This is a genomic window from Salinibacterium sp. GXW1014 (assembly GCF_044769865.1).
Classification (GTDB): Bacteria; Actinomycetota; Actinomycetes; order Actinomycetales; family Microbacteriaceae; genus Homoserinimonas.
This window is the reverse complement of the sequence record NZ_JBIZWA010000002.1, coordinates 1-55,857: the sequence shown is the minus strand read 5'-3', so window position 1 is coordinate 55,857 and position 55,857 is coordinate 1. Positions and strand designations below refer to the sequence as shown.

The 55,857-nt window shown below is 67.3% G+C and carries 55 protein-coding genes (1 of these 55 only partly in view); 14 read left to right on the top strand and 41 right to left on the bottom strand.

The window, feature by feature from the left end; genetic code table 11:
* The 4 genes in view from ACIQK7_RS09995 to ACIQK7_RS09980 are tightly spaced (at most 54 nt apart) and all read right to left on the bottom strand, a layout consistent with a single transcriptional unit that may run on beyond the window.
* Window positions 1–320: the 5' portion of a winged helix-turn-helix domain-containing protein gene (locus tag ACIQK7_RS09995; RefSeq protein ID WP_325210503.1), read on the bottom strand. Its footprint begins 22 nt before the window's first position; 320 of the gene's 342 nt are visible here — the first part of the coding sequence; the start codon lies at window positions 318–320; the stop codon falls past the left edge of the window.
* A 54-nt stretch (window positions 321–374) separates the two neighbouring features.
* Entirely contained in the window at window positions 375–1,856 is a 1,482-nt protein-coding gene (locus ACIQK7_RS09990; RefSeq protein ID WP_403024196.1) for a pyridoxal phosphate-dependent decarboxylase family protein, read from the bottom strand.
* Window positions 1,853–3,223: an MFS transporter gene (locus ACIQK7_RS09985; RefSeq protein WP_403024193.1), complete on the bottom strand. Its 1,371-nt coding sequence runs from the start codon at window positions 3,221–3,223 to the stop codon at window positions 1,853–1,855. Before ACIQK7_RS09985 ends, ACIQK7_RS09990 begins: the two co-directional genes overlap by 4 nt.
* A gap of 24 nt (window positions 3,224–3,247) precedes the next feature.
* Window positions 3,248–4,402, bottom strand: coding sequence for a cysteine desulfurase family protein (locus ACIQK7_RS09980; RefSeq protein WP_403024191.1), 1,155 nt, complete (start codon window positions 4,400–4,402; stop codon window positions 3,248–3,250).
* A gap of 92 nt (window positions 4,403–4,494) precedes the next feature.
* Here ACIQK7_RS09980 and glgX point away from each other — a divergent pair, with 92 nt between their 5' ends.
* Both glgX and ybaK read left to right on the top strand, forming a co-directional pair.
* Window positions 4,495–6,525 carry a glycogen debranching protein GlgX gene (gene glgX, locus ACIQK7_RS09975; protein WP_403024188.1) on the top strand — a complete coding sequence of 677 codons (2,031 nt, stop codon included), beginning with the start codon at window positions 4,495–4,497 and terminating at the stop codon, window positions 6,523–6,525.
* Window positions 6,525–6,998, top strand: coding sequence for a Cys-tRNA(Pro) deacylase (gene ybaK / locus ACIQK7_RS09970; protein ID WP_403024186.1), 474 nt, complete (start codon window positions 6,525–6,527; stop codon window positions 6,996–6,998). The genes glgX and ybaK overlap by 1 nt, the downstream gene beginning before the upstream one ends.
* Here the strand turns inward: ybaK and ACIQK7_RS09965 are convergent.
* From ACIQK7_RS09965 to ACIQK7_RS09945, 5 genes are all read right to left on the bottom strand, one after another.
* Entirely contained in the window at window positions 6,948–7,595 is a 648-nt protein-coding gene (locus ACIQK7_RS09965; protein ID WP_403024183.1) for a signal peptidase I, read from the bottom strand. The genes ybaK and ACIQK7_RS09965 overlap by 51 nt on opposite strands.
* Window positions 7,592–8,380: a hypothetical protein gene (locus tag ACIQK7_RS09960; protein WP_403024180.1), complete on the bottom strand. Its 789-nt coding sequence runs from the start codon at window positions 8,378–8,380 to the stop codon at window positions 7,592–7,594. Before ACIQK7_RS09960 ends, ACIQK7_RS09965 begins: the two co-directional genes overlap by 4 nt.
* 53 nt (window positions 8,381–8,433) lie before the next feature.
* Complete coding sequence (locus tag ACIQK7_RS09955) at window positions 8,434–9,375, bottom strand: hypothetical protein (protein WP_403024177.1); 942 nt, start codon at window positions 9,373–9,375, stop codon at window positions 8,434–8,436.
* Entirely contained in the window at window positions 9,372–9,905 is a 534-nt protein-coding gene (locus ACIQK7_RS09950) for a hypothetical protein (RefSeq protein WP_403024174.1), read from the bottom strand. The genes ACIQK7_RS09955 and ACIQK7_RS09950 overlap by 4 nt, the downstream gene beginning before the upstream one ends.
* A 96-nt stretch (window positions 9,906–10,001) precedes the next feature.
* Window positions 10,002–10,577 (bottom strand): alternate-type signal peptide domain-containing protein, encoded by a 576-nt coding sequence (locus ACIQK7_RS09945; protein ID WP_403024171.1) that lies wholly within the window; start codon window positions 10,575–10,577, stop codon window positions 10,002–10,004.
* 400 nt (window positions 10,578–10,977) lie between these two features.
* Between ACIQK7_RS09945 and ACIQK7_RS09940 the strand changes: the two genes are divergently transcribed.
* Both ACIQK7_RS09940 and glgB read left to right on the top strand, forming a co-directional pair.
* Window positions 10,978–13,017, top strand: coding sequence for an alpha-1,4-glucan--maltose-1-phosphate maltosyltransferase (locus ACIQK7_RS09940; RefSeq protein ID WP_403024168.1), 2,040 nt, complete (start codon window positions 10,978–10,980; stop codon window positions 13,015–13,017).
* On the top strand, window positions 13,014–15,170 hold the full coding sequence (glgB, locus tag ACIQK7_RS09935; RefSeq protein ID WP_403024165.1) for a 1,4-alpha-glucan branching protein GlgB: 2,157 nt from the start codon (window positions 13,014–13,016) through the stop codon (window positions 15,168–15,170). The genes ACIQK7_RS09940 and glgB overlap by 4 nt, the downstream gene beginning before the upstream one ends.
* Before the next feature lie 4 nt (window positions 15,171–15,174).
* Here the strand turns inward: glgB and ACIQK7_RS09930 are convergent, their stop codons facing one another.
* The gene (locus ACIQK7_RS09930) at window positions 15,175–16,119 is read right to left on the bottom strand and encodes a tetratricopeptide repeat protein (RefSeq protein ID WP_403024162.1); all 945 of its coding nucleotides are present in this window, start codon (window positions 16,117–16,119) and stop codon (window positions 15,175–15,177) included.
* Window positions 16,116–17,897 carry a hypothetical protein gene (locus ACIQK7_RS09925; RefSeq protein WP_403024160.1) on the bottom strand — a complete coding sequence of 594 codons (1,782 nt, stop codon included), beginning with the start codon at window positions 17,895–17,897 and terminating at the stop codon, window positions 16,116–16,118. The genes ACIQK7_RS09930 and ACIQK7_RS09925 overlap by 4 nt, the downstream gene beginning before the upstream one ends.
* Window positions 17,898–18,196: 299 nt before the next feature.
* Here ACIQK7_RS09925 and ACIQK7_RS09920 point away from each other — a divergent pair, with 299 nt between their 5' ends.
* Together ACIQK7_RS09920 and ACIQK7_RS09915 are read left to right on the top strand one after the other, a co-directional pair.
* Window positions 18,197–20,776, top strand: coding sequence for a DivIVA domain-containing protein (locus ACIQK7_RS09920; RefSeq protein ID WP_403024157.1), 2,580 nt, complete (start codon window positions 18,197–18,199; stop codon window positions 20,774–20,776).
* 15 nt (window positions 20,777–20,791) lie between these two features.
* Window positions 20,792–21,835 carry an AI-2E family transporter gene (locus ACIQK7_RS09915; protein WP_403024154.1) on the top strand — a complete coding sequence of 348 codons (1,044 nt, stop codon included), beginning with the start codon at window positions 20,792–20,794 and terminating at the stop codon, window positions 21,833–21,835.
* A 16-nt stretch (window positions 21,836–21,851) separates the two neighbouring features.
* On the opposite strand, the gene ACIQK7_RS09910 is transcribed toward ACIQK7_RS09915, so the two are convergent.
* From ACIQK7_RS09910 to ACIQK7_RS09865, 10 genes are all read right to left on the bottom strand, one after another.
* Complete coding sequence (locus tag ACIQK7_RS09910) at window positions 21,852–22,574, bottom strand: alpha/beta hydrolase (protein ID WP_403024152.1); 723 nt, start codon at window positions 22,572–22,574, stop codon at window positions 21,852–21,854.
* 9 nt (window positions 22,575–22,583) lie between these two features.
* Window positions 22,584–22,877, bottom strand: coding sequence for a hypothetical protein (locus ACIQK7_RS09905; protein WP_403024149.1), 294 nt, complete (start codon window positions 22,875–22,877; stop codon window positions 22,584–22,586).
* Window positions 22,878–22,890: 13 nt separating this feature from the next.
* Complete coding sequence (locus ACIQK7_RS09900; RefSeq protein WP_403024146.1) at window positions 22,891–23,475, bottom strand: transglycosylase SLT domain-containing protein; 585 nt, start codon at window positions 23,473–23,475, stop codon at window positions 22,891–22,893.
* Between the two features lie 114 nt (window positions 23,476–23,589).
* Window positions 23,590–24,141, bottom strand: coding sequence for a DivIVA domain-containing protein (locus tag ACIQK7_RS09895; RefSeq protein ID WP_403024144.1), 552 nt, complete (start codon window positions 24,139–24,141; stop codon window positions 23,590–23,592).
* 37 nt (window positions 24,142–24,178) lie between these two features.
* Window positions 24,179–25,165: a phosphatidate cytidylyltransferase gene (locus tag ACIQK7_RS09890; RefSeq protein WP_403024141.1), complete on the bottom strand. Its 987-nt coding sequence runs from the start codon at window positions 25,163–25,165 to the stop codon at window positions 24,179–24,181.
* Window positions 25,166–25,720, bottom strand: coding sequence for a ribosome recycling factor (gene frr, locus ACIQK7_RS09885; RefSeq protein WP_403024138.1), 555 nt, complete (start codon window positions 25,718–25,720; stop codon window positions 25,166–25,168).
* A 45-nt stretch (window positions 25,721–25,765) separates the two neighbouring features.
* Entirely contained in the window at window positions 25,766–26,482 is a 717-nt protein-coding gene (gene pyrH, locus ACIQK7_RS09880; protein WP_325208712.1) for a UMP kinase, read from the bottom strand.
* Between the two features lie 99 nt (window positions 26,483–26,581).
* The gene (gene tsf, locus ACIQK7_RS09875; RefSeq protein ID WP_403024135.1) at window positions 26,582–27,409 is read right to left on the bottom strand and encodes a translation elongation factor Ts; all 828 of its coding nucleotides are present in this window, start codon (window positions 27,407–27,409) and stop codon (window positions 26,582–26,584) included.
* Window positions 27,410–27,454: 45 nt separating this feature from the next.
* Complete coding sequence (gene rpsB / locus ACIQK7_RS09870; RefSeq protein WP_403024132.1) at window positions 27,455–28,390, bottom strand: 30S ribosomal protein S2; 936 nt, start codon at window positions 28,388–28,390, stop codon at window positions 27,455–27,457.
* Window positions 28,391–28,619: 229 nt separating this feature from the next.
* Entirely contained in the window at window positions 28,620–30,302 is a 1,683-nt protein-coding gene (locus tag ACIQK7_RS09865; RefSeq protein WP_403024129.1) for a BCCT family transporter, read from the bottom strand.
* Window positions 30,303–30,488: 186 nt separating this feature from the next.
* Between ACIQK7_RS09865 and ACIQK7_RS09860 the strand changes: the two genes are divergently transcribed.
* Window positions 30,489–31,019 carry a M23 family metallopeptidase gene (locus ACIQK7_RS09860; RefSeq protein WP_403024127.1) on the top strand — a complete coding sequence of 177 codons (531 nt, stop codon included), beginning with the start codon at window positions 30,489–30,491 and terminating at the stop codon, window positions 31,017–31,019.
* 6 nt (window positions 31,020–31,025) lie between these two features.
* Here ACIQK7_RS09860 and ACIQK7_RS09855 read toward each other — a convergent pair whose 3' ends face one another.
* From ACIQK7_RS09855 to ACIQK7_RS09830, 6 genes are all read right to left on the bottom strand, one after another.
* Complete coding sequence (locus ACIQK7_RS09855) at window positions 31,026–32,027, bottom strand: FKBP-type peptidyl-prolyl cis-trans isomerase (protein ID WP_403024124.1); 1,002 nt, start codon at window positions 32,025–32,027, stop codon at window positions 31,026–31,028.
* 75 nt (window positions 32,028–32,102) lie between these two features.
* Entirely contained in the window at window positions 32,103–33,014 is a 912-nt protein-coding gene (locus tag ACIQK7_RS09850; RefSeq protein ID WP_403024122.1) for a tyrosine recombinase XerC, read from the bottom strand.
* Between the two features lies 1 nt (window position 33,015).
* Window positions 33,016–33,942 (bottom strand): phosphodiesterase, encoded by a 927-nt coding sequence (locus ACIQK7_RS09845; RefSeq protein WP_403024120.1) that lies wholly within the window; start codon window positions 33,940–33,942, stop codon window positions 33,016–33,018.
* Window positions 33,943–33,984: 42 nt separating this feature from the next.
* Window positions 33,985–35,220, bottom strand: coding sequence for a DNA-processing protein DprA (gene dprA, locus ACIQK7_RS09840; protein WP_403024118.1), 1,236 nt, complete (start codon window positions 35,218–35,220; stop codon window positions 33,985–33,987).
* The gene (locus ACIQK7_RS09835) at window positions 35,217–36,746 is read right to left on the bottom strand and encodes a YifB family Mg chelatase-like AAA ATPase (RefSeq protein WP_403024115.1); all 1,530 of its coding nucleotides are present in this window, start codon (window positions 36,744–36,746) and stop codon (window positions 35,217–35,219) included. Before ACIQK7_RS09835 ends, dprA begins: the two co-directional genes overlap by 4 nt.
* Window positions 36,746–37,117, bottom strand: a complete 372-nt coding sequence (locus ACIQK7_RS09830; RefSeq protein ID WP_403024113.1) for a YraN family protein — start codon at window positions 37,115–37,117, stop codon at window positions 36,746–36,748. Before ACIQK7_RS09830 ends, ACIQK7_RS09835 begins: the two co-directional genes overlap by 1 nt.
* Before the next feature lie 150 nt (window positions 37,118–37,267).
* Between ACIQK7_RS09830 and ACIQK7_RS09825 the strand changes: the two genes are divergently transcribed.
* Window positions 37,268–38,551 carry an LCP family protein gene (locus ACIQK7_RS09825; RefSeq protein WP_403024111.1) on the top strand — a complete coding sequence of 428 codons (1,284 nt, stop codon included), beginning with the start codon at window positions 37,268–37,270 and terminating at the stop codon, window positions 38,549–38,551.
* A 35-nt stretch (window positions 38,552–38,586) separates the two neighbouring features.
* On the opposite strand, the gene ACIQK7_RS09820 is transcribed toward ACIQK7_RS09825, so the two are convergent.
* The 5 genes from ACIQK7_RS09820 to ACIQK7_RS09800 all read right to left on the bottom strand — a co-directional run bounded on the left by ACIQK7_RS09820 (window position 38,587) and on the right by ACIQK7_RS09800 (window position 41,507).
* On the bottom strand, window positions 38,587–38,910 hold the full coding sequence (locus tag ACIQK7_RS09820) for a DUF2469 family protein (RefSeq protein WP_147721603.1): 324 nt from the start codon (window positions 38,908–38,910) through the stop codon (window positions 38,587–38,589).
* A 45-nt stretch (window positions 38,911–38,955) separates the two neighbouring features.
* A complete protein-coding gene (locus ACIQK7_RS09815; RefSeq protein WP_403024108.1) occupies window positions 38,956–39,657 on the bottom strand; it encodes a ribonuclease HII in 702 nt (233 codons plus the stop codon).
* Between the two features lies 1 nt (window position 39,658).
* Window positions 39,659–40,408, bottom strand: a complete 750-nt coding sequence (gene lepB / locus ACIQK7_RS09810; RefSeq protein ID WP_403024105.1) for a signal peptidase I — start codon at window positions 40,406–40,408, stop codon at window positions 39,659–39,661.
* Between the two features lie 83 nt (window positions 40,409–40,491).
* Window positions 40,492–40,839, bottom strand: coding sequence for a 50S ribosomal protein L19 (rplS, locus tag ACIQK7_RS09805; RefSeq protein ID WP_403024102.1), 348 nt, complete (start codon window positions 40,837–40,839; stop codon window positions 40,492–40,494).
* A 146-nt stretch (window positions 40,840–40,985) separates the two neighbouring features.
* Window positions 40,986–41,507, bottom strand: coding sequence for a hypothetical protein (locus tag ACIQK7_RS09800; RefSeq protein ID WP_403024099.1), 522 nt, complete (start codon window positions 41,505–41,507; stop codon window positions 40,986–40,988).
* Between the two features lie 143 nt (window positions 41,508–41,650).
* Between ACIQK7_RS09800 and ACIQK7_RS09795 the strand changes: the two genes are divergently transcribed.
* Complete coding sequence (locus ACIQK7_RS09795) at window positions 41,651–42,622, top strand: LLM class F420-dependent oxidoreductase (protein ID WP_403024096.1); 972 nt, start codon at window positions 41,651–41,653, stop codon at window positions 42,620–42,622.
* 6 nt (window positions 42,623–42,628) lie between these two features.
* Here the strand turns inward: ACIQK7_RS09795 and trmD are convergent, their stop codons facing one another.
* Genes trmD through ACIQK7_RS09780 form a run of 3 tightly spaced genes read right to left on the bottom strand, consistent with a single transcriptional unit; the run spans window position 42,629 to window position 44,481 of the window.
* Window positions 42,629–43,327 (bottom strand): tRNA (guanosine(37)-N1)-methyltransferase TrmD, encoded by a 699-nt coding sequence (gene trmD / locus ACIQK7_RS09790; protein WP_403024094.1) that lies wholly within the window; start codon window positions 43,325–43,327, stop codon window positions 42,629–42,631.
* A gap of 21 nt (window positions 43,328–43,348) precedes the next feature.
* Window positions 43,349–44,095 carry a sirohydrochlorin chelatase gene (locus ACIQK7_RS09785; RefSeq protein WP_403024091.1) on the bottom strand — a complete coding sequence of 249 codons (747 nt, stop codon included), beginning with the start codon at window positions 44,093–44,095 and terminating at the stop codon, window positions 43,349–43,351.
* Window positions 44,092–44,481, bottom strand: a complete 390-nt coding sequence (locus tag ACIQK7_RS09780; protein WP_403024089.1) for a nitrite reductase (NAD(P)H) small subunit — start codon at window positions 44,479–44,481, stop codon at window positions 44,092–44,094. The genes ACIQK7_RS09785 and ACIQK7_RS09780 overlap by 4 nt, the downstream gene beginning before the upstream one ends.
* Window positions 44,482–44,689: 208 nt before the next feature.
* Here ACIQK7_RS09780 and nirB point away from each other — a divergent pair, with 208 nt between their 5' ends.
* Genes nirB through ACIQK7_RS09765 form a run of 3 tightly spaced genes read left to right on the top strand, consistent with a single transcriptional unit; the run spans window position 44,690 to window position 49,214 of the window.
* A complete protein-coding gene (gene nirB, locus ACIQK7_RS09775) occupies window positions 44,690–47,281 on the top strand; it encodes a nitrite reductase large subunit NirB (protein WP_403024086.1) in 2,592 nt (863 codons plus the stop codon).
* The gene (gene cobA, locus ACIQK7_RS09770; RefSeq protein WP_403024084.1) at window positions 47,278–48,051 is read left to right on the top strand and encodes a uroporphyrinogen-III C-methyltransferase; all 774 of its coding nucleotides are present in this window, start codon (window positions 47,278–47,280) and stop codon (window positions 48,049–48,051) included. Before nirB ends, cobA begins: the two co-directional genes overlap by 4 nt.
* Complete coding sequence (locus ACIQK7_RS09765) at window positions 48,048–49,214, top strand: uroporphyrinogen-III synthase (RefSeq protein WP_403024082.1); 1,167 nt, start codon at window positions 48,048–48,050, stop codon at window positions 49,212–49,214. The genes cobA and ACIQK7_RS09765 overlap by 4 nt, the downstream gene beginning before the upstream one ends.
* Window positions 49,215–49,226: 12 nt before the next feature.
* On the opposite strand, the gene rimM is transcribed toward ACIQK7_RS09765, so the two are convergent.
* From rimM to ACIQK7_RS09745, 4 genes are all read right to left on the bottom strand, one after another.
* Window positions 49,227–49,868, bottom strand: a complete 642-nt coding sequence (gene rimM / locus ACIQK7_RS09760; protein ID WP_403024079.1) for a ribosome maturation factor RimM — start codon at window positions 49,866–49,868, stop codon at window positions 49,227–49,229.
* A complete protein-coding gene (locus ACIQK7_RS09755) occupies window positions 49,840–50,076 on the bottom strand; it encodes an RNA-binding protein (protein WP_147721615.1) in 237 nt (78 codons plus the stop codon). The genes rimM and ACIQK7_RS09755 overlap by 29 nt, the downstream gene beginning before the upstream one ends.
* 3 nt (window positions 50,077–50,079) lie before the next feature.
* Window positions 50,080–50,532 carry a 30S ribosomal protein S16 gene (gene rpsP / locus ACIQK7_RS09750; RefSeq protein ID WP_403024075.1) on the bottom strand — a complete coding sequence of 151 codons (453 nt, stop codon included), beginning with the start codon at window positions 50,530–50,532 and terminating at the stop codon, window positions 50,080–50,082.
* A 210-nt stretch (window positions 50,533–50,742) separates the two neighbouring features.
* Window positions 50,743–51,585 (bottom strand): LLM class F420-dependent oxidoreductase, encoded by an 843-nt coding sequence (locus tag ACIQK7_RS09745; RefSeq protein WP_403024072.1) that lies wholly within the window; start codon window positions 51,583–51,585, stop codon window positions 50,743–50,745.
* Window positions 51,586–51,682: 97 nt separating this feature from the next.
* Here ACIQK7_RS09745 and ACIQK7_RS09740 point away from each other — a divergent pair, with 97 nt between their 5' ends.
* Window positions 51,683–52,849, top strand: coding sequence for a glycosyltransferase family 4 protein (locus tag ACIQK7_RS09740; protein WP_403024069.1), 1,167 nt, complete (start codon window positions 51,683–51,685; stop codon window positions 52,847–52,849).
* A gap of 11 nt (window positions 52,850–52,860) precedes the next feature.
* Here ACIQK7_RS09740 and ACIQK7_RS09735 read toward each other — a convergent pair whose 3' ends face one another.
* Both ACIQK7_RS09735 and ffh read right to left on the bottom strand, forming a co-directional pair.
* On the bottom strand, window positions 52,861–53,676 hold the full coding sequence (locus ACIQK7_RS09735; RefSeq protein ID WP_403024066.1) for a maleylpyruvate isomerase family mycothiol-dependent enzyme: 816 nt from the start codon (window positions 53,674–53,676) through the stop codon (window positions 52,861–52,863).
* 21 nt (window positions 53,677–53,697) lie between these two features.
* On the bottom strand, window positions 53,698–55,263 hold the full coding sequence (gene ffh / locus ACIQK7_RS09730; RefSeq protein ID WP_403024063.1) for a signal recognition particle protein: 1,566 nt from the start codon (window positions 55,261–55,263) through the stop codon (window positions 53,698–53,700).
* A 28-nt stretch (window positions 55,264–55,291) separates the two neighbouring features.
* On the opposite strand from ffh, the gene ACIQK7_RS09725 reads away from it, so the two are divergent.
* Window positions 55,292–55,816 carry a gamma carbonic anhydrase family protein gene (locus ACIQK7_RS09725; RefSeq protein ID WP_403025672.1) on the top strand — a complete coding sequence of 175 codons (525 nt, stop codon included), beginning with the start codon at window positions 55,292–55,294 and terminating at the stop codon, window positions 55,814–55,816.
* Window positions 55,817–55,857: the final 41 nt, after the last annotated feature.

The following is a 55,857-nucleotide window of genomic DNA, read 5'->3' as shown; positions in this document are numbered from 1 at the left end:
TCGCCGGCGCCCTCTGCGTCGGCATTGCTCTTTGCGACGGCGTCCACGAGCGTGGCGGCGTCGATGGTGAGACTGAAGGGCACGACCTCGAAGTACTTGAGCGCCTTGCCGTCGTCGCTGAGTTCGAGATGGCCGGTGACGAAGCCAGCCTCCTCGAGCTTGTTGAGATGCATGTAGAGGAGGGCGCGCGACATTCCTACCCTTCGGGCAAGCTCGCTGACGTGAAGCCGCTCTCCTTCGAGGAGGGCGATGATGCGCATCCGCTGCGCGCTCGAGATCGCGGTGAGGCGCGAGCTCAGAGCGTCAACATCGACATCCAAGACCCCACCCCCTCGCACCTGTCATAAGAAACTTACAGGTGCAAGGATGTCCGGTCAAGCGCTGGGCTCGACGAGCCGTGCGAGGAGCTCGATGAGCAGACGCTCGGTGACCTCAGGCGGCAGCGCCTCCATGAGTGAGAGCACGGGAGCCATGCGGTCCGGCAGTGCGCCGCCCGCACCGCCGAGACCAAGGCCCTGCAACACGGACGCCGCGGTCTGCGAGTCCATGCCGCCAGCGCCCGCTGCGGCCAGCACGCCGGCCGGAAGCGACGCAAGGGCATCGTGCGCGGCCACCGCGGGGACGCCTCGGACCTCGTCGGCACCCGCCCGCAGTGCAGCCCCGAGCTCCTCCAGCACACTCTCAGTCACGGGCGTGATGGTGAGGTGCGTCGTCTTTGATAGGCGGACGCCGTTTGGCTGCACGATCCCTGGCTGCTGCTGCAGGAGCCAACCGCGCTGGCGCACCGCGTCGGCCCAGTGGTGCGGGTCGACCTGACGTGCGGCGGCTGCCGCGACATCCGTTTCAACAGCGAACAGCGGACCGACAGGCGAGCCCACGACGCGGAGTCCCTCGATCCCGTCGACGACCTCGCGCAGCGTCTCGGTCGCACGTCGCATGCTCGCGGTCAGTTCAGCGAAGCTCTCCTCCTCCAGGCGCTCGATGATGGCCCAGGCGGCCGCAAGGGAACCGGCGGACTTCGACCCCATCATCGTCGGGTTCACCACCGGATACCCCGGCCAGCGGGTCGTCGCGAAGTACTGCGCGCGGTGACGATCGAGTCCGCGATGCAGCAGCACCGACGCACCCTTCGGTGCGTAGCCGTACTTGTGCAGGTCGGCGGAGATGCTCGTGACTCCCTCGACCGCGAAGTCCCACCGTGGCACGCCACCCCACCAGGGCAGCGCCCACCCGCCGATGCAGGCGTCGACGTGGCATGGGATCCCTGCGACGGATGCCGCGGCGGCGATCTCCTCGATGGGGTCGAGGCTCGCGTGCGGATACGCGGGTGCCGAGACCACGACGAGCGCGACATCCGCCGACAACCGGCCGATCAGGTCGTCCGCCGCGACGGAACCGTCGGGGCCGACCGGCACGAGGTCGAGCTCGAGCCCGAAGTAGTGCGCAGCCTTGTGGAACGCGGCGTGCACGGTCACAGGAGCGACGATCCGCGGCACCCCCACACCGCCTTCGGCTCGCCACAGGTCTCTCGCGGTCTTGACCGCCAGGAGGCAGCTCTCCGTGCCGCCCGAGGTGACGGAGCCGACGACCGCGTCGTCGCCATGAAGCATCCGTCGTGCGAATCCCACGACCTCGCGCTCCATGGTCGCGACGGATGGGAACGTCGTCGGATCGAGGCCATTGACCGGCTGCATGATGCGGATCGCCTGTGCTGCGAGCTCGTCGAGTTCCGCGAGGCCGGAGTCGTAGACGTAGGAGAGCACGCGTCCGCCGTGCGTCGGGGCATCCGCCTCGCGCAGCAATCGCAGGCGGTCGAGGATGGCGTTGGACTCTGGGCTCAGCGGGGTCGCGGTCATGGTGTCTCCTGCGATGTCGGAATGAGCTGTGGTTCGTCGGTGTCTGCCCGGCGAAGGCGATAGCGGCGAAGCAGGAGCAGGCTCGCGAGCATGAAGGCCGCGGGCACGACGCTGAAGCTGAGCACGATGCCGTCGATCGCCGCGTCGGGCTGCACGGCAGCGACTCCCGCGACGCTCTCGACGTAGCCGCTGAGGGCGAGCACGATCGTGAGCGCCGTCGCGCCGAACGCCATGCCGGTGGTCTCGCCCGCCGTCCACACTCCCCCGAAGATGCCGGCGCGGCTGAGCCCTGTCACCCGCTCGTCGTGCGAGATCACATCGGGAAGCATCGCCATGGGAAGCGACTGCATGCCCGCGTATGCTCCGCCCGCCACCGCCACTGGGATGTAGACCCAGGCGCCGGGTGCCCAGAGGAGGCCCAGCATCGACAGCGCGGCAAGGCTGAACAGCACGCTCGCAACCACGAAGGCGCGGTGCTTGCCCACGCGACGAGACACCCGCCCCCAGACGGGCGCGAGCAGGAGCGCGGGCGCGATGAGCGCGGCGAAGAGTAGCGTCACGGCGTCCTCGGAGCGGAGCACCCACGTCGCGACATACTGTGCGCCCGCGAGCATCAGGCCCGTCGCGAGGCCCTGCAGCACGAAGGTCGCGAGGAGGGCGCGGAACGGCTGGCTCGAGCGCAGTGCCGCGAGCCCGCCGCGGTACGACTCCGCGAGCGACGTCGTCGGCGCTGCCCCAGGCGAGGCGACGGGCGCAACGCGCGAGGAGATGAGCATCCCGCCCCCGATGACGAGCCCCGCGACGACCGCCATGAGCAGGTACCCGGCACGCGGATCATCGCCGAGGCCGCGCAATACCGGCCCGCCTGCGCCGAAGAGGAGGATGGCGAGGGTCAGCACGACGACCCGCCACGTGAGCAGGCGGGTGCGGTCGTCATAACCCGCCGTGAGCTCGGCGGGCAGCGCGATGTACGGCACCTGGAAGAGGCTGAACGCCGTCGCGCAGAGCAGGAACGCGAGCGCGACCCACACGGCGGATGCGACCGGCCCGATCCCCGCAGGAACAGCGAAGGTCAGCACGAAGAAGATCGGCAGCGCGACGCCGCCGAGCACCATGAAACGTCGCCGAGACCCGGTCGCGGCGAGGCTTGCGTCGCTGCGCGCGCCGATGACGGGGTCGATGATGACGTCCCAGATCTTCGCGAGCGTGACGACCAGCCCCGCGGCGAGCGCCGCAACGCCGAGCGTGTCGGTCAGGTAGTAGACAAGCACGAGGCCCGGAAGCGTGCCGAAGCCGCCCGTCCCGAGCGAACCGACCGCGTAGGTCGCGATCGACCTTCGGCTGACTGTCTGCGCCATTGCATCCATGGCGCCAGCATATTGGCGGCGGTCTCAGACGGCGCGATCGCTGTAGCCCGCGCGCCGCGCACGCTCGACCGCGGCGGGGAGGGCCGCCAGGAGGGCGTCGACATCGGCCTCGGTCGAGTCGTGGCCGAGGGTGAAGCGCAGCGCGCTGCGAGCATCCGCTTCGGTCAGCCCCATGCCGAGCAGCACGTGCGAGGGCTCCGGGATGCCGGCTTGGCAGGCCGAGCCCGTGCTCGCCGAGATGCCCGCCATGTCGAGCATGAACAGCAGCGAGTCGCCCTGGCAGCCCTCGAAGGTGAAGTGGGCATTGTTGTCCAGTCGGTGCTCGGGGTCTCCCCGCAGCACGGCCCCCTCGACGCTGGCGAGCACGCCCTCAATGAGGCGGTCGCGGAGAGGCTCGAGGGAGGAGAGCGGATGCTGCGCCGCGACGCCGAACGCGATGGCACCTGGGGCATCCTGCGTTCCCGACCTCACGTTGCGCTGCTGCCCTCCCCCGTGGAGCAGCGGCTCGACCGTAGCGCTTCGGGAGAGAGCGAGGGCGCCGATGCCGAGCGGACCACCGATCTTGTGTGCGGAGATGCTGATGGCGGATGCTCCGCTGTCGCGCAGGGAGACGGGCAGGTGCCCGTAGGCCGAGACAGCGTCCACGTGCACGGGCACCCCGTGGGCTGCGGCGAGCGCCGTGAGCTCCCCGACGGGCTGGATGGTGCCCACCTCGTTGTTGGCCCAGAGGAGGGTGAGGAGGGCGATGTCGTCGTGCTCGCGCAGCGCGCTGTCGACGGCGGCGACGTCGATGCGGCCCACGGCGTCGATCGGCAGCCAGTCGATGACGGCACCCTCGTGTGTGGCCAGCCACTCGACCGTGTCGATCGTCGCGTGGTGCTCGCCGCGCGGCACGAGGATCCTGGGCCTCGATGCGCCCGCGGCATTGCGCGCCCAGAAGAGTCCCTTGACGCCGAGGTTGACCGCCTCTGTGCCGCCCGAGGTGAACACGACCTCGATGGGGTCGCAGCCGAGCGATGCCGCGACCTGCTCGCGCGCCTCCTCGAGCATCCGCTTGGCGTTCTGGCCGTGGGCGTGGATGGATGCCGGGTTGCCGACGAGGTCGAGCGCCGCCACATAGGCGTCGCGCACGGCAGGCAGCATGGGCGTCGTGGCCGCGTGGTCCAGGTAGACCGGCATGCTGCTCCTTGCAGGTGAAGTGCTCGTTCCAGAACCCGTATTGGGGTAGCCCTCGTAACCGGCGTGACACGGGCCCTCATTACTCTAGAACGATGGCCTCCCACGATCCTCTGCGCGACCTCGGGGTGCGCGCCGGCGAGGGCGGCGGCGAGCTCCGCGTGTGGTCAGCCCATGCGACTGCGGTCGAGGTGTGCCTCTTCGACCACGCCGATGCCAATCGCATCGTGGCGACGGCCCCACTCAGCCGCGACGAGCATGATGTGTGGGCGGTGCGGCATCCGCTGCTTGTACCGGGTGCCCGCTACTCGTTGCGGGTGCGCGGCGAGGGCGAGCGCTTCGATGACCGGCGGAACCTGCTCGACCCCTATGCCAGGGGGCTCGTGCGGAGCCCGAGTGGCGAGTGGCGTTCCTATGTGCAGGATGACGCCTTTGACTGGTGTGGTGCGCAGAAACCGCGTGTGCCGCTCGATCACACGGTCATCTATGAGGCGCACGCCAAGGGCATCTCGAAGCTCAACCCTGCGGTGCCGGAGGAGTTCCGTGGAACCTATGCGGGCCTCGCCCATGAGACGGCGATCGCGCAGCTGAAGGACCTGGGTGTGACCACCATCCAACTGCTGCCGGTGCACCAGTCGGTGAGCGAGGAACGGCTCACGAAGCTCGGCTTCAGCAACTACTGGGGCTACAACACGCTCAACTTCTTCACGCCCCACACGGAATATGCGTCGGCCGCCGCCCAAGCCGGTGGTACCGCGGCGGTACTGCGCGAGTTCAAGGGCATGGTCAAACTGCTCCACGAGGCCGGCCTCGAGGTCATTCTCGATGTCGTCTACAACCACACCTCCGAGCAGGGACCGGGCGGGCCCACGACAAGCTTCCGAGGGATCGACGATGCCTCCTACTACCGGCAGGATGCCGACGGCAACTACATCGACGTCACCGGATGCGGCAACTCCCTCGATACCTCGGTGCCTGCGGTGCAGCGGCTCATCCTCGATTCGCTGCGGTACTGGGCGAACGAGGTGCAGGTCGACGGGTTCCGCTTCGACCTGGCCGCGACGCTGGGGCGCAATGCTGCCCACGAGTTCGACCCCGAGCATCCGCTGCTCAAGGCAATCGTCGAGGACCCGCAGCTGCAGGGCGTGAAGATGATCGCCGAACCGTGGGATGTCGGCGCTGGCGGCTGGCAGACCGGCAACTTCCCCACAGGCTGGATGGAATGGAACGACGGCTACCGCGACCGGATGCGCGACTTCTGGCTCTCGGACATCGCCGCAGAGCGTCACCACGGCACCGCGAGCCAGGGCATCGGCAGCATGACGCGGCGCTTCGCAGGCTCCGCGCACGTCTTCAGCCAGGAGCGCGGACCGCTCGCGAGCGTCAACTTCATCACGGCCCACGACGGTTTCACGATGGCCGACCTCACCTCGTACAACCGCAAGCACAACCTCGGCAACGGCGAGTTCAACCGAGACGGCACCGACAACAACCACTCCTTCAACCACGGGTGGGAGGGACCGACCGACGACCCCGAGATCACCACATCTCGACGCAAGGCCATGCGCAACCTCCTCGGTACGCTGCTGCTGTCGGCGGGCATCCCCATGATCACGGCGGGCGACGAGTTCGGCCGCAGCCAGCGCGGCAACAACAACGCCTACTGCCACGATGACGAGCTCAGCTGGTTGCCGTGGGAGCACGAGGAGTGGCAGCGCGACCTGTTCGAGATCTCCAAGAAGTTGCTGCGACTGCGGCGGGAGAACCCCGCGCTGCGCCCCGTGCGCTTCGGCAAGCTGGGCGAGAAGGTGCCGTCGGCGAGCGAGATGCACTGGTACAACGCTGCGGGCGCCGAGATGTCGATCGAGGACTGGGACTCCCCTGCCCAGCGCGTCTCCCAGTACCTTGCGGCGTCGACACCCGAGCATGAGGAGTTCAACCGCATCCTCCTCGTTGTGCAGGGGCGCGAGTCGGAGGAGTTCGTGTGCCTGCCGGAGCATCCGGGCGTCAGCGACTACGTGCTGCTGTGGGATTCGGCCCTCGACATCACTGGGCCCGACGTGCACGCGCCCGGCTCGAAGGTGCGGATGGCGCCGACGTCGATGCAACTCTTTCTGGCCCGCTGATGGCGGTCGGCACCCCTGCGACCGTGGCATTGGATGCTGCGGGCATCCGCTACTCGGTGCACAGCTACGAGCACGACCCCAGCAACACGAACTTCGGGCTTGAGGCAGCGGAGGCGATCGGCGTCGACCCCGACCGCGTCTTCAAGACCCTGCTCGCGGATGTCGATGGTCGCCTCATCGTGGGCATCGTGCCCGTCTCGGGCAAGCTCGACCTTAAAGCGCTCGCTGCGGCGGTCGGCGGCAAGAGGGCGGTCATGGCCGACCCCGCCGTCGCCCAGCGCCGCACCGGCTACGTCGTGGGCGGCATCAGCCCGATCGGGCAGAAGATGCGCCACGACACCGTGGTCGACGAGACGGCCGAGCTGTGGGACACCGTCTTTGTGAGCGGTGGACGCCGCGGGCTCGACCTGGAGCTCGCGCCGTCAGACCTTGTGCGCGTCACCGACGCGCTCGTGTTCGACATCGCCCGCTGACCGGGTCTCGCCCTCCGCGACCGCCGGGGCGGAGCGCCTCTTCTTCTTCACCGCCACCGCGATGCCGCTAGCGATCATGTAGCCGGCATAGAGGAACAGGCCGATCGCGATCGTGGGGACGATCCATCCGCGATTGGCACCATTGACGAGGTTGTTGACATAGCCGATCCACGGCACTGAATACCAGAGCTCGCCCTGCACCTGCACGGAGAGCACCGGCGCCGCGTCCTCGACGTCATTGTTGTCGCCCTTCGTCGTGAACGAGCGAGTGCCATCCGACGAATTCGTGATGCCCGTCACTCGGTGGGTGACGACCCCCTCCTTGCCGGATTCGATCTGGTAGGTGATCACGTCGCCCACCTTGACCTGCATGGGGTCAACTGGGCGCACGATGACCAGCGTTCCCGGTGGCAGCTTTGGCTCCATGGAACTGGTCAGCACTGTGAGGGGGGTTGCTCCCACCGCTATAGGGACCACGATGACAAGGAGACCGAGAAGGACGACGAACGCGAGGAGGCCCGCGCTCGCACCGACCCCGAGGTAATAGAGGATCCCGCGAGGCTTGGCCCCGTCGGTCTGCGCTCGCTTGCCAGTCACGGGGCACCCCCAGCCTCGACCGGGGCCCCAGGATCCTCGTCCGTCCTACGGCGCTTCCCGAGCAGGAACACGAATCCGCCCGCGGCCATCGCCCCCACCAGGATCAACACCAGGTACTCCTCGAACAACTGCCAGGTGTTGGGGTCGATGACGATCCCCCCAGGCAGGTTGAGCACCGGCAGATCACCAGAGGCTTGCGGACCATCCGTCGCAGGGAGGGTGGTTGAGGGCAGCCCGATGGACTGGCCCGACGCGGCCGGGCTCCGGCCCGGCGCACCCACGACCCCGATCGACACATCGCTGCCACCGCAGCTCGTGGGGGCCAGGCTGCCCGGCCTCGTGTCACTCAGCGCTGCGGCGAGCGCCGCCGTCGCGGTGGCCCCCTGCCCGAGCATGCCGTCAAGGTTGCCGAAGTGGAGCAGCGTGTCGACCCGGATCGCCTGGCCCGGCTGCAGCACGGTCCCCTCGTTCAGCACCCAGCAGGGTTGCGCGAGGCTTACGGCAGAGCGCGGTCCCTGGCTTCCGCCGACGGTTGCCTGGAGCGTAAGCGCATTCGCGAAGTCGAGGTCGTCGAAGGTGACGCCCTCGAGGGTGACGCGCAGGTAGCCGGCCTCGTCCCCGCTGTTGCGGAGCCAGAATGACTCAAGCTGCTCGTCGCCCGGAACCACGGCACCGAGCGCATCGAAGAGCACGCCCGTGAAGTTCTTGGAGTAGCTCGTACCGTCCGCGCTCACCTCGAGGTTTCCGGATGCTGCATGCGCGGGCAGCGCGCCACCCGCCAGCATTGCGGCGACCGTTATTGCACCCAGGGCCAGAACTCCGATTGGTTTCCGCCGCGTCATCCGATCGCTCCGCATCGCACGTCGTTGCCTGAGATGAAGCCGACGGGGTCGTAAGTCGTCACCGTGAGGGGGTTCGACGCTTCGGATTGGACCGAGCCCGCGAAAGCGCGCACCGTGATCGTTCCACCCTGGGTGATCACCGCGGTACTGCCGTTCGCGGTGAACTCAGTCCCCGTGATTGCCGAACCGATGGCGACACCGTTGCGGTAGAGCCGGTAGGACGTTGCGCCGGGCACGGCCGTCCACACGATGCGGGCCGTGTCGTAGGTGTAGAAGATCGTCCAGCGCGTTCCACTGATGCAATCCACGATCCTCGGCGCCGCAAGGCCCGCAACGTTCTGCGTGAACGATCGCGTCGTACTCGCATCCGTCGCGCTCCAGTTGTCGCCTACCCGTCCGGAGAAGGTCAGGGTGGGTGTCAGGGAAAGGCCAGCCGCCTCCCCCAGCGTGCCGGTCAACGTCGTTGCAACGCAGAGCACGACGGAGCCGGAGGCGGGAACGGAAACAAACCCCGCCGGGAGGGAGAGAGCGGGAGCCGACAACGCTGCCGACGCTTTGACCGTCGGCGCCGCCGGGATGGAGGTGGGGCACGTGTTGCCTGAGCTGGCCCACACCGTGAGAGTGACGTTGCCTGCGGGCAGCGCGCCGGTCGTCGCGATGGCAACAGACGTCAGAGGCAGGGCGACCGACCCCGAGTTGCTGAGCGTGACGGGCACGATCTTCGAGGTGTCGACGTTCGTGTAGGTGTGGCCGAGGCTCGAAATGCCAGAACTGGCGAGCGCGATAGTGCCGTTCGCCGCCACGGAGGACGCGGTCGTGGAGGCGCTCCAAGCCGCGAAGCTCACGGTGGACCCCATCGCCAGGATGAGGGCAAGGGCGATGGCGATGGTCGTGCGGGGACGGATCAGCCGCGCCGTGCGTCTGCTGGCGTCGTTCACTGCTGGACTCCGCTCAGTGTGATCTTGAACTGCGTGCTCTGTCCTGCGGCCGCGAGGTCCGCGGATGCGGGCATCTGGACGACGAAGCACAGTACTGCCGACTGGCTGGGTTGCAGCGTCGCGAGAGCGGTCCCGAGCGGTGCCCCAGCGGCTGGAAGCCCGCTGCAATCGCCCGTAGCGACTCCGCCCGAAAGCGCGGCGGCCGGATTTGAGCTGGCGACCGACGAGACTGAGACGCTGAGTGGCACGTCGCCCGTGTTGCTCACCGTGAATGGCGAGCGCTGCACGACCCCCGGGGAGAAGGTAGTCATTGCTGCGGGCTCCGTCGCGGCGAGGCTCGCACTGCCGGCCGTGACCATCACGCCCGCTCCTGAACTCGTCGAGGCGTTGAGGTAGGCATAGGTGCCGCCGGTACCAAGGGCAGCGATGACGACTGCCGCGCCCACGCTGAGCGTGAGACTCACAAGTCTGCTGAGGATGCTTGAGGGACGACCGGTGCCGGCGGGCGCGGGGTGCACTGCTTCCGTCATGATCATCACCTCCTCTGGTTCCTGACTTCTGTCGTTCTGTTGCCTGGGCATGCCGAAGTGCCGGGCACGCCGCGACGCAGCGTGCCCGGCTGGGCGTCAGTTGGTCTGCGAGACCGTGACGGCGAAGCCGCTGAGGTCCACGCGACCTGCCATGGCTCCGTTCTCGGCGCCAGCGGCACCGTTCGGGAACGTGATGGTGGCCGACACGGTGACGTCGGTGGTTCCGGCGTTGACGGCCAGCGTCGAGCCGGACGTGCCGTTGACGGCGAACGTGGCGCTGCTGCCGAGAAGGTTGGCGAGGGAGGTGTCTGCGGTCGTGGGCGAGCTGGGCACGGAGATCGCCGAGCCGGACAGCGCGAGCTCGGCCTCCAGGTTGTCGCCCGTCGCGGTGACCGTGAAGTCACGCGAGAAGGTCAGCTGGTCGCCGGGAACAGCACGGAAGGTGGCGATGTTCGCGACCGTCTGCGGAGCCCCAGTGCCGTGCTTGACGGTCCAGGTGCCGTTGCTGCCAGCCTTGGCCTGCACGTTCAGCGTGCCCGCCGTGATGGTCGCCGAGCTTCCAGTGTTGGCCGCCGACACGGACGAGTTCCACGAAGCGAGCGTGCCCGCCCCACCGAGGAGCAGTGCGATGCCAGCTGCGCCGGCGATGGAGCCCTTGAGAAGCTTGTTCATGATGTTTCCTTTCGCTGGACATCGCGAAGGATGCCGGGTTGGGTGACCCCGAGGCGCGCACGCTGACGCTGCCCCGGGTAGGGCGTGTGGCGTCCGTGCAAGACGTTTCGGGTTGTCTTGTGTGGGTTCCCTCGCGGGGGTCTAAGCCGCTCGGGTCGTGGTGCTGGTAAGGCTTGGGATGAGCGATCTACCGTCCGATATTTCGCTTTGGGTGTTCCCCCCGCACATGACTGTACGAACGTGTCTGTCCTGTCGCACCGAATCTCTGTCCCCAATCGTGGGGGTCCCCCTAAATATGGACCCATCTCGTCCCCCGAATTCGGCGAAATGTCCCCCCTAAAGCCCTGTGGATGCTGCTCGTCCCTCCCTGCGCGTGAAGGGAGCGAGTACGGTCAAGATCGTGGCTACACCGAAACCGACCCCCCAGCGCGCGACGGCCGACTACACACCGAAGACTGGCCGCATCGCCATCCGTGACCGCAGTCCGCAGCAGCCTGAGAACCACTGGCCGGCCAAGTCATTCGTGGGCGAGGTCGTGCCCTTCGAGGCGACCGTCTTCATGGAGGGCCACGACATCCTCCGCGTCGACCTCCTCCTCAGCGACCCAGACGGCACGCAGGAGAGGCACCGGATGCGCCCGGTCGCTCCCGGCACCGACCGCTGGCGTGCCGAGGTGCAGGTCTCGACGACCGGGGTGTGGACCTGGAGCGTGCAGGCTGCTGTCGATGAGTGGGCCACCTGGCTGCACAACGCAGAGATCAAGGTGCCTGCCGGCATCGACGCCGAGCTCATGATGGCGGAGGGTGCCGCGCTGCTGTCGGCCGCGGCGAGCGCCAACCCCGCGCTCAGGGACGCGGCGACGGTGCTCGCCAACACGAAGCTCTCGCCGGTGGAACGCCTGGCCGCGGCATCCGACTCCAGGCTCGCTGCCGAGATCGAGCGCGCGCCCATCACGAGCCGCACGACGCTCAGCCTGCCCCTCGACCTCCGCGTCGAGCGCACGCGTGCGGCGGTCGGCAGTTGGTACGAGTTCTTCCCGCGCTCGGAGGGGGCCAAGCAGAAGAAGGACGGCACCTTCAAGAGCGGCACCTTCCGCACGGCGGCCCGCCGCCTCCCCGCTGTCGCGGCGATGGGCTTCGACGTCGTCTACCTGCCGCCGATCCACCCCATCGGCACCGCCTTCCGCAAAGGACCCAACAACACACTGAATGCAGGCCCGAACGACCCCGGTTCCCCGTGGGCGATCGGTGCGAAGGAGGGTGGCCACGACGCCGTCCACCCCGACCTCGGCACCCTCTCCGATTTCAAGGCCTTCGTCTCGACCGCGAAGAAGGCCGGGCTGGAGGTCGCCCTCGACCTCGCCCTGCAGTGCTCCCCCGACCACCCATGGGTGTCCGAGCACCCGGAATGGTTCACGACTCGGGTCGACGGCTCGATCGCCTACGCCGAGAACCCGCCCAAGAAGTACCAGGACATCTACCCGCTCAACTTCGACAACGACCCCGAGGGCCTCAGCCGCGAGGTGCTGCGCATCGTCGAGCACTGGATCGCGCAGGGCGTGCAGATCTTCCGCGTCGACAATCCGCACACGAAGCCGCTGTGGTTCTGGGAGTGGCTGCTGCACGAGGTGAACTCGAAGCACCCGGATGTCGTGTTCCTCGCCGAGGCCTTCACGCGCCCGGCGATGCTCCGCTCGCTCGCCCAGATCGGCTTCCAGCAGTCGTACACGTACTTCACCTGGCGCAACACCAAAGAAGAGCTTGAGGAGTACCTCACCGAGCTCACGCAGGAGACCGCCGACTACCTGCGGCCCAATTTCTTCGTCAATACCCCCGACATCCTCACCGAATACCTGCAGTTCGGCGGGCCAGCCGCCTACAAGGTACGCGCGGCAATCGCGGCGACCTCCTCGCCGACCTGGGGCGTGTACTCGGGATACGAGCTGTTCGAGGATGTCGCGCGCCCCGGCTCCGAGGAGAACATCGACAACGAGAAATACGAGTACAAGGCGCGCGACTGGGAGGCCGCCGAGGCCGAAGGTCGCTCGCTCGCGCCCTACCTTCGCCAGCTCAATCGCATCCGCTCGGAACACCCCGCGCTTCGACAACTGCGCAATCTCGACGTGCACTGGAGCGATGACGACTCGGTCCTCGTCTACAGCAAATACCTCGACGGGCGGTACATCCGCTCTGGCCAGTCCAACGGGCTCATCATCGTCGCCAACGTCGACCCACACACGGTGAGGGAGACCATGGTGCACCTCGACCTCACCCGCCTGGGCCTACAGCACGGCGACGAATACGAGGTGACCGACCTCATCACGAAGCAGCGTTTCACCTGGTCAAGCGACAACTTTGTGCGCCTCGACCCGTTCACGGAGCCCGTGCACATCCTGCGCATCGACTACCGGAGCACCAGCGAAGGGAACGCCACGGCATGACGCGCGACACCACCCTCGAGACCGGCACCATCCTCGCGATCGCCGAGGGGCGGCATCCGCACCCCCACAGCGTGCTGGGGCAACACGAGCGCGACGGCAGCGTCGTCATCCGGGCGCTTCGCCCGCTCGCCGCGGCGGTCGAAGCGGTCTTCGACGACGGCTCGCGCCTGGCACTCGCGCACGTCGCGGAGGGGTTGTGGCAGGGTGACGCGCCATCCCCCGCGCTCCCCTACCGACTCGAGACCCGCTACGAGGGCGCCCCCGCGTGGATTACCCACGACCCCTATCGCTTCGGACCCACGCTCGGCGAGATGGACGTATACCTGTTCGGCGAGGGCCGACATGAAGAACTGTGGCGGATGCTCGGAGCCCGCTTCACGACGCATGAAGGCGTTGAGGGCACGGCGTTCGCGGTGTGGGCACCGCACGCGCGGGCCGTGCGCATCATGGGCGACTTCAACGGGTGGAACGGCGTCGGTCACGCCATGCGTCGCCTCGACGACAACGGGGTCTGGGAACTCTTCATCCCCGACCTTGAACCCGGCAGCAACTACAAGTTCGAGATCCTGACCCGCCATGGCGACTGGGTTGGCCGCGCCGACCCCATGGCCCGCTACACCGAGGTGCCACCCAAGACCGCGTCGGTCGTGGGCAGGAGCAGCTACCAGTGGGGCGACAACGAGTGGCTCGCGCAGCGCGCGGAACGCGACCCGCACAACACCCCCATGAGCGTCTACGAACTCCACCTCGGCTCCTGGCGGCCCGGGCTCGGCTACCGCGACATCGCCGATCCGCTCATCGACTACGTGACCGACTTGGGCTTCACACACGTCGAGTTCATGCCACTCGCCGAGCACCCCTATGGCCCCTCCTGGGGCTACCAGGTCACCGGCTACTACGCGCCGACGAGCCGTTTCGGTCACCCCGACGACCTGCGCTACCTCATCGACCGCCTCCACCAAGCGGGCATCGGCGTGCTCATGGATTGGGTGCCGGGGCACTTCCCCAAAGACGAGTGGGCGCTCGCGAACTTCGACGGCATGCCGCTCTACGAGCACAGCGACCCCCGCCGCGGCGAGCAGCCCGACTGGGGCACGCTCGTGTTCAACTTCGGCGACTCGCAGGTGCGCAACTTCCTCGTCGCCAACGCGCTCTACTGGCTCGAGGAGTTCCATATCGATGGCCTCCGCGTCGACGCCGTCGCGAGCATGCTCTATCTCGACTATTCGCGCGACGAATGGCTGCCCAACGAGTTTGGCGGCCGCGAAAATCTCGAGGCCATCAGCTTCCTGCAGGAGGTCAACGCGACCGCCTACAAGCGCTACCCCGGCATCGTCATGATCGCGGAGGAGTCGACCGCCTTCCCGGGCGTCACGCGCCCCACAGCGGGCAACGGCCTCGGCTTCGGCCTCAAATGGAACATGGGCTGGATGCACGACGCCCTGCAGTACGTCGCCGTCGATCCCATGTGGCGTTCACACCACCACCACGACATCACCTTCAGCCTGCAGTACGCCTTCAGTGAGAGCTTCATGCTGCCGATCAGCCATGACGAGGTCGTGCACGGCAAGGGCTCGCTCCTCGGCAAGATGCCGGGCGACCAGTGGCAGAAACTCGCGAACGTGCGAGCATTCCTCGCCTACATGTGGGCGCATCCGGGCAAGCAGCTGCTCTTCATGGGGCAGGAGTTCGGCCAGCCATCCGAGTGGAGCGAGCAGCGCGGGCTCGACTGGTGGATCCTCGACCAGCCCGCCCACCAGGGACTCCACCGCCTCGTCGGCGAACTCAACCGTGTCTACGCGGCCGAGCCCTCGCTGTGGCAGAGGGACAATGACCCGCGCGGCTTCCAGTGGCTCGTCGGCGACGACGCCACCAACAATGTCGTGGCCTTCGTGCGCTGGTCGGCAGACCGGCAGCCGGTTGTCGCGATCGTGAACTTCTCCGGCATCCCCGTGGGGCCCTACCGCGTCGGGCTGCCGCAGGCGGGCGAGTGGGTCGAACTCGTCAACACGGATGCCACGGAGTTCGGTGGCTCGGGCGTCGGCAACTTCGGCATGGTCACCGCCGACGAGACACCGTCGCACGGGCAGCCGGCATCGGCGGAACTCACGATCCCCCCGCTCGGCGCGCTCTACCTCAAGCCGCGCCCGTAGCGGCTCAGTAGAGCAGGTTCGTCAGCTGCCGACGGGCGGTGACGACCCGCGGGTCCTCCGCTCCGGCGACCTCGAAATATTCGAGCAGGCGCGTGCGCACGCGGTCGCGGCCGTCTTGGTCGAGCGCGATGAAGAGGTCGAGGAGGCGCGCGAACGCATCCTCGAGGTGACCGCCCGAGACGTCGAGGTCGGCGACATCGAGTTGCGCGTCGAGGTCCTTGGGCGCGTCGGCGGCCGCGGTGCGGATCTGCGCCGCGGTCTTACCGGAGAGCCGGTTGAGCAGCGACACCTGCGCGAGGCCGGCCACCGCGAGCTGGTCACGCGGATCCTGCGCGATGGCCTTCTCGTATGCCGCAATCGCCGTGGGGAAGTCGCCCCGCTCGATCGCGTCGTACGCCTCCTGGTGCAGGGGCGGAAGTGGCTCCTCCTGCGGCTCGGCATCATCTGCCTGCTGGCCGTCCACGGTCACGGTGCCCGAGACACCGTTCTGCGCCGCAAGGGCAAGGAGCTGCTCAAACACGGCCCGGAGCTGGTCCTCGGCGACCTCACCCTCGAACAGCGCGAGGGGTCGCCCCGCCACGATGGCAGCGACGGTCGGCACGGCCGCGACGTTGAACGCCTGCTGCAGCTGCGGGTTACGAGTCGCATCGACGCTCGCGAGCACGAGACGCCCGCCGAAGGACTTGACGACGGATGCGATGCCTTGCCACGGTTCGCCGGCATTGAACTCCACGACCACCGGCACGGTGTTGGAGAGTTCGAGCAGGCCCTGGAGTGCGGCGTCGCCACTCTCGAGCACGAGCGATGGCACGGTCATCGTGCCCGACGCCGGGGCACCAGCCTGCTGGCCGCCGGCCGGAGCGGCTGCCTGCTGCTGGGGAGGCCGCACGAGGGACGAGAGGTCGACGGCACCACGGAGGTGCGCGCCGGAGGGGGGAACGTTGGTCATGGGAGTTCTCCTGCCGCTGTCACGCCTTCGGTCGCCCCAATGAGACGGATCTTCTCGTCACTGCCTGCCGGCGGCACATAGAAGAGCAGCTGGTAGCCGTAGGTGACGAAGACACCCTTGGTCGTCTCGGTGAGGCCAGTCATCAACTTTACCGTCGGCCCCACGCTGATGGTGGCGCCGGCCTCCGTCGGCGTGACGGTCTCGGTGTCACCGAAGTTCAGCGTCAGAAGCGCACCGGTGTCGTTGGTCGCGAGAGCGATGCGCTCGCCCGTTCCCTCCGCGGGGGTCGTTGCGAGTGCCACGGGACCGGAGACTGCGGCGGCACGGGTGGCACGGGCATCCGGACCCGCGATCGCGAGGAAGGAGTCGTTCTCGAGGTCGAACTCCTCGGCGTACTCGCTCGCGGTGCCGTTCAGCAGCACATCGGCATACGCCGCAGCGACCTGCTCGGGCGTGAGCTTCAGGAACTTGTTGTCGGGCGAATAGCGCACGGCGCCGACCGTCTCTGCGGCGACCTGCGGGAAGGGTGCCTCGGTCGCCTGCAGTTTGACGCCGTACTGCACGCGATAGTTCTCGCGCGGGGACTCCTGCTGCAGTACGTAGGCCATCGGCACGACCGTCTCGTCCTCGGGATCCTGCACGATCACGAGCGCAACGCGGGGCCAGGCATCCGTCTGCTGCGGCAGCGAGAGTGCGATCGGCTCGGCATGCACTGTTGTGGGTGCCGGCTGAGCACCGTCGGCGGCGCGCATGACGTAGTTGGACTTGCGCATCTCCAGCGCCGGCCCCTCGAAACGGGTCGCCAGCAGGTCGGCATCGAGCGCCGCGTCGGCCTCGGTGGCAACCGTGGCGATGTCCGCCATGATCGTGCGAAGTTGCGCCTCCGTGACCGCGACATCTTTCAGTGCTGTCACGCTGGCCTCGGCACCCGCGGTCGCCGATGGCGAGGGCTCGGGGGCATCGATGCGCGGCCACATGTCGGGTGAGCAGCCAGTGAACAGGAGTGAGCCGACGAGCAGCCCAGGCACGACGGCGATCCGTGCCCGGCCCGAACGCCGTCCACGCGCGGGAGCATCCGGCTGCGGTGCCGCGGGGCGCACTGCCTTTGCAGCCTTGCGGGCGCTGTACTTCGGCGGCCGCGGCATCTTCTGCCCCTTGCCCGACTTGCGGCGCGGGCCTCGCATCCGACGCCAGTGCGAGAGCGCCCAGAGATAGAGGCCGATTCCCGCGACGAGCAGCACAACACCGGCGACGATGAGCGGTCCAGCCCACGGCGTGCGATTGTCGAGTGGCCACGCGATGCTGACGTCCTTCGGTGCCGCCTCCTCGCCGTCCGACATGACAAGCACAGAGATGCCCTCCGGCACATTGGCCATGAACGTCAGGGCGGCTTCGCCCGTGTACTCCGCCAGCCACAGGTCAGAGCCCAGCGCGCTCGGCACGGTCTCTTCCTCGCCCTCGACGAGTTCCGCCTCGAGCGAGCCCGACTCCTCGTCGAACGTCAGTACGTTGTGGGACGCCTCGCCGACCCAGGCCTGCACGTCGGCAGTTCGGCCGTACACGGCCACGATGTCCCCCGGTCCGCTGATGTTCAGACGCTGCCGGCCGTCGTGTGCGTGGAGTGTCTCGCTCTCGATGAGCGTCAGGGGCGCGTCATCCATCGACGACGTTTCCGCGACGAGACGTTCCGGTCCCGCGAACACGGTTCGCTGGGCGAGGCCGAGACCGATCAGTACGAAGGCAAGAACGAAGCTGACGATCGCTGCTACAAAGCGCAACGAACCCTCCTCTCTCGGTGCCGTGTCGGATCTGGGGTGCCGCCGACACGAAGGATTCCCCGGTCAGTCGGCCAGTGGCGCCCGCTTGTTCGGGTGCCGATACGGCAGGCAAAGACATTCCACACTAGTCATCGAGCCTGTATGCCTCCTAACAGCGGGCTGAATGCCCCGGGATGAAGATGCGAGGAGGATTGCTCACAGAGGAGAACGAGGGCTCGAATCAGGTCGCTGTCCCCCACCGACTAAACTCGGCTAGCGGAACCAGCCGATCGCTGATTCGACGAACACAGGAGACGACCGTGCCCATCGACGAGGGATCGTTCAGCACCACAATGCGCGGCTACAACCGCGAGGAGGTCGACTCCGCCCTCCAGGATCTTCGCCGCGAACTCATCAAGGCCAATGCTGACAAGGCAGAAGCCACCAAGGAGATCAAGCGGCTCAAGGCGACGGTCGACGACCTCCAGGCCGAACTCGACGAGACCGGCAGCCCCACGTACGCGGGCCTCGGCACCAAGCTCGAGAACACACTTCGCGTCGCCGAGGAGCAGTCGACCCGACTCATCAGCCAGGCCGACATCGACGCCGAGAAGCTCCGCAGCACCGTGCAGGCAGAGGTGCAGGCGCTTCGAGCCGAGGCCGCAGAGGCCGCCGACGGCCTGCTCGCCGATGCCACAGCACGCGCCGACAAGATGCTGGCGGACGCGCGCACTGAAGCCGACGACCTTGTCACCCGGGCGCGCACCGAGGCTGAGACGCTGACGCAAGACGCGCTGCGCGAGGCTGCGAGCATCCGTGGTGCTGTCGCAACTGAAGCAGCCGAAGTGCGCACGAGCGCCAAGCGCGAGGCCGCGGCCGTTCGGGCCGAAGCAGAGCGTGAGGTCGCCGAACTGCGTGCTGTGGTGGATCGCGAAGTCGGCGAAGCCCGGGAAACCGCCGCCGCCCTCGCCCGTGACACGGAACGAGGCAGGGCAGAGTTCACGGCCGAGAGCGAGAAGCAGCGCGGCGACCTCGAGCGCGAGATCGAGCAGAAGCGCACCGACCTCGACCGGCACGTTGAGCAGACGCAGGCGGAACTGGCGGCCACCGTCGAGTCCACTCGCGCCGAGTTGGAACGAGAGATCGCCGAGGCCCGCACCTCGCTCGAACTCGACACCGCGGAGGCGCGTGGCGCACTCGAGCGTGACACCCGCGAAGCTCGCGGTGCCCTCGAACGCGAGACGAGCGAGGCGCACGCCGCGCTCGCGCGCGAGACGGCAGAGGCGAAGGCCCAACTCGCGACCGAGACAGCGGATGCCCGTGCTGAGCTCGAACGCGAGACAACCGAACAGCGAGCCGCCCTCGAGCACGAGATCCTCACCCGGCGCAGCGAGCTCGACCGAGAGATCACGAACCGACGCGAGGAACTGGAGCAGGAAATCGCCACGCGCACGGCGGAGATCGCCCAAGAGGTCGACGCCAAGCGCTCCGATATCGACCAGGAAGTCGCGACCAAGCGTTCGGCGATCGACCAGGAGGTCGCCGCGAAGCGAAGTGCGGTGGATCAGGAGGTCGCGAGCAAGCAGTCCGCAATCGACCTTGAAGTATCGACTCGGAGGGACGAGCTCGAACGGGACATCGAGTCGCGCACTCTCGAACTCGAACGCGAACTCGAGACCCGCGCCCAGGAGCTCGAACGCACGATCGAAGCCCGCATGCAGGAGCTCGAACGGGAGATCGAGACTCGTCGCAGCGAGATCGACGAAGAGGTCGACCGCAAGCGCAGCGAGATCGACCAGGAAGTTGCGGCGAAGCGCAACGAGATAGACCAGGAAGTAGAGACCAAGCGCAGCCAGATCGACCAGGAGGTCGACAGCAAGCGCAGCGAGACCGACCAAGAGGTCGCGACCAAGCGCGCGAAGGTCAACCAAGAAGTCTCGTCGAAGCGTGCCGCGATCGACCGCGAACTCGCAGCCCGTACCGCCGAGCTCGAGCAGCATGTGGCAGAGGAGACCGCTCGCCTGCAGGAGGAGACGAGCCGCGTGCGCGGCGAACTCGAGGCGGAGGCCACGCGCATCCGCACGACCCTCGAGCAGGAAGCGGAGCGGGTGCGCGCTGCACTCGAGCGCGAAGCCGCGCAGACGCGTGCCGACCTCGAGGAGGAATCGACGACGACGCGCACGACGCTCCACGAGCAGACGACGCGCGCACGCAGCGAACTCGAAGAAGAGGTCAGCCGCGCCCGGGCCGAACTGGAGCTCGAGATCGCCAAGCGCCGGGCAGCCGCCGAGGAGGAGACGACGACGTCGCTCGAGCGGCTCCGGCACGACGTCGAGAAGCAGCGCAAGGACCTCGCTCGTGAAGCAGCGGCCCAGCGCGCAGCGCTCAAGCACGAGGACGAGACGGTGCGGGCGGCTCTCGCTGCTGAGGCCGATGAGGCACGCGCCACCATCGAGCGAGAGACCGAGCAGGCACGCATCGACCTCGACGTCGAACTCACGGCCCGGCGTGACGAAGCAGAGAAGGACTTCCTGGCGAAACAGCAGGAGGCGGTCGCCCAGACGCAGAAGTACCTCGAGGAGGCCCAGGCCCAACTCGCCGACGCCACCAAGCGCGCAGCCGAGAAGCGGGCGGAGGCCGAGCAGCTCGAGGCGACTTCGAGGGCGGAGGCGCGAGCCCTGCGGGAAGAGACCTCTGCGACCGCAGCGGAGATCCTCGCCAACGCCGAGAAGCGCGCGCGGGCCATCGTCGACGAGGCCGAGCGCGACTCGGCACGGCTCGTGTCGGAGGCCGAGGAACGGCTTGCCAAGATTAGGATCGAGCGAGACGCGGTCGCGGGGTACTTCGAGAACCTCCGTGGCATGCTCAAGGAGGCGGAGAGGATCTCCGGCGACAACTAACACCACGGGAGCCCGATGAAGATCCAGAACGCCTTCCGATTCGGGCTCTTCGCAGCACTCGGCGCGCTCGTCGCGATCGGCATCGGCACGGCGATCGGGAGCCTCGCGACGATTCTCACCTACATCGGTGCCGCGCTCTTCATCGCCCTGGGCCTCGACCCGCTCGTGTCCTTCCTCGAGCGAAAGCGCTTCCCACGCTGGGCAGCCATCCTCACGGTGTTGGCCGGCGTCGTCGGCGCGGCCACGGGACTCGTCTTCGCACTCATCCCGGTCATCGTCGAGCAGGTCGAGCGTCTCGCCGACCAGGTGCTCGAGATCATTGAGCTCACCCAGAACGGCGAACTCGCCAGAGAAGTGCAGCGGATCTTCCCCGCGCTCGACGTGCCTCTGGTCTTCGAGGAGGTCACAAAGTTCGTCGAGGAGCTCGACTTCTTCTCAATCGGCGGTGGCGTCCTCCAGGCGGGCATCGGCATCGCGACCGCCGCCTTCGGGGCCGTGATCATCCTCATCCTGACCCTGTACTTCGTGTCATCGCTCCACACCATGAAGCGCGGCATCTACCAGCTCGTCCCAGCGTCGAAGCGCGGCAAGTTCATCGACATCGCAGAGCAGGTGATCGAGTCGGTGGGACGCTACGTCGTCGGCCAGGCGACCCTCGCGCTCACGAACGGCGTACTGAGCTTCATCTTCCTGTCGATCATCGGCGCCAAGTATTCCGTGCTGCTCGCGTTCATCGCGTTCCTCTTCAGTCTCGTGCCGCTCGTGGGAACGCTCACGGGTTCGACGATCATCGTGCTGGGCGTGCTCGCGTTCAATGGCTGGCCCACCGTGCTCTTCGCCGCGATCTGGTACCTCATTTACATGCAGATTGAGGCCTACGTCATCAACCCGCGCATCATGAACCGGGCGGTGAAGGTCCCGGGCGTGCTCGTCGTCATCGCGGCCCTCGCCGGTGGCGCGCTGCTCGGCGTGCTCGGCGCGCTCGTGGCAATCCCCGTCGCCGCGTCGGTCCTCATCATCGTCAAGCAGGTCTTCATCCCGCGGCAAAACGAGCTCTGAGCCCTCCCGGTGGGGGTCAGCTCGGGTAGGTCGTCGGCAGCGGCGCACGGTCCGGGTTGAGCCGCTCGACGATCTCGTTAAGCACCCTCCGCGTCTGCTTCTCCCCCACCCACAGGTGCTTGCCGTCCTCCACGGCGATGACCTCCGCCTCGGGGACCGCCGCGAAACGCTGCGCCGCCTCGTCTGGACGCAGGAAGTCGTCGAACTCGGGAACGACTGCGATCATCCGCTTGCCGCTGCCCGCCCACGCCGCCAGCTCCGCATCACTCGTGCGGCGCAACGGCGGCGAGAGCAGCACAACGCCGGGGATGTCGTAGCTGCGCCCGTGCTTGAGCGCGACCTCCGTGCCGAATGACCAGCCGACCAGCCAGGGCGCGGGCAGGCCGCGCCAGTGCACGAACTCCACGGCCGCCCGAAGGTCCCAGGCCTCGTCGACACCGTCGCCGAACTCACCGCCGCTCGTGCCACGCGGCGAGGTCGTGCCGCGGAAGTTGAACCGCAGCACCGCGATGTCGCTCAGCGCTGGCAGCCGCGCGGCAGCCTTACGGATGATGTGCGAGTCCATGAAGCCGCCCGCGGTCGGCAGCGGATGCAGCGCGAGCATGGTCGCGACGGGCTCTCGGTCGAGCGGCAGCGCGAGCTCACCCACGAGCGTCAGCCCGTCGCTCGTGTGGAGTTCGATGTCCTCGCGCCGGGCGGGCAGCTCCACGCCAGCCTTGATCTCGATCGTCTCGGTCATCGTGCCTCCCTACTTGATCTTCCAACAGTGCGAATGCCAGTGGCGCCGCTCAGCGAGCGCGCGCTCGTCGCCCAGCATCGAGTCAGCACGCCACGTGACGACGTGCGGAGTGCCGGGCGTGATTGCCGTGGGGCATCCGGGGCACGAGTACGACTTGACCGCTGAAGCGCCCGTCACAGGCTGCACAGTCCACTCGCCGTCGCGCTTCGACTCGGTGCGGCGCCCGCCAAGCACGACGGCCGCGAGGTCGCGCTCCTCCCCTGCTGGCCGACGACGGCCGCGAGGACGATTGGAGCGGGGCATCACCCCAGTGTAGTTAGTACCAGCCCTTGGCCTGGCTGGCCCCCCAGGCGCCGCAGGGCGTGCCGTAGCGGCCCTGGATGTAGCCGAGTCCCCAGGTGATCTGCGTCGCGGGGTTTGTCGCCCAGTCGGCCCCCGCCGAGGCCATCTTGTTGCCGGGCAGGGACTGCGGGATGCCGTAGGCACCGCTCGAGGGGTTGTGCGCGAAGGTGTTCCAGCCTGACTCCTTGTTCCAGAGGGCCACAAGGCAGTCGTACTGGTCGACACCCCATCCGCGTGCCGCGACCATGTCATAGGCAATGGCTTTGGCCGAGCCCGGGTCCGGGCTGCCAGCAGCCGGCGCACCGGCGGAAACCTTGGGAGGCGGCGGCGGCACGTAGCGCTCGGCCTGGAAGCTGTCGCGGCCGAGCGGCTGCAACGCTGCGACGGATGCGACCGAGATCGACTGCGCCACGGCTGCATCCGGAGTCACGGATGCATCGGCACCGGCCTGTGCCGTCTGCGGCATGTTCGGGGCAACCACCGACACCGCCATGACGCCAGCCGCAACCGTGAATGCGAAGATCTGAAGTGCGAGGCGCCCGTGCATACGGGTCGACAACAGGGCATCACCTGACCTGGTTCCCCCGGCCCGGGATGCGCGATGAAACCCTCGCGTACTCACAGTGAACAGACCTTAGCCCACTGGACTGGGAAAATATAGGCCACGTGCGGTTCAGTCAACCGTCTGCATGATGTCGACGACGGCATCCAACACCATGTCGACCTGCGCCTCGCGATAGCCGCCCCGCTGGGGTCGGAATGCCGACCGCCGCACGTCCGACACCGTCAGGGGCTCTCCCCTCGTGAGATACGCGGAGATGCGGTCGGCCAGCGCATCAACCTCGCTCCTGCGGTAGCCGTTCACGAGCAGGTTGACACGTGCGAAACGATTGCCCGAGGGCCGCGCCAACCGGTCAACAATCTCTTGGGCGAGTTCCCGCCGCTGTTGCACGAGAGTGTCCTCGCCGAGATCTGCCGTCAGCCGAGCACGTTCCCGCATCGCGAAGGCGTCTTCGAGTCGCTCAAGTGCCGCGTCCACGTGTTCGGGGGAATATCCTCCCTTGCGCATCGCGAAGGCGGTCAGCCGGATGTCTCCGGCCGAGATGCTCGAAACCTCGCCCCGCTCTGCGGTGTACGCGCGGCGTGCATCCTCAAGGAAGTCCTCAACCTGCTCGATGTCGTAACCGAAACGGTTCCTGCGGGTCTTGGGGAAGGTAGCGCTCACGCACCCATTCTGCCCTACCGAGGCTTGGGACCCGTCGCTATCCGAAGAGGTAGAAGAGCACCCAGGCGGCTGCGGCGCTCGGAAGGATGGAATCGAGGCGGTCGAGGAAGCCCCCGTGGCCGGGCAGCCACGTGCTGATGTCCTTGATGCCGAGATCCCGCTTGATGAGCGACTCGGCGAGATCGCCGATCGTCGCCGTGAAGATCATCGTCAAGCCGAAGATCACGCCAACCCACCACGGCTTCTCGAGCAGGAACACGGTGAGCAGGATGCCCACAGCCTGGGTCGCAACGACTCCGCCCGCGAGTCCTTCCCAGGTCTTGCCCGGGCTGATGCGCGGAGCCATCTTGTGGCGTCCGAAGTTGAGCCCCGTCACATAGGCGCCGATGTCGGCGGCGACCACCGTGATGATGAACGCCAGCACCCAGCGCTCACCGCCATCCTGTGCCGTGAGTAGCACGGCGAAACCGGCCATGAACGGAATGTAGACCTGCACGAGCGTGCCGCCGGCGATGTCGAGCCAGAACTCCTTGGCCGAGACACGGTGGCTTGGGCGCAGCAGCTCCGCCGTGCGCCAGAGTGCGACCAGCGCGATGCCTGCGAGAGCGGCGAACCACTTGCCGTCCGCCCCCAGGTAGAACGCGGCGGGCACTGTCGCGAGGGCTGCGAGCACCGTCGGGAGTCGGGGAACGTTGCGGCCGCCGAAGCGCAGTGCGCTCGCGAGCTCGAACGCCGTGAACCCCACGAGTGCCCCGGCGAAGAGCAGGAACAGTTCCTTGAACACCATGAGGCTCAGCAGGAGCAGGGCTCCGAGCGCCAGGCCGATGGCGATGGCCGCGAAGAGGTTGCGGCCCGCCTTCGCCTCGATGCGCTCATTCGTCGCCTCGAGTTTCGCCCGCTGCGCCTCGAACTGTGCCTTGATGTCTTCAGCGCGCGCCTGGGCGAGCGCCTCGAACTCGTCGCGCTTCGAATGGGCTCGGCCGGATCGCGGCGCGGGCGTGTGGCCGTCCGACTGCTCCGACATTCAGACCTCGAGCAGCTCGGCTTCCTTCTTCTTGAGTGCCTCGTCGACCGCGTCGATGTAGGTCTTCGTGATCGCCTCGAGCTCCTTCTCGCCGCGAGCGATCTCGTCCTCGCCGACCTCGGACTTGAGGGCGTCGAGGTCGTCCTTCGCCTTTCGACGGATGTTTCGGATCGACACCTTTGCGTCCTCGCCCTTGCCCTTCACGAGCTTGACGTACTCCTTGCGGCGGTCCTCTGTGAGTTCCGGGAGCACTGCACGGATGATCGACCCGTCATTGCCGACGTTGGCACCGAGGTGCTCGGCCTTCGCGATGGCCTTCTCGATGTCCTTCAGCGCCGACTTGTCGAACGGCGTGATGATGAGCATGCGCGCCTCGGGATTGTTCATCGTGGCGAGCTGCCCCAGGGGCGTAGGTGTGCCGTAGTAGTCCACCAGCAGCTTCTGGAAGAGGGCGGGGTTGGCACGGCCGGTGCGGACGTTCGCGAAGTCATCCTTCGCCGCCTCGACCGACTTGCCCATCTTGTCTTTGGCCTCTGCCAAAACATCGCTGATCACTGGTGCTCCTTCTGGGTCTGTAGCGAGTGTACCGGCGAGCCGGGGCTAATTGCTGACGAGCGTGCCGATGGCCTCGCCGCGGATCGCCTTCGCGACGTTGCCTTCGGGCTCCATGCCGAAGACCACCATGGGCATGCCGTTGTCCATGCAAAGGCTGAACGCGGTCGAGTCGACCACCTTGAGGCCCTGTACGAGCGCCTCCTGATACGTGACCTTCTCAAGCTTCGCGGCCGCGTCGTTCTTGCGTGGGTCATCGTCGTAGACCCCGTCAACACCGTTCTTCGCGACAAGCACGACATCAGCGCCGATCTCGAGGGCACGCTGGGCCGAGACCGTGTCGGTCGAGAAGTACGGCAGACCAGCACCGGCACCGAAGATCACGATGCGCCCCTTCTCGAGGTGGCGTTCCGCGCGCAGCGGGATGTAAGACTCCGCGACCTGTGTCATGGTGATCGCCGACTGCACGCGGGGCTCCGCGCCCGCCTGCTCGAGGAAGTCCTGGAGCGCGAGCGCGTTCATGACGGTGCCCAGCATCCCCATGTAATCCGCGCGGCCGCGGTCCATGCCGCGCTGGCTCAGTTCGGCGCCGCGGAAGAAGTTGCCTCCGCCCACGACGATCGCGATCTCGACCTCTTTCGAGGCGTCGGCGATCTCACGAGCCAGTCGGCTGACGACGTCGGGGTTCACGCCGAGTTGCCCTCCACCGAACGCCTCCCCCGAAAGCTTCAGGAGCACCCTCCGCTTGCCCGTCTCAGATGTCATTCTCGCTCCCAAGGTCGTCGTGTCTACAGAGTATTGGTTTGGCCCGCGAAAAGGGGGTCCGAGACGCTCAGCGTCTCGGACCCCCTCACAGCGCGTATGTTAGGCGCCGACCTTGATGCGGACGAAGCCCGTCACCGTGATACCGGCGTCCTGGGCGACCTTCGCGATCGTCACCTTGTTGTCGCGAGCGTAGTCCTGCTCGAGCAGGGCGACCTGCTTGAAGTAGGCGCCAAGACGACCCTCGATGATCTTCGGCAGGGCAGCCTCGGGCTTGCCCTCGCCGCGGCTGATCTCCTCGACAATGCGACGCTCGTTCTCGATGTCGGCCTCGGAGACGTCCTCCCGCGAGAGCACGGACGGGTTGGCGAACGAGATGTGCTGCGCGATGCCGCGTGCTGCGTCAGCGTCGTCACCCGTGTAGCCCACGACGACAGCGATCTGCGGGGGCAGGTCCTTGCTCGTCTTGTGCAGGTAGATCTCGAACTTGTCAGCCTCAACCACAGCCACGCGACGAAGCTCGAACTTCTCGCCGATGACAGCAGCCTCTTCATCGATCGCGGCAGCGACGGTCTTGCCGTCGAGGTCGGCGGCGAGGGCCTCCTCAACGGTGTTGGCGCCAGCAGCAACGATCGCGTCGAGCACGCGCTCGCTCAGGGCGCCGAACTTCTCGCCCTTCGCAACGAAGTCGGTCTCGCAGGCGAGCTCGATGACGGTCGCGCGACCCTCAACGGCCTTCGCGACGACGACGCCCTCGCTCGTGGAGCGGTCGGCACGCTTCGCGTTGCCCTTCGCACCCTTGAGGCGAAGCAGCTCGGTGGCCTTCTCGAGGTCACCGCCCGCCTCGACGAGTGCGTTCTTCGTGTCGACCATGCCGGTGCCGAGGCGCTCGCGCAGGGTCTTGATGTCTTCCAGGCTGAAATCTGCCATGGGAACTCCTAAGTGTGATGAAAGTGGACTGCGGGGAGTCGACGACTACTTGGCGTCGGTGGCCGGAGCCTTCTCAGCCTCGGTTGCCTCAGCCTCGATCTTCGCCTCGGCGTCAGCCTTCGACTCCGGCGCGTGCTCGGGCGTCGCGTCCGTCGTCGGGGCCTTCTCGGCGACCTGCGCGTCAGCATCGTTCTCAGCGGTGGTCGCGCCAACGCCCTCGGACTGGCCGAGCAGCTCGGCTTCCCACTCCGCGAGGGGCTCGACAGCCGAGACGTTGCCCTCTTCGGGCTTCTGGTGACGCTGGATGAGGCCCTCAGCCGCCGCATCCGCGATGATCCGCGTCAGCAGTCCGACGGAGCGGATCGCGTCGTCGTTGCCCGGGATCGGGTACTGCACCTCGTCGGGGTCGCAGTTGGAGTCGAGGATCGCGATGACCGGGATACCAAGCTTCTTGGCCTCGTCGATCGCGAGGTGCTCCTTCTTGGTGTCGACAACCCAGATCGCCGAAGGGGTCTTCGTCAGGTTGCGGATGCCGCCAAGCGACTTGTGCAGCTTGTCGAGCTCACGCTTCTTGATGAGGAGCTCCTTCTTGGTGAAGCCCTTCGTGGTGTCGTCGAAGTCGAGCTCCTCGAGCTCCTTCATGCGAGCGAGGCGCTTGCTGACCGTCTGGAAGTTCGTGAGGAGGCCACCGAGCCAGCGCTGGTTGACGTAGGGCTGGCCGACGCGCTGCGCCTGCTCGGCGATCGCGTTCTGCGCCTGCTTCTTGGTGCCAACGAAGAGGATGGTGCCGCCGTGGGCGACCGTCTCCTTGACGTAGTCGTAGGTCTTGTCGATGTAGGCGAGCGACTGCTGGAGGTCGATGATGTGGCTACCCGAACGCTCCGTGAGGATGAAGCGCTTCATCTTGGGGTTCCAGCGACGGGTCTGGTGTCCGAAGTGAACGCCGCTGTCGAGCAGCTGGCGGATGGTAACGACGGCCATGGCCGTTCTCCTTTTCTTGCACGACGCTGCCGCAGCAGCATCCGCGCATCTTCTCAGTTGAATCGCGCCGGTCGGCGCAGAACCTGGTGCCCGGCGCGCATCCGCCCCTGTTCGCCTTGCGGCGGAGTGGGGACTGAATGGATGCGGAGGCCTGATGGGCACGCGTAGTCACCCCGTCTACACGGGATGCAGGGGAAACTATATCACCCGTGGCCGGGCGCAGCGCTTCCTAGAAGACGTCTGGCTCGTGGCGCTCTCGCGCAGGCTTGCGCCGCTTGAAACTGAGACCTCGGGGCGCCTGCTCGGTTGGCGCGTCGACTTCGAGCCCATAGTAGACGCCGACGCGATCGATCAGGACCTCGCGCTCGGCCTTCTCGTAGGCCCGGCGCTCGCGGCCGAAGGCGACGACCGTCGACCAGCACATCAGCAGCATGACGATGCTGAATGGCAGTGCCGTCGTGATCGCGGCGGTCTTGAGTGCCTCCAGCCCGCCCGAGAAGAGCAGCGCGATTGCGACGAGGGCCGTCACGACGGCGAAGAACACCCGGATCTTGTTGCGGGGCTCGACCTGGCCGCCCGTCGCGAGCATGCCCATGACAAGCGATCCGGAGTCCGACGACGTCACGAAGAACAGGGCGATGAGAATGATCGCGCCCGCGATGAGCACGCCCCCGGCGGGAAGCTCCTCGAGGAGGAGGAAGAGGGAACCCTCGAGGTCGACCGCGCCATCCGGGCCGATCAGACCGCCGCTCCCCTCCGTCTGGCGAAAGATGGCCGAACCGCCCAGAACGCTGAACCAGAGGAACGTAATCGCCGTCGGCACGAGCAGCACGCCGGCCACGAACTGCCGCACGGTGCGGCCGCGCGAGATGCGCGCGATGAAGATTCCCACGAAGGGTGCCCACGACATCCACCAGCCCCAGTAGAACGTCGTCCACGCGGCCTGCCATTCCTCACCCTCGCGGCCAGCGAAGGCGCTGACGGTGAACGCAAGCCCGAGGAAGTTCTGGAGGTAGGCACCGATCGACTGCACGAACTCGCGCAGCAGGAACTGGGTCGGACCGAGGAACAGCACCGCGAGCAGCAAGATAGCCGCAAGTACAAGGTTGGTGTTCGATAGCCACTTCATTCCACGCTTGACGCCGGTGACGAGAGAGAACACTGCCGCCGCCGTGATGACCACGATGATGACGATCTGGCTCGTGCGCGTGCTCTCGGCGATACCGCTGTTTTCGAGTCCCGCGCCGATCTGCAGCACGCCCAAGCCGAGCGAGGTCGCCACGCCGAAGAGCGTGCCGACGAGCGCGATGATATCGATGAGGTTGCCCCAGCCGCCCCGCACCCTGCGGCCGAGGAGCGGCTCGAGTGCCCAGCGGATGGAGACGGGACGGTTGCGGCGGTGGATCGCGTAGCCGAGGGCGAGGCCCACGACGACGTAGATCGCCCACGCGTGGAAGCCCCAGTGGAGGAACGTCTGTGAAAGCGCGTTCTGGGCGAGCAGGCTGTCTGACCCAGAGACCCCGGGCCTTGGGTTCGCGAAGTGGCTGAGCGGTTCGGACACACCATAGAAGACGAGGCCGATGCCCATACCGGCGGCAAACAGCAGGGCGAGCCACGACATGAGCGAGAACTCCGGCTCATCCTCGTCCTTGCCGAGCTTGATCGAACCGAATCGACTGAAGCCCATCCACAGGGCGAAGAAGACGAAGAGCGCCGCAATCAGCACGTAGTACCAGCTGAAGTTTCGCACAATCGTCGCTTGCAGCCCGTCGAAGAGTTGCTCCGCCGACTGGGGCGCGACGAAGGCGTAGACGACGAAGACGAGCACGATGGCAGCGGATGGCCAGAACACCCACTTCGCGACGACGGTGGTTGGAGCGACGGGATGATCGGGCTGGGAGACCTGGGACATAGCTTCATGCTGCCCCCGCCTTCCGCTTTTCGACAGGTGTCAACCTCCTCCACAGGGCTCGCGGGTTTGCGCGGTCCACGATTCGCGGCACCGCGACCGCGCGCGAGCAAGATGAGCGGCACGCTGTTTGCCATGTCGCCTCCGCCGCCAGCCAGAGCGATCCGGCTCATTGCGCTGGCACTGTGCATGCCCTTTCTCCTCGTCGGCGCGAGCAACTCCCCCATTGCCGCCGCGTCGAACGACAAGCGTGCGAGCACAGCGGCGGAGGCGGCACCCGGCGGGTGGCTGTGGCCGGTCGAGGGCCCGCGACGAATCGTGCGTGCGTACCTGGCTCCCCCAACTCCGTACGCCGCCGGCCACCGGGGGATCGACCTCGCCGCGCCTACGGACGGGACTGTCAGGGCACCCGCGGATGGCACCGTGCACTACGTCGGTGTCGTCGTCGACCGCGCCGTCGTGTCCATTCGCTATGCGGACGGCGTCATCTCCAGCATTGAACCCGTCGCTTCCGAGCTCGCGCCAGGCGACTCCGTCACGCGCGGTCAGACGATCGGCAAGGTAGCGGCGATGGATGCGCGGTCCGCGTGGAGCGGCACGCACTGCCGGTCGCCGTGCATCCACCTAGGTGTGAGAGTGCACGGTGACTACGTGTCACCACTCAACTACCTCGGCGGAATTCCCCGCGCGGTGCTGTTGCCCACCCGCACCCTCGGGTGAAGCGGCTCAGCCTGCGGTCGTGCTGAGGATGTCGATGGCGAACACGATCGTGTCGGTGCCGCCGATCGCTCCCTGGCCCGCCGATCCGTAGCCATACGCCGGCGGGATGACGACGATCAGTTGCGACCCCACGGTCTGGCCCTCGAGCGCAGCCTTGAACCCGGGAATCACGCCGGAGGTCGGGAACGCCGACGGCTCACCGCGCGACCACGAGGAGTCGAACTCCTCGCCCGTGTCCCAGTTCACGCCTCGGTAATGGACCTCAACCGTGTCACCTTCACCGACGACATCCCCGTCGCCTTCCGTGATGACGGCAAGGGTCGGCTTCTCGAGGGGAGCCGTCTCGGGGAAGGTGATCGTCGGCGAGCCGTCCTCCGCATACTCGACCGTGGGCATGCCTTCGGCGCCGGGCTCCACGACGACCATGTCGGCCGCCGCGTCGACAGGTTTGCTGACACTGAGGATGTCGAACACGAAGATGAGCGTGTCGTCGCCCGATACGCCGATCGCCTCGTTTCCGGCCTCACCGAAGGCATCCTCCGGAGCAATCGTCGCAACCACGCGCTCGCCCTCGACTGAGCAGTTCAGGACCTTCACGATTCCGGGAAGGTACATCGCCTCATCGAGCACGAACGGCACACGGTCGCTGTCGTCGAGGTGGCCCGTCGACTCCATCTCCTCGCCGGTGCCGCCATTGAACAAGGTGTACGAGACTGTGACAGTGTCACCCTCCGTCGCGGGTTCGGATCCGTCACCCTCGATGATGACGGAGCGCTGCGTCTCGGCAGACTCAAGCGGGCTGTCGAATGACACCTCGGGGGCTGCCCCGAGCTCACCGTCGACATCGACCGCGCCCGACGCGTTGCCCTCGACCGCGCAGTCCTTGGCCGAGGCTGTCGATGCTGCCTCCTCGTCTCCGGGCGCACAGGCCGTGAGCGCAGTGGCGCCGAGGCCGAGGGCGATGAAGGCGGTCAGGACTCGGCGGGACGCCGTGAGGGATGCAGGCACGTGAGACTTTCCGTGTGGGGGATGTTGCGACTGGTCCTAGCCTCTCATCCCGGCACCTATGCGCGCGCTGGGAGGTCAGGCCCTTGGATGGGCGGAGCGGTAAGAGTCCTTGAGCCTGTCCATCGAGACGTGCGTGTAGACCTGGGTCGTGCCGAGGCTCGCGTGCCCCAACATCTCCTGCACCGCCCGCAGGTCGGCTCCCCCATCGAGCAGGTGGGTGGCCGCAGTGTGACGGAGCGAGTGAGGCCCGGATGGCCCGCCGCCTGGAACCGTCTCGAGCAACGATGCGACAAGCGAGTAGACCGACCTGGCCCCGAGACGTGCTCCGCGGTCTCCAATGAAGACGGCTCGCCCCGCGCGCTGCGCGTCCTTCGATGCGAGCCGTGGTCGGGCGTCGGTGAGGTAGTCGACCAACGCTTCCTTGGCCGGAACCCCGAACGGCACGACGCGCTCTTTCGCTCCCTTGCCGGTCACGCGCACTGTCAGGCGAGCGAGATCGACGTCGTCTATGTCGAGTGTCACGAGCTCACTGACGCGCAGTGCCGAGGCGTACAGCATCTCGATCACGGCGAGATCGCGCATTGCCCGCGCGTCAGCGGTCGACGCACGCTTCCACAGGGAGGCGAGCATCGCATCCATCTGCTCGCGTGTCAGTACCCGTGGAAGGTGCCGATCGGGCCTGGGCGCCCGAAGCCGCGCAGCTGGGTCCGGCTCGCCGCTGCGGTGCGCGTGCCACGAGGTGAGGCCACGGGCGGAGGCCGAGCGTCGCGCCAGGGTCGCCTTCGAGAGCCCCCGCTGGGACTCCTGCCAGAGCCAGTCGCGGAGGAGTTCGAGGGTGAGCCCGCGCATCCGTTCGACGCCATGCCCTTCCGCGAAGGAGGCGAGCGAGGCCAAGTCGGCGCGGTAGGCCCGCACGGTGTGCTCGCTGAAGCCCCGCTCGTGTTCGAGGTGACGGGAGTAGGCGTCTACGGCCTCGTCGAGGCGCATGTTATTTCGCTGGCTCGGTGCCGAGGTTGAAGGGCGAGTCCTTCTTGGAGAACATCGCGATGCGCTGCTCCGGCGTCATCCCTTCGATCTGCCCGCGGTGCTTGGCATCCACGCCTGAGATCTCAGGGCTGTCCCCGATGGGCACAAGCGAGTGCACGATGCGGTCGGGATAGGCGTGCACGATGTTCATGGACTGCGCAGCGTCGCGTCCCGAGAGCAGTCGCTCGCGCGCGCTGAGGTCGAGTGTGTAGCAGGTTGCCGCCGCGACGGAGACTGGGATTCCCGCCATCGTGCTGTGGCTCGAATAGTGGAGATGTCCCGCGAGGATGCCGCGCACATCCGTATCCTCGACGACCTTCGCGAAGCGGTGCTGGTCGTGAAGCTCGAGCATCTGCATCGCCCAGAGGAGTGGCGTCGGGATCGGCGGGTGGTGCACGGCGATGAGCGTGCCGTGGGCCGCGGGGGTCGCGAGTTCCTCGGCGAGCCATTCGAGTTGTTCATCCGCGAGCTCACCGTGGTGGTAGCCGGGCACAGTCGTGTCGAGGGAGATAATCCTCAGGCCGTTGATGTCGTAGACGCGGTCCTGAGGCTGCTCGGAACCGCTCCCGAACAGTGCCTCGGAGTACTGGTAGCGCTCGTCATGATTGCCCATGACCCAGATGACCTGCGCGCCGAGTCGTTCGGCCACAGGCTCGACGAGATTCTTGAGGGTGGCGTACGCCTCAGGCTCCCCCAGGTCGGCCAGGTCACCCGTGAAGACGAGTGCCTCCGGCCGGATGTCGGAGCGCTCCAGCTGCACGAGTGCCCGCTCCAGGTTCTGCGCCGTGTCGACGACGTCATAGAGTCGGCGTCCGCCCGCGAGCAGGTGAGTGTCGCTGATGTGGGCGATCACGTGGCTGGGGTCCGGATGCTGTCCTAGGGCGGTCACGCCTTCACAGTATTCGGTGGGGGTGACAAGCGCACCACTTCGTCAAGACACGCGCACCCATCCTCGCTCGCGTTCGACCACCGCATCCTCCATGCCGAGCAAGCCGAGTTGCGCCTGCGTCGCCGCGAGCGACAAACCAGAGCGGGCAGCGATGTCTTCGATGCTGCGCGGTGAACGGCGACTGAGGGCGTCGAGGACGCGGATGCGATCGGGCGCGGCGGCGTCGTTCGAACCGCCGGTTCCCGCTTGGTCGCCCTCTGTGCGAGCGCGATCACGGCCTGCAGGGGCCAGCTCTGCCATCTCCTCCGCGCTCGTGACACACACCGCGTCGAACTCCCGGATCAGCCGGTGACAGCCCGCCGACGCCGGACTGGTCACCGGGCCCGGAACCGCCCCGAGTGGCCTGCCGAGGGCGGCGGCGTGTGCCGCGGTGTTGAGCGACCCGGATCTCCAACCCGCCTCCAGCACGATGGTCGCCTGGCTCGCCGCCGCGATGAGCCGATTCCGTTGCAGGAAGCGCCACTTGGTGGGCTGCGCACCGGGCGGTAGCTCCGTGATCACCGCTCCGCTGTCGACCATGCGACTGAGCAAGGAGTCGTGCCCCGAAGGGTAGAACCGGTCGACGCCTCCCGCGAGGAACGCGATCGTCTGGCCGCTGCTGGCGAGGGCCGAGCGGTGGGCCATCCCGTCGATGCCGTAGGCCGCGCCCGACACGATCGCAAAGCCACGGTCCACGAGTCCCGCCGCGGCCTCCATCGTCACGTGCTCGCCGTATCCCGTTGCGGCTCGCGCACCGACGAGCGAGATCGAGTTGGCGATCGACCGCAGTGCGTCATCGGTGCCACGCACCCACAGGGCGATCGGCGCGTGATGGCCGAGGTCATCAACGCCGTTTGGCCAGAGATGATCCCCCGGCAGGAGGAGGCGTGCCCCGAGACGGACACCCTGGCGAAGTGCCCCGACAACGGACTTCGAGTTCAGGCGCGGGAACCACCGCGCGAGAGCATCCGCTACGTCCTTCTCGGCCATGGGGGCGCCTCGCTCATCGAGCGTCGCGAGCACGCGATCCACGGGCCATCGCTCGACGACGACGGTGAGGGCGAGGGGTGCGCCGAGTGTGCGTACAAGCGCTCCCGCGACCGCATCCCCCGGCTCGGCGATGCCGCTCCAGGCCGCCCGCGCGAAGCTCTCCCTCGTCTCCGTTGTCGAGAGCTCCGTGCGCCGCAACAGCTGCACGTTGCGGGTCACCTCACTCGCATCGACTCCGAACATGCTCATGTGATCCCCCTTCTCAGGAACAGTGCCCGGCCGACGTGGTCGGGGCTTGGGGTCGCTGCCCCATCCAGATCCGCGATCGTCCAGGCGGTGCGAAGCACCCGGTCGTATCCACGCATGGTGATTCCTCCTCGCTCGAGCGCGCGATCGAGGCTTGCGGTCGATGCCGGTGGAAGTCGCACGCCCGGGCTCCTCAACCAGGTGCCGGGGACGTGGGCGTTGACTTCCCATGGGGTATCCCGAAGCCGGTCCGCCGCGACCGCGCGCGCTTCGCGAACGCGCTGCCGCGCCTCATCGCTCGACGTGCCTCCCTCGCCAGCCATCCGGAGCTGCGCTGCCGTGATGCGACTGACCCTGAGTTGGATGTCGATGCGGTCGAGGAGCGGCCCCGAGAGCCGGGCGAGGTAGCGGCGTCGATTGTGGGGCGTGCACGTGCATTCACTGTCCCGGCTGCCGTATTGCCCGCATGGGCACGGGTTCGCCGCAAGCACGAGCTGGAAGCGACCGGGGAACGACGCAACCGCGTTCGCCCGGTGGATCGTGATGGCGCCCGACTCTAGAGGTTGCCGCAACGCGTCGAGCACGGAGGCGGAGAATTCGGGAGCTTCGTCGAGGAACAGTACGCCGTGCGACGCCCGCGCCGCCGCGCCCGGGCGCACAATGCCGCTGCCTCCTCCCACGAGGGACGCGGCTGTCGCCGTGTGGTGGGGCGCTTCGAACGGTGGGCGGGTGTCGAGCGTCGACCCGGGTGGCTGGCCAACAAGTGAACGCAGGCAGTTGACCTCGAGGGCCCGTTCCGCATCGAGCTCAGGCAGGATGCCGGGAAGCCGCTCCGCCAACATGGTCTTGCCCGCGCCGGGCGGCCCGAGCATGAACATGTGGTGGCCGCCGGCCGCCGCGACGACGAGCGCGTCGACAGCATCCGGATTGCCCACGACATCCGCTAGGTCGGGCGTGCGGCGCGCTTCAGAGTGTGATGACGGAAGGGCGAGCTCCTCCACAGGGACGGGCTCGAGTTCGGCACCATGCCAGATCGCGGCGTCTCGCAGCGACGGGACAGCGACGATGCGCACGCCCGGCACCAGCGACGCTTCGTCCGCATTGGCGCGCGGCACCATGACGATCTCGGCGCCTGCTCGCGAGGCGGCAAGCACTGAGGGCAGTATCCCGACGGTGGGGCGAAGCCTGCCGTCGAGTCCGACCTCCCCGATATGCACGACGCGCTCGACAGACTGTCGGGAGATGACCTCATCGGCGGCGAGCGCCGCGACAGCGATGGCCAGGTCGAAGCCTGAACCGTGCTTCGGGAGCGAAGCCGGCGAGAGGTTGATCGTGATCTTGCGACTCGCCAGCGGGCATCCGGAGTTCGACGCGGCTGAACGCACCCTCTCCCTCGCCTCCCCCAGCGCGGCGTCGGGAAGGCCGATGATCGAGAAACCGGGAAGGTTGCTGGAGATGTCGGCTTCAACCTCGACGAGACCTCCGGCCAGCCCGAGCAATGCGACGGCTCGTGTGCGCGCGACCGGCATCAGTACACCTGCTGCAGGTGTTCGACGACGGGCGCGGCGCCGGCGCGACGGATGACGGAGATCGCGTCGATGCGGATGCTCCGTCGCCGGGCCGGCACGCCGTCCTGGGCGTTCGCCTCGCACCATGCCCGCGCCAGCCGTCGAAGGCGCGACAGCTTGGCGCTCGTGATCGCTTCGAGGGGGTGTCCGAAACCGAGCCCGGACCGCGTCTTGACCTCGACGAAGACCGTGTCGCGACCGTCGTTCGCCACGATGTCGATCTCGCCCTGCTGGCACCTCCAGTTGCGTTCCACGATCGTGTAACCAGCGCGCGCCAGGAACGCCGCCGCGTGATCTTCTCCCCATCTACCGAGCTCATCCTTTTCGGACATCGCCACCTCCTGCGTCGAGGATGGCCGTCCGGGCGCGCCAAGCGTCTCGGGTGCATCCTCATCCGTGGGCGCAGGGCGACGAGGCGGGCTGGGGAGGAACTGACGGAAGCACATCTGCTACACAGGCAGCACGGTTTAGGCTCGTCCGCTGTGCAACCCGAACCTCCCACCCGCCGCCGGCGCGCATCCGGCCCCTCGCCCGTCGCGCGACACGGCCGGCTGCCGAACCGCGGCACTGGCCGTGGTCTCATGAAGCTGATCGGGGCTGCGCTCGCCGTCACCCTGACGAGCACGCTCGCGGTGGCCGGCGTGGCGGTCGCGAACATCACGAACCAGATCAAGCCGGGCATCGAGCTTGCCGGCGAGGACCAGGTGCCCGAGATCGGCGCCATCGAGGGCGGTGTGAACCTGCTGCTGGTCGGCAGTGACAGCGGAGGCGGGAATGCCGCCTATGGCGAGCGCGGCCAGACCCTCAACGACGTCACGATCCTGTTGCACATCTCTGAAGACCACACGCACGCGACTGTCGTCAGCTTTCCCCGAGACCTGTTCGTCTCGATCCCCTCCTGCCCGGCGGGAGACGGCGGCAGTTACCCTGCCATGTCATCGCAGAAGATCAACACAACCCTGACCTACGGCGGCCTCGCCTGCACCGTGCTGACGGTCGAGAAGCTCACTGGCCTGACGATCCCGTTCGCCGGCATGATCGAGTTCGACGGTGTCATCCAGATGTCCAACGCGGTCGGCGGTGTGCCCGTCTGCGTCGCGAGCGACATCAACGACAAGCAGATCAACTTCTCGCTCGCGGCAGGCGAGCACACCCTCTCCGGTTTCGATGCCCTGCAGTTCGTCCGCTCGCGCTACGGCGTCGGTGATGGCAGCGACCTCGCCCGCATCAGCAACCAGCAGGTCTTCCTCTCCTCGCTGGCCCGCACCATCAAGAGCGCCGACACGCTGTCTGACCCCGTGAAGGTCTACGGGCTCGCGCAGGCGGCTGTGCAGAACATGGAGATGTCGAACAGCCTGCAGAATGTGTCAACGCTCGCATCGATCGCCGTTGCGCTGAAGGACATCCCGCTCGAAAACGTCACCTTCGCCCAGCTTCCGACGTACTACGGCAACAGCGGCAGCCAGAGTGGCGTGCTGCTCAAGAAGGACGACGCCCAAGAGCTCTTCGATGCTCTCGTCAATGATGTGCCCGTGCGCCTAACGGGCTCCCTCGGCGAGGGCGCCGTGCAGAACCCGGATGCTGTTGTCACCACTCCTGAACCGAACGAGAGTGCAGCCCCGACATCGCCCGAGGCCACCACTCCGGCGACCCCGGAAACCGGAGCCGTGGAGCCGGGCACCCCTGCCGGGGCTCCTGAGGTGGAGCTTCCGGACTCAATCACGGGATCGACCGCGGCGACGCCGTCGTGCTCGGCGGGCCAATAGGGCCACACGCCAGCGAGTAGCGCTTCAGTGAGAAGCTACTCGTCGAGCGCGAGTTCCTTCGGCAGCTCCAACTCCTTGGCGTTGAGTTCCTCGACGTTGACGTCTTTGAAGGTCAGCACGCGAACTGCTTTGACGAAGCGATCGGACCGGTAGACGTCCCAGACCCAGACGTCTTTCATCGTCAGTTCGAAGTAGAAGTCGTGCTCCGTGTCCTGGCGTACGAGTTCGACCTCGTTGGCCAGGTAGAAACGACGCTCGGTCTCGACGACGTAGCGGAACTGCGAGACCACGTCGCGGTACTCACGGAACAGGGCCAACTCGACCTCGCGGTCGTAGTCCTCAAACTCGTCGTCTTCCATAGCGGCTCAATCCTACGCTGTTCGCGCCGAGCTGCCGGGTTGCGCTCAGGAGGCCCGAAGTTCGTCGGCTTCCGCCCCGTTGTCATCGAGCAATCCATCGAGGAGGCTCGGCGGCTTGAGCCAGCTGTGCCGGTGCAGCTCACTCGGGCCGAGTTCTGTGATCGCGGCGTAGTGCGCCGCACTGCCGTAGCCCTTGTTTCCGCGCCATCCGTAGCCAGGGATGCGCTCATCGTGTTGGATCATGAGCGAGTCGCGGTGCACCTTCGCGATGACGGATGCTGCGGAGACCGACGCGCAGTCCCGGTCTGCCTTGACCCGGGTGACGACGTGCGCCTTGCCGCCCAGTGCCGGGCTGAGCCAGTCGAAGTGGCCGTCCAGGATGATCGTGCTCTCTGCGAGCGGAATCCCTGCGTTATCGAGCGACTCGAGCGCGCGGGCGCCTGCGAGTCCGAGGCACGCCGTGATGCCCAGCCGGTCGACTTCCTCAGGCGAGGCGAGCCCTACCGCGCTGTGCAGGCCCCAAGACTGCGCGAGGGGCGCGAGCTGCTCACGGCGGCGCTCGCTCAGGAGCTTGGAGTCGCGCAGGCCTTCAGGGATCTTCGACATGCGGCCGCTCACGACGCACATGCCGACGCCGACCGGGCCCGCGATCGCGCCGCGCCCGACCTCGTCCACACCGATGACGAAGCGAGAGCCTGCCCGCTGCAGGCGTCGCTCGATCGTGAGAGTTGGAGTCGGGACCGTCATGTCAGCCTGTGCTTTGCGATTCGTCGACGCCTTCGAAAACGTCGGGGTGGTTGTCGAGCCACTCCCAGCGGTCGGTTGGCCAGCTGATCACGATGGCGCGCCCCACGACATTTTCAAGCGGCACGAAACCCTTGCTCGGCCCCGTGGCGTTACAGCGCGAGTCGCAGGAGTTGTAGCGGTTGTCGCCCATCACCCACAGGGCGCCGTCCGGAACCGTGACGGCGAAGTCATCTTTCGCGACCTTCGTTACGCGCTCCGGAAGCTTCAGGTAGGGCTCATCGAGCGGGATGCCATTGACGGACATCTGGCCGAAGGTGTTGCAGCACGCAACCTCGTCGCCTGGGAGTCCGATGACTCGCTTGATGAGGTGGTCGTTGCTGTCGGGAGCGCTCAGGCCGACGGCCGCGAGCACCCAGTCGACCGCCTCGACCACCGGGGAGCGTTCCTCCTGGGGCGATGGTGCGAGCCATCCGCCCGGGTCCTGGAAGACGATGATGTCGCCCCGGTTGAGCTCGACGACGTCGGGAACGAGCTGGTTGACGATGATCCGGTCGTAGATCTGGAGCGTGTCCTCCATCGAGGAGGACGGAATGTAGAACGACCGCACAAGGAACGTCTTGATGACGACCGAGATGAGCACGGCGGCGACGAAGATGACCAGGAGGTCACGAAGGAACAGCAAGGCGCCGCGACGTCGGCGGCCCGAAGCAGTTGTCGCAGCAGCATCCGCCGGCGAAGAATTTTCTGACATTAAACCCCTGAGCTCCCCGCCAGTTTACGTGGCGGGGAGCTCAGGTGGACACGTTCTTCACGTGCGTCGCGCGAAGCGATGAATCAGCTTTCGCGCTTCTCCTTGATCTTGGCCTTCTTGCCGCGAAGGTCGCGCAGGTAGTAGAGCTTGGCGCGGCGGACGTCACCGCGCGTCACGATCTCGATGTGGTCGATGACGGGCGAGTGCACCGGGAAGGTACGCTCGACGCCGACCTGGAAGCTCACCTTGCGAACCGTGAACGTCTCGCGCACACCCTCACCTTGGCGGCCGATGACGACGCCCTGGAAGATCTGGATACGCGAGCGGTTGCCCTCGATGATGTTGACGTGCACCTTGACGGTGTCACCGGCGCGGAACTCCGGGATGTCGGAGCGGAGTGAAGCCGCGTCGACGGCGTCGAGAATGTTCATGGTGATTCGCTCTCTGCGACCGCCACAGGTCGACCGCGTTCTCAGTACTGCAGAAAGTGGGATGGTGCCGAGACATTGCAGACCCCCCTGTGGCAGGGTCGTGCGCAGGCACAAACACTCATTCTGCCACAGCGCTGGGGCTGGCGCTAATCGCCCTCGCGCTGCACCGGCGGGTCAAGGCGGATGACATGCCCGCGGAGCGGCGCATCCGGAGTGGGGCGGCCCGGAACCGTGACTCGCGTGGCCTGGAACTCCCGCGCGGATGCTGCGGCATCGCTGAACTCATCCACCACCGCCTTCACGCGGCGACGCGTCTCCAGCACCCATTGCACGACCGCGGACCAGAACGCGATGACGCCCACGATGAGCACGAAGAGCAACATGGGGACGGGGATCGGAAACGGGGACGCGACGATCAGCAGGAGCCAGGTGCCAAGCACGCCGACGTCGACCCACGAGACCGCCTGGTCAAGCCGCACGTCCTTGCGGATCCAGGTGAGGAAGAAGACGACCGCAAGCGCTGCCGCGATCAGGAGCCCAAAGAAGAGCGGCGCAATGACGCCGCCGATGTCCTGCCAGTGCCAGATCCAGGAGACGACGACGAACCAGGTGGGCAGCACGACAGGCGCCCATCGGAGGGCGAAGTAGATACCGCGCCGGAAGACCATGCCTCCAGAGTACGACTCCCACTGAAGCGCGTCCGGCCGTTTCGCCGAGAGCGCACCGCGTTCCACCCCCGACGGGCGACCGTAAGTCTTCGTGTTCGCTGGGGATTTGTCGGTACCACGGCAAGCCGCGGGAGAGTCGAGACATGACGCGCTTCGGCTACACCCTCATGACGGAACAGAGCGGCCCCCGTGAACTCGTCTCGTACGCGGTCGCTGCTGAGCAGGCAGGCTTCGACTTCGAGGTCTCGAGTGACCACTACTCCCCCTGGCTGACCGAGCAGGGCCATTCGCCCTACGCATGGTCGGTGCTGGGCGCCGTGGCCCAGGCGACCACGCGGGTGGACCTGGCGACGTATGTGACATGCCCGAGCATCCGGTACCACCCCGCCGTCGTTGCGCAGAAGGCGGCGACCATGCAGTTGCTGTCGGAAGGCCGATTCATCCTCGGGCTCGGCGCTGGCGAGAACCTCAACGAGCACGTCGTCGGCGAGGGATGGCCCATGGTGGATGCCCGGCACGACATGCTCGAAGAGGCCGTCATGATCATCCGGGAGCTTCACACGGGCGACCTCGTGACGTGGCAGGGCGAGTACTTCAGGGTGGACTCTGGAAGGATCTGGGACCTGCCCGACGAGGGCGTCCCCATCGGCATCGCCGTCTCCGGCGCGAAGTCGATCGCGCGGTTCGCGCCCCTTTCTGACCACATGATCACGACCGAACCAGACGGAGACCTCGTCTCGTCGTGGCGCGACGCGGCGAATGCAGGAGACGGCGCTCGCGTCATCGGGCAGGTGCCCATCTGCTGGGCGCCCAACCGCGAGGACGGGGTCGCGCTCGCACACGAGCAGTTCCGGTGGTTCGCCGGGGGTTGGAAGGTGAACGCTGACCTTCCGACGCCTGCCGGTTTCAGCGCCGCGACGAACTTCGTGCGACCGGACGACGTTGCGGAGTCCATCGCGTGCGGCCCCGACCTCGATGAGCTCGCCGAGAGCGTGCGCCCGTTCATGGACGCCGGGTTCACTGACATCGCTCTCGTGCAGGTCGGCGATCGCTACCAGGAGCAGTTCCTCACCGAGGTTGCCGAGCCGCTGCTCGAGCGCCTGCGAAGCCTCTGACGCGGGTCAGTCGAGAGAAGGAGGCGGCAATAGTTCCGGCCGCACGCGGCGGGTGCGCTCCACCTGCTGCTCGTGACGCCACGCCGCGATCGCCGCATGGTTGCCGCTGAGAAGCACGGGAGGCACGTCGAGTCCGCGCCAGGACGCGGGCTTCGTGTAGCTCGGGTACTCGAGTAGCCCAGCTTCGTGGCTCTCCTCGACGAGACTCTCCGGGTTGCCAATGACCCCGGGGATCAGGCGGCCGATCGCCTCGATCATCGCCATCGTCGCCACCTCGCCACCATTGAGCACGTAGTCGCCGAGGCTGATGAGCCGCACCTCCGCACGGGTCGCCGTGTAGTCGACGACCCGCTGGTCGATACCCTCGTAGCGACCGCATCCGAAAACCAGATGAGAGCGCTGCGCGAGCTCGCGCGCGGTCGCCTGCGTGAACACCTCGCCCGCCGGTGAGGGGAAGATGACGGTCGGCGCATCAGACGACTCCAGGATGCTGTCGAGCGCTTCGCCCCAAGGCTCCGGCTTCATGACCATGCCGGCTCCCCCGCCGTAGGGCGTGTCGTCGACCGTGCGATGCCGGTCGTGTGCGTGATCTCGCAGGTCGTGCACCTGCAGGGTCATCACGCCGCTCTGCCGCGCCTTGCCCAGCAGGGAGACGTCGAGCACGGAGAAGAACTCGGGAAAGATCGTGACAATGTCGATGCGCACTCGCAAAGTCTATGCAGCGACTCAGGCGAGGCCGACCGCCGGCATGGCACTCTCCTCCACATCAATGGGGGCGAGGGCGTAACGATCGAGTACGAGCTGCACGATGCGGGAGTCCGGCTCCTCATGCGCGAGCAAAAGTGGCGGCGCGACCACGTCTGCAGAGGATGTCGCCGCGAGATGCGCGAAGTAGCCGGGCGCAAGCAGGTAGGTGCTCACAACGACCCGGTCGCACGGCCATTCTCGGCGTTCCGCCGCGACTGCATCCGCAACGGTCGGGGATGCCGCCGACAGGAACGCTGCGCGCACCGGCATCCCGAGGGAGGCAGAAAGCATCCGCGCCACCTCGCGGCAGTCGTCGAGCGCACGCTCGTCACTCGACCCGGCACAGGCGAGGACGATGCGATCAGAGACACGCAGGCCGACTGAGAGGAGCCGGCTGACGAGGATGTCGACCAGGTCGCGGTCGGGGCCGAGGGCATCCGTCAGCACAGCGCGGGGCCACCTCTCGACCTCCTGCGCGAGATCGACGTGCACGTGGTAGCCCGCAGAAAGGAGGAGCGGCACCACGACGACGGGCCGCTCGCGTCCGAGGCTGGCGATCGTGAGTGGGACATCCGGCTGCTGCACGTCGACGAAGCCACCGCGCACCGGCACACCATCGAGTGCCCGGCCGACCGCCGCGACGAGAGCTGCAACGGCAGCCTGGCCCAGCGGCGAGGAGGTGCCATGAGAGATGGCGGCGAGCGCCGCGACATCCGTCGTGTTCACATCGGTACCCCCACCTCGACCATGCCGTCGATGACCCGCGTCGGGTAGCACTCGAGGAAGAGGTGCGGTTCGCTGTAGCAGCGCCCCGTGCGGAGGTCATAGACCTGCTTGAGGAGTGGCGACGTGATGGTCGGCCGGTGGCCCTCGCCCTCAACCCACCTCGATCCCAGGATGCCTCGTGCCATGACGGGAGCGCCGCTCAGCGGATCGAAATGGCTCACGGCGAAGACCTCACCGCCCACGACGGCGAGTGCCACCTGCCGGTCACCGACCAGCGCGGCCACGGCCCAGCCGGATTCCAGCTCGGAAGCGGAACACACGGTGTGCCACTGCGGGGCGAAGAGGAGCCGAGGTGCGTGGCGCGGGGGCGATTCCAGTAGGGTCATGGCCGTTCCGTTCTCGTTGGCGAGTCAGCCTGCGAGTCTCTCGCGGGGCGATACCGACCCTAGGCTCGCCGTGTTTCGCGCCCGTCACTGCATGTTTCGCGCCCGTGAAGCTTGTCTCACAGTGCAGGCCCGGGACTGTGGAGGGAAGGTCACGCCGCGGTCATGGTGGGGAAACCGCCCGGAAATACCCCGTCCATAGGCTCACGCCATGACACGAGACCAGCACCGGCCCTCCCCCACACCGCGCCGCCTCGTCATCATCGGCGGCGGCCCTGCGGCACACCGCTTGGCCGAGGCGCTCACAAGCCGCGATACCGCGGGCGCACTGCAGGTCACCGTCATCTCGGAAGAACCCCACCTTCCGTACGATCGGGTCGCCCTCAGCCGTCGTCTCGACGGCGGCGACGACCTCACCCTCCCGACCGCACCCTGGGATGCGCCCAACGTCACTCTTCGCCTGGGCGACCGCGTGACGGCGATCGACCGCGCCGCACACACGGTGACGACAGCGGCGGGCCACGTGATCGAGTGGGACGAACTCGTGCTCGCGACCGGCTCATCCGCGCTTGTCCCGCCCATTGAGGGAGCCGAGCACGCGCGGGTCTACCGCACCATCGACGACATCGACGCGCTCATGGCCGAGGTCCACCGGCTTTCGAACGACTTGGGCCGACGGCCGCGCGTGCTTGTCGCCGGCGGCGGCCTCCTCGGTCTTGAAGCCGCTGGCGGCCTTCAGCGGCGCGGAGCGGACGCTGCGGTCGTGAACTCCGCCGGCTGGCTCATGAACGCGCAGCTCGACGAGGGTGCCGGCCAGTCGCTCGGGCGGATCATCGAATCACAGGGCATCGAGCTGCACCTGGCGAAACTGCCTTCGGCGGTGCATGTGGATGACGCGGGAGCCGTGACATCCGTCGAGTTCACGAACCACAGCCGTGTTGCTGCCGACCTCGTCGTCTTCGCGATCGGCATTCGTCCGCGCGATGAGCTCGCTCGCGCTGCCGGACTCGACCTCGGCGAGCGCGGTGGAGTCATCATCGGGCGCGACTGCAGGACCTCGGATGCCCGCATCTGGGCCATCGGCGAGGTGGCCTGCTTCGAGGGTCGCTGCATCGGGCTCGTGGCCCCGGCGAATGCGATGGCGGAGGTCGTCGCCGACCGTCTCCTGGGCGGCTCCGCCGAGTTCACGACGGTCGACGACGCCACGAAGCTCAAGCTGTCGGGGGTGGATGTCGCGAGCTTCGGCGACACGCGCGCCGAGCAGCCGGGCGCGCTCGAGGTCGTATACGCCGACCCCGCCCGCGGCCTCTACCAGAAGCTTGTCGTCTCGAACGATGCCCGCACGCTCCTCGGCGGCGTCTTCGTGGGCAACGTCGAGCCATTCGCCTCGCTGCGTCCCCTGCTCGGTTCGCAACTGAGCGCCGACCCCGGCTCGTATCTCTCGGTGCCGGGTGCCGCCGCTCCCGACGGCGCTGAGCTTCCGGATGACGCGCTTGTGTGTTCCTGTAACGCGGTCACGGCCGGTGCGGTTCGCGCGGGCATCCATGAGGAGGGCTGCACCGAACTCGGTGCACTGAAGGCATGCAGCCGTGCGGGTACGCAGTGCGGCTCCTGCGTTCCGCTCGTCAAGAAGATGCTCGAGAGCGAGCTGACGAAGGCGGGACTCGCCGTCGATCGAGCGCTGTGTGAGCACTTCTCCCTGAGCCGCCAAGAGCTCTTCGACTCCATCCGGGTGCTCGAGCTGACGTCCTTCGACGACATCATTGCGCGCTTCGGCGAAGGCCACGGATGCGACGTCTGCAAGCCAGCAATCGCATCCATGCTCGCCAGCCACTTCAACGGCCACATCCTCGACGCCGGCCGTGGAGGCCTGCAGGACACGAACGATCGGGCGCTCGCCAATATGCAGAAGGACGGCACCTACTCGGTCGTGCCGCGCATCCCCGGCGGGGAGATCTCGCCCGCCAAGCTCGCCGTCATCGCCCAGGTGGCGGCCGACTTCAACCTCTACACGAAGATCACGGGCGGCCAGCGTATCGACATGTTCGGTGCGCGGCTCGACCAGCTTCCCGACATCTGGAGGAGGCTCGTCGATGCCGGCTTCGAGTCGGGACAGGCCTATGGCAAGTCGCTTCGCAACGTCAAGAGCTGCGTCGGGTCGACGTGGTGTCGTTTCGGCGTGCAGGACTCGGTGGGCATGGCCATCCGCCTCGAGCTGCGCTACCGCGGCCTCCGCGCGCCGCACAAGTTCAAGTTCGGCGTCTCGGGATGCGCCCGTGAGTGCGCAGAGGCACGGGGCAAGGACGTGGGGGTCATCGCGACCGATCAGGGCTGGAACCTGTACGTCGGTGGCAACGGCGGCTTTCAGCCGACCCACGGCCAGCTGCTCGCCTCCGACCTCGACGATGACACGCTCGTCCGCTACATCGACCGCTACCTGACCTACTACATCCGCACGGCCGATCGGCTCCAGCGCACGGCGAGGTGGATGGAGGAACTCCCCGGCGGCATCGAGCATGTGCGCGATGTGGTCGTCGACGATTCGCTCGCCCTCGCCGCCGAGCTCGAATCGGCCATGGAACGTCACGTTGGCACCTACCAGGACGAATGGGCGGCGACCCTCGCGGACCCCGACAAGCTCCTCAGGTTCCGCAGTTTCGTAAACGCACCGGAAGCTCCGGATGTCGGGTTCCCCCGTGTCGCGGAACGCGAACAGTGGCGCCCAGCCACGGCCGAGGAGGCCGCGGACCCGGCGACGGTCTTGCTCGCGGGAAGCACGATTCCGGTGCGGAGCGGATCATGACCGGCCGGGTGACGCTCGTTGGCGGCGGGCCCGGGGCCGAGCACCTCATGACGGTCGGTGCGCTGCGCGCGCTCGCGGACGCCGACGTCGTGCTCTACGACAGGCTGTCACCCCACGAGCGGCTCAGCGAGCTGGCTCCGCGTGCCCTGCTGATCAACGTCGGCAAGTTTCCCGGGCACCACCCCGTGAGTCAGAAGGGCATCGAGCTGCTCCTCGTCGACCACGCGAGGGCCGGATGCCACGTCGTGCGACTGAAGGGCGGCGACCCATACGTCTTCGGCCGTGGCAGCGAGGAGGTCATCGCCTGCCGGGCCGCCGGAATCCCTGTCGAGGTCATCCCGGGGGTCACGAGCGCGATCTCGGTTCCCGCGGCTGCCGGCATCCCATTGACCCACCGGGGCGTGAGCAAGCTGTTCACGGTCGTCTCCGGTCACGCGCCGCTCAGCGAAGAGGAACTCCAGCATCTGGCGGCGCTCGGTGGCACCATCGTCGTCCTTATGGGCGTGGGCACACTCCCCCACCTCGCGGCGGGACTTCGACGCCACGGTGCTGCTGCAAACCTCCCCGTGGCGATCATCGAGCGTGGCTACAGCAATGGGCAGAAGACGACGATCTCGAACCTCGCCGAGGTGGTGACGGATGCCACCCGCGCCGGCGTCGCTGCGCCCGCAGTGCTGGTCGTCGGTGAGGTCGTGCGACTGGCTGATTCGGGCGACCTCGTCGCGGCCGGAGTCATCCATTCAGCCGAGCTCATGACGGAGGGGCTGTGACTCCGGACGTCACCCTCGACCCGCCTGCCGTGTCCCCAGACACGATCGGCCAGGGCGTCCCCGGGTTTCGGCACGATCAGCTCGCGGGTTTTCGCATCGGCGTCACCTCCCACCGGCGAAGCGACGACCTGATCGACGCCTTCGAGCGCCGCGGGGCAAGCGTCACGCATGCACCGACACTGCGGGTGACGCACGACCCAGCCGACGGACCGGTACTCGCCGACACGCGCGCGATCATCGCGGCGCAGCCAGACGCGCTCCTCGCGACGACCGGGTACGGAGTCCGGCGCTGGTTCGAGGTGACGGATGCCGCGGGCCTGGGCGACGAACTCCTCCTCGCGCTCGGCCGTGCCCGGATTCTGGTGCGCGGCCCAAAGGCCCGCGGGGGCATCCGTGCCGCCGGTCTCGACGACGATGGGATGAGTGAGGAGGAGACCACGCAGTCGCTCGTATCGAAGGCGCTCGAGGAGCTGCCCGACGGCCTCACGATCGCAGTGCAGCTGCATGGGCACACTGACGAACTCCAGCTCGCACGCCTTCGCGCACGCCACACCGTGCTGACCGTGGCGCCCTACAGCTGGACACACCTCGGGAGCGCCGACGAACGCGTGCAGCGTCTCGTCGAAGCCATCTGCGCGAGGGCCCTTGATGCCGTCACCTTCACGAGCGCACCTGCCGTCGATGCCCTCTTCCTTGCCGCTGAATGCATGGAAGTGCTCGACAGCGTGCACGCCGCCTTCCGCGCCGACGTCCTGGCTGCGGCGGTCGGTCCGGTGACGGCGGCGCCGCTCCTCGCCGCCGGCATCCGCGTCGTGCAGCCAGAGCGCTACCGCATGGGAGCACTCATCCGCCTGCTCTGCGAGCACCTCGAGACGGCACGGGTCATGCGGGTCCCGACGGCACACGGCACGCTCGTGCTGCGCGGACAACTGGCCGAAATCGGCGGCACCAGCGCCATGCTCGCGCCGACGCCCCTCGCACTACTACGGCGCCTTGCAACCGTCCCTGGCGCTGTCGTCTCGCGTTCAGACCTTGTCGCGTCGTTGCCGGGAACGCACGACGATCACGTCATGGAGGTGGCGCTGAGCCGCCTACGGCGCGCCCTCGGAACCCCGGGGCTCGTGGTGACGGTCGTCAAGCGCGGGTACCGGCTCGACGTCTGAACGAGTTCAGGACTACTCGGTCTCCGCGGCGTCGTCGCTCGAGGCCACCTCGGGGCGGTCCTGTGTGGGCGCAGGCTCGTCGTCGGGAAGCTCTTCGAAGAGGCCCGCCGGGGGCGTCACCGTCACGGTGCCCGCCGCGATATCCACGCTGGGCACGATCGCCTTTACGAACGGCACCAGCACGTCGCCGGACTCGGTCTCGACGTGCAGGAGGTCTTGCGCGGGCATGTGCTCGACCCGCGCGATGCGACCGATCACGGCGCCGTCGCGAACGACAGAGAGTCCGACCAGTTGGTGGTCGAACCACGCATCCTCTTCGCCGGACTCCTGTTCGAGGTCCTGGTCGATCCACAGGATGGCCTTGAGGAGGGACTCCGCGGTCGTGCGGTCCGGCACTCCCTTGAAGAAGGCGACCGGGTGCGTGTTATACCAGCGGAGTTCGGCAAGCTCGAGGGTCTTGCCATGCCAGGGCGACGTCGTCGGCACCTGGAGGGCGAACACGGCGCCCGGCACGAAACGACGCGCCGGGTCATCCGTGTACAGTTCAAGCTTGATTGCGCCCTTGAGGCCGTGGGCCTTCGTCAGGCGACCGACCCGAAGCTGGGTCGTGTTGGGGCCAGCTTCTCTAGAAATCGGTATCCACCACGTCGACACGAACCTTCTTGCCATCGGCGATCGCCGAGACGAGAGTGCGGAGGGCTTTGGCAGTACGACCGGAACGACCGATCACGCGGCCGAGGTCCTCGGGGTGCACGCGCACCTCGAGGACCTCGCCACGTGGCGTGTTCCTGGCGTCCACTGCGACCTCGTCCGGGTGATCGACGATCCCCTTGACGAGGTGTTCCAGAGCAGCAGCCAGCAAGGATCAGGCCTTGTCTGCGTCGGTTGCCTCGGCCTCGACGGCCTCAGCTGCGGTCTCCTCGACGGGAGCCTCGGACTCGGCAGGTGCCTCGTCTGCCTTGGGCTCAGCCTTCTTGGGCTTGAGCACGGGCTTCTTCTTCTCGTCGGCGACGAACGCCTCCTTGGGCTCCTTGACCTTGACGGTCGAGACAGCCTTGGCGTCGCCCTTGAACTTGCCCCAGTCGCCCGTGAGCTTGAGGATCGCGGCAACCTGCTCGGTCGGCTGCGCGCCGACGCTGAGCCAGTACTGCGCGCGCTCGGAGTCGACCTCGATGAACGAGGGCTCCTCGGTCGGGTGGTACTTGCCGATCTCCTCGATCACGCGGCCGTCGCGCTTGGTGCGCGAGTCGGCGACGACGATGCGGTAGTAGGGTGCCCGGATCTTGCCCAGGCGCTTCAAACGAATCTTTACAGCCACAATTCTCCTGTGTTTCTAGATATGGGAGCGAACTGACAGCCGTGAGCGTGGGGGCACACTCGGCCAGAAAGGTCTAATGGATCCCGGCGCCGTCTGATTAGAGGGTCGGATGACGCGGGCTCAACGCTCTATTCTGCCAGAGATTCGCGGAGACTGCGCACCGCGGGTGCCGCCGCTCCCGTCACCGTGTCTGTGAGCGCCCCGGTGACGTCAGCTGGCGGCGGTTCCGCGTCGCGCGTTGTGAGCATCACGCCATTCGAGCCAGTCCTTGACGGCATCGATGTCGTAGTGCGGGCCGGAGAGGCCCACCGTGAACAGGGTCGCGCCGAGCTCGACCAGCTCGTCTGCGGCACCCACACCCGTAGACCCACCACTCGTGCCGATCGGGCGCCGCTTGACCTCCGTGGAGATCTCGATCTCGCTCGTGTCGCGGCCAACGTCGCTACCGTGCTGGGCGAGGATGCCGAGCTTGCGTTCGAGGGTCGGGGCATCCGAGAAGCTGTGCCAGATGTTCGCGTGCTCCGCGACGATGCGAAGCGTCTTCTTCTCGCCGCCGCCCCCGATGAGAATCGGGATGCGCCGCGTCGGACGGGGATTGAGCTCCTCCCAGCGGGCCCGGATGACGGGCAGGTCGCGAGCAAGCGCCGCAAGCCGTGTGCCCGGAGTGCCGAAGTCGTAGCCGTACTCGTCGTAGTCCCGCTGGAACCACCCGGCACCCGTGCCGAAGATGAAGCGGCCCTCCCCGCCCTTGGCGCTGATGTGGTCGATCGTGCGCGCCATGTCGGCCTGCAGGTTGGCGTTGCGATAGCTGTTGCAGTTGACGAGTGCACCGATCTCGACTCGCGTCGTCTGCTCAGCGAGCGCCGCGAGTATCGTCCAGGACTCGAAGTGGAGCCCGTCGGGCTCGCCCGAGAGCGGGAAGAAGTGGTCCCAGTTGAAGAGGATGTCGACCCCCAGCTCCTCGAGTTCCGCAGCGGCGTCGCGGATTCGCTCGTAGGGGGCGTGCTGTGGCGCGAGCTGGACGCCGATGCGGATGGGTCGTGTGCTTGTCATGTCTCCAGACTATGCAGGGCGAGCGATTCACGTGGCGTTCACGCCGCGGCCACCCGCACGCAGTCGCACAGACGCACGCAGTACCGAGGCTCGGAGCATGAGAATCGCGCTCGTCGCCGAAACCTTCCTCCCGCACATGAACGGCGTGACACACTCGCTCCTGCGAGTGATCGATCATCTCGCGGCCCGCGGGGACGACGTGCTCGTGCTCGCGCCGCACGACAGCGAGTTGCCCCACGAGCTCTCGGGTTTCGACGTCGAGGGCCTGCCCGCGCTCGCACTTCCGAGCTACCGCAACGTCCGCATCGCGACGGTGACCGTCGCGCGAGTCGCGAAGTCGCTGCGACGCTTCCGCCCCGATGTCGTGCACCTCGCCTCGCCATTCGTGCTCGGCTTGCAGGCAGTCATCGCGGCGGAGCAGCTCGGCATCCCGACCGTCGCGGTCTACCAGACGGATGTCCCTGCCTACGCCGCTCGCTACGGCTTCCCCGGTGCCGAGCCGCTCCTCTGGCGCCAGGTGCAGCGCATCCACCAACGCGCCACACTCACCTTGGCGCCGTCGAGCTACGCGGAACAGCAGCTCAAAGAACACCGCGTCACTCGGGTGCGCCGCTGGGGACGAGGCGTCGACACCGAGCGATTCTCGCCCACACGACGAGACGAGGCCTGGCGTCGAGCCGTGGCGCCGAACGGCGAGCGGATCGTCGGCTACGTCGGAAGGCTCGCCTCAGAGAAGCAGGTGGAAGACCTGCGTGTAATCACCACGCTTCCCCACACCAAGCTCGTGATCGTCGGAGCAGGGCCGTTGCGTGCACGCCTGGAGGCCCTCATACCGACGGCGCACTTCACTGGATTCCTTGGCGGGAACCGCCTCGCAACGGCACTCGCAAGCCTGGACGTCTTCGTGCATCCGGGAGAGCTGGAGACCTTTTGCCAGACCATCCAGGAAGCCATGGCGAGCGGGGTGCCCGTGGTCGCAACCGGCCGCGGCGGACCTGTCGACCTCGTCGACTCGAGCCGCAACGGATGGCTCTACGCGCCCGGCAACCTGCACGAGCTGCGCGACCGCGTGGCCGACCTTGTGGGCGACGATGCGAAGCGTCGGGCCTTCGCCGAGGTGGGACGGGTGAGCGTGCTGCCGCGGACCTGGACCTCGCTGTGCGACGAGCTCATGGCCCACTACAGCGAGTCGCTCGAACTCCACCGTCGGCGTCCCCCTGGCGGCTGGGCGGTCACCACAGGACGCTCCCCGGTCACGAGGTGAGGGCAGCGGGCTCAGCCGGTCACGGTCATGCCGGCGAGGATGCGTCCGGCTAACTGCTCGTCTCCCGTCACCCGCACACGCTGCGGGTCCGCGGGCCGGCGCCCGCCTGCCAGGACGATGAATGACTCAGCGTCGAAATCGATGCGCACGTCAGGCTGCTCGGGCAAGGTGCGCAGGACACTCCCGCGACCGTTTTCCCCCACGCCGACCGCGAGTGGCGGCAGCCCATTGAGCGCGAAGACCACCGACGTTCCGGCCGTCGCCTTCCCTCGCTTCGCAACGACAAAGCCCAGGCTCTCCGCAAAGTACCGTACCGTGTGCTCGGCGGGCGCGGTGTCGAAGCCACCCGGTAGGCCGACCGCACGCCGGATGTCCTGCTCGTGCATCCACACGTCGAGAGGGCGGTTGCGCAGCAGGGTGCGCCAGTCCCACGAGAGGCCGGGCACACCGAGCACAGGCTTGGCTGAGGCATCCGTCGGCGGATCCGCCTCGAGCGCGGCGAACCGTGCGTCGGCCGACTCGCGAATCTCCCGGATGATGTCTGCCGGCGCGTGATCACGACGCGCGACTACCCCGCGCTCCGTGTAGTCACCCGTTGGTGCCGTCAGATGCGGGAGGTCACCGAGTTCCACGGTCGGTTCAGGGTCGCCTGCCAACACCGACTCCAGGTGTGCGACGTGTGACGCGACCGCCTTGACGTCCCAGCCGGGCAAGTCTGTGGGGGAATTCCAAGCGTCATTCGGTAGCTGCTCAAGCAACGCAAGGAAGTCATCGATGGCCCGCCGACCAACCGCGATGTATCCGGCGAGGAGCTCCTGATCAGTCATGGAGCCACACTAGAGCAACGCTCAGCGCCCCCCGAGCATCTTCTGCAGTGCGGCCAGCTCTTCCTCGCTCGGCATGCCATCCGCCTTGCCTCCACCGAGCCCGAAGCCCGACCCTGCAGGAGCGTTCGACGCCGGCTTGCCAGCGGCCAGCGCCTTCTCCTCGGCCGCCCGCTTCGCGGGGTTGCCCGAGCGAGACTTCTTCTGCGGCGCCTTGCCCTTCTTCTTGCCGCCGCCGAAACCAGCGCCGGGGATGGGACCCATGCCCGGAATCTGCGGCACGCCACCCTTCGCCACGGTCTTCATCATCTTGGCGGCCTGCTCGAAGCGCTGCACGAGGCCATTTACCTCCGTCACGGTCGTGCCCGAACCGCGCGCGATGCGCAGGCGACGCGAGCCGTTGAGGAGCTTGGGGTTGCGGCGCTCGGCGGGCGTCATCGACTGGATGATCGCCTCCGTTCGGGTCAGCTCCGACTCGTCGAAGTTCTCGAGTTGCTCCTTCATGCCGCGCGCGCCGGGCAGCATGCCCAGCAGGCCCTTCATGGAGCCCATCTTCTTCAGCTGCTGCATCTGCGAGAGGAAGTCCTCGAGTGTGAAGCTGTCGGTCGCGAACTTCTCCGCAACCTTCTTCGCCTCCTCCTCGTCGAAGGTCTTCTGCGCCTGCTCAATGAGCGTGAGGATGTCACCGAGGTCGAGGATCCGGCTCGCCATGCGCTCGGGGTGGAAGGGCTCGAACTCCTCGAGCCGCTCGCCGGTGCTCGCGAAGATGATGGGACGGCCGGTGACGGATGCGACCGAAAGGGCAGCACCACCGCGGGCATCGCCATCGAGCTTCGTCAACACGACACCCGTGAAGTCGACACCTTCCTGGAACGCCTTCGCCGTGGCGACGGCGTCCTGACCGATCATGGCGTCGATCACGAAGAGCACCTCGTCCGGATCAACGGCCTTCCGGATGTCTGCGGCCTGCTTCATCATCTCGGCGTCGACGCCGAGACGCCCGGCCGTGTCGACGATGACGACATCGTGCACCTTGTCGTTGGCGTACTTGATCGCGGCCTTCGCAACCTTCACCGGGTTGCCGACACCGTTGCCGGGCTCCGGTGCGAAGACGTGCACGCCCGCCTGCTCGCCGACCACCTGGAGCTGGGTGACGGCATTCGGACGCTGGAGGTCAGCCGCGACGAGGAGCGGGGCGTGCCCCTCCCCCGCCAGCCACTTCGCCAGCTTGCCCGCGAGCGTCGTCTTACCGGCGCCCTGCAGTCCCGCGAGCATGATGACCGTCGGACCCGACTTTGCGAACTGCAGGCGCCGCTGCTCCCCGCCGAGGATCGTCACGAGCTCGTCATTGACGACCTTGACGACCTGCTGGGCCGGGTTGAGCGCCTTGTTCACCTCATCGCCGAGGGCCCGCTCGCGCACGGCAGAGGTGAACTGCTTGACGACATCGAGCGCGACATCCGCTTCGAGCAGGGCGCGACGGATCTCGCGGACGGTGCCGTCGACATCCGCCGGGCTCAGCTTGCCCTTGTTGCGGAGGTTCTTGAAGGTATCCGCGAGGCGGTCGGTGAGGTTTCCAAAAGTGGCCATGATGCCTACTAGTTTAACTGCCATGGACATGTCGCCGCTGATCGTTCCCATCGACGGGGTTTCGCCCACCGTCGCCGCCACCGCATGGGTCGCCCCCAACGCGACTCTCATTGGGCGTGTGACGCTGCACGAGCAGTCGAGCGTCTTCTATGGGACGGTGCTTCGGGCCGATGTGGACACCATCACGCTCGGCGCCGGCAGCAACCTCCAGGACAACGTGACGGTGCACTGCGACGCCGGAGTACCCGCGTCGATCGGTGCTGGCGTCAGCGTGGGACACGCGGCGATGCTGCACGGATGCACGATTGAGGACGACTGCCTCATCGGCATGAGCGCGACCGTGCTCAACGGAGCGGTCATCGGCAAGGGTTCGCTGGTCGCAGCGGGAGCCGTCGTGCTCGAAGGCACCGTGATCCCGCCCGGCTCGCTCGTCGCGGGAGTGCCCGCGAAGGTTCGACGCGAGCTGAGTGCCGATGAGCAGGCTGGCCTTCGCGAGAACGGCGTGCGTTATGTCGGCTACAAGGAGCTCCACCGCGAGGCTCTCGGCGGCTGAGACCCCAGGCGCCAGGGGCGCTACGGCGCGCGTGTCCCGGT

Excerpts from the sequence above, each read along its gene's own strand:
- ACIQK7_RS09930 (WP_403024162.1), bottom strand. The coding sequence starts at position 16,119 with ATGACCAACGTTCCCCCCTCCGGCGCGCACCTCCGTGGTGCCGTCGAC.
- ACIQK7_RS09980 (WP_403024191.1), bottom strand. The coding sequence starts at position 4,402 with ATGCCGGTCTACCTGGACCACGCGGCCACGACGCCCATGCTGCCTGCC.
- rplS (WP_403024102.1), bottom strand. The coding sequence starts at position 40,839 with ATGAACATTCTCGACGCCGTCGACGCGGCTTCACTCCGCTCCGACATC.
- ACIQK7_RS09850 (WP_403024122.1), bottom strand. The coding sequence starts at position 33,014 with ATGCGCCTCGACGAGGCCGTAGACGCCTACTCCCGTCACCTCGAACAC.
- ACIQK7_RS09725 (WP_403025672.1), top strand. The coding sequence starts at position 55,292 with ATGTCGCCGCTGATCGTTCCCATCGACGGGGTTTCGCCCACCGTCGCC.
- ACIQK7_RS09990 (WP_403024196.1), bottom strand. The coding sequence starts at position 1,856 with ATGACCGCGACCCCGCTGAGCCCAGAGTCCAACGCCATCCTCGACCGC.
- ACIQK7_RS09795 (WP_403024096.1), top strand. The coding sequence starts at position 41,651 with ATGACGCGCTTCGGCTACACCCTCATGACGGAACAGAGCGGCCCCCGT.
- ybaK (WP_403024186.1), top strand. The coding sequence starts at position 6,525 with ATGGCGGTCGGCACCCCTGCGACCGTGGCATTGGATGCTGCGGGCATC.
- ACIQK7_RS09910 (WP_403024152.1), bottom strand. The coding sequence starts at position 22,574 with ATGACCGAGACGATCGAGATCAAGGCTGGCGTGGAGCTGCCCGCCCGG.
- ACIQK7_RS09960 (WP_403024180.1), bottom strand. The coding sequence starts at position 8,380 with ATGCTGGCGGGTGGCGCGCTGCCCGCGCATGCAGCATCCGGAAACCTC.
- pyrH (WP_325208712.1), bottom strand. The coding sequence starts at position 26,482 with ATGACATCTGAGACGGGCAAGCGGAGGGTGCTCCTGAAGCTTTCGGGG.
- ACIQK7_RS09860 (WP_403024127.1), top strand. The coding sequence starts at position 30,489 with ATGCCCTTTCTCCTCGTCGGCGCGAGCAACTCCCCCATTGCCGCCGCG.
- tsf (WP_403024135.1), bottom strand. The coding sequence starts at position 27,409 with ATGGCAGATTTCAGCCTGGAAGACATCAAGACCCTGCGCGAGCGCCTC.
- ACIQK7_RS09890 (WP_403024141.1), bottom strand. The coding sequence starts at position 25,165 with ATGTCGGAGCAGTCGGACGGCCACACGCCCGCGCCGCGATCCGGCCGA.
- ACIQK7_RS09905 (WP_403024149.1), bottom strand. The coding sequence starts at position 22,877 with ATGCCCCGCTCCAATCGTCCTCGCGGCCGTCGTCGGCCAGCAGGGGAG.
- lepB (WP_403024105.1), bottom strand. The coding sequence starts at position 40,408 with ATGTCAGAAAATTCTTCGCCGGCGGATGCTGCTGCGACAACTGCTTCG.
- glgX (WP_403024188.1), top strand. The coding sequence starts at position 4,495 with ATGGCCTCCCACGATCCTCTGCGCGACCTCGGGGTGCGCGCCGGCGAG.
- glgB (WP_403024165.1), top strand. The coding sequence starts at position 13,014 with ATGACGCGCGACACCACCCTCGAGACCGGCACCATCCTCGCGATCGCC.
- rpsB (WP_403024132.1), bottom strand. The coding sequence starts at position 28,390 with ATGGCCGTCGTTACCATCCGCCAGCTGCTCGACAGCGGCGTTCACTTC.
- ACIQK7_RS09745 (WP_403024072.1), bottom strand. The coding sequence starts at position 51,585 with ATGACAAGCACACGACCCATCCGCATCGGCGTCCAGCTCGCGCCACAG.
- nirB (WP_403024086.1), top strand. The coding sequence starts at position 44,690 with ATGACACGAGACCAGCACCGGCCCTCCCCCACACCGCGCCGCCTCGTC.
- ACIQK7_RS09830 (WP_403024113.1), bottom strand. The coding sequence starts at position 37,117 with ATGTCCGAAAAGGATGAGCTCGGTAGATGGGGAGAAGATCACGCGGCG.
- cobA (WP_403024084.1), top strand. The coding sequence starts at position 47,278 with ATGACCGGCCGGGTGACGCTCGTTGGCGGCGGGCCCGGGGCCGAGCAC.
- ACIQK7_RS09835 (WP_403024115.1), bottom strand. The coding sequence starts at position 36,746 with ATGCCGGTCGCGCGCACACGAGCCGTCGCATTGCTCGGGCTGGCCGGA.
- ACIQK7_RS09780 (WP_403024089.1), bottom strand. The coding sequence starts at position 44,481 with ATGACCCTACTGGAATCGCCCCCGCGCCACGCACCTCGGCTCCTCTTC.
- ACIQK7_RS09800 (WP_403024099.1), bottom strand. The coding sequence starts at position 41,507 with ATGGTCTTCCGGCGCGGTATCTACTTCGCCCTCCGATGGGCGCCTGTC.
- ACIQK7_RS09985 (WP_403024193.1), bottom strand. The coding sequence starts at position 3,223 with ATGGATGCAATGGCGCAGACAGTCAGCCGAAGGTCGATCGCGACCTAC.
- ACIQK7_RS09945 (WP_403024171.1), bottom strand. The coding sequence starts at position 10,577 with ATGAACAAGCTTCTCAAGGGCTCCATCGCCGGCGCAGCTGGCATCGCA.
- ACIQK7_RS09865 (WP_403024129.1), bottom strand. The coding sequence starts at position 30,302 with ATGTCCCAGGTCTCCCAGCCCGATCATCCCGTCGCTCCAACCACCGTC.
- ACIQK7_RS09740 (WP_403024069.1), top strand. The coding sequence starts at position 51,683 with ATGAGAATCGCGCTCGTCGCCGAAACCTTCCTCCCGCACATGAACGGC.
- dprA (WP_403024118.1), bottom strand. The coding sequence starts at position 35,220 with ATGAGCATGTTCGGAGTCGATGCGAGTGAGGTGACCCGCAACGTGCAG.
- ACIQK7_RS09915 (WP_403024154.1), top strand. The coding sequence starts at position 20,792 with ATGAAGATCCAGAACGCCTTCCGATTCGGGCTCTTCGCAGCACTCGGC.
- ACIQK7_RS09820 (WP_147721603.1), bottom strand. The coding sequence starts at position 38,910 with ATGGAAGACGACGAGTTTGAGGACTACGACCGCGAGGTCGAGTTGGCC.
- ACIQK7_RS09950 (WP_403024174.1), bottom strand. The coding sequence starts at position 9,905 with ATGACGGAAGCAGTGCACCCCGCGCCCGCCGGCACCGGTCGTCCCTCA.
- ACIQK7_RS09735 (WP_403024066.1), bottom strand. The coding sequence starts at position 53,676 with ATGACTGATCAGGAGCTCCTCGCCGGATACATCGCGGTTGGTCGGCGG.
- ffh (WP_403024063.1), bottom strand. The coding sequence starts at position 55,263 with ATGGCCACTTTTGGAAACCTCACCGACCGCCTCGCGGATACCTTCAAG.
- ACIQK7_RS09815 (WP_403024108.1), bottom strand. The coding sequence starts at position 39,657 with ATGACGGTCCCGACTCCAACTCTCACGATCGAGCGACGCCTGCAGCGG.